Annotated in this window: 49 protein-coding genes and 3 pseudogenes; 42 read left to right on the top strand and 10 right to left on the bottom strand. The window is 68.8% G+C overall.

Translation table 11 applies throughout. The features are described 5' to 3' along the window. Positions 1–107: 107 nt before the first annotated feature. The 5 genes from ABT300_RS09065 to ABT300_RS09045 all read right to left on the bottom strand — a co-directional run bounded on the left by ABT300_RS09065 (position 108) and on the right by ABT300_RS09045 (position 7524). On the bottom strand, positions 108–443 hold the full coding sequence (locus ABT300_RS09065; protein ID WP_351673598.1) for an integrase core domain-containing protein: 336 nt from the start codon (positions 441–443) through the stop codon (positions 108–110). Continuing rightward, a complete protein-coding gene (locus ABT300_RS09060) occupies positions 424–1773 on the bottom strand; it encodes an IS30 family transposase (protein ID WP_502977900.1) in 1350 nt (449 codons plus the stop codon). The genes ABT300_RS09065 and ABT300_RS09060 overlap by 20 nt, the downstream gene beginning before the upstream one ends. A gap of 19 nt (positions 1774–1792) precedes the next feature. Further along, entirely contained in the window at positions 1793–2536 is a 744-nt protein-coding gene (locus ABT300_RS09055) for an IS3 family transposase (protein WP_351673596.1), read from the bottom strand. Further along, entirely contained in the window at positions 2533–2877 is a 345-nt protein-coding gene (locus ABT300_RS09050; RefSeq protein WP_351673594.1) for a transposase, read from the bottom strand. Before ABT300_RS09050 ends, ABT300_RS09055 begins: the two co-directional genes overlap by 4 nt. 153 nt (positions 2878–3030) lie before the next feature. After that, positions 3031–7524, bottom strand: a complete 4494-nt coding sequence (locus ABT300_RS09045) for an FG-GAP-like repeat-containing protein (protein ID WP_351673592.1) — start codon at positions 7522–7524, stop codon at positions 3031–3033. 175 nt (positions 7525–7699) lie between these two features. Here ABT300_RS09045 and ABT300_RS09040 point away from each other — a divergent pair, with 175 nt between their 5' ends. From ABT300_RS09040 to ABT300_RS08960, 17 genes and pseudogenes are all read left to right on the top strand, one after another. Then, positions 7700–14374, top strand: a complete 6675-nt coding sequence (locus tag ABT300_RS09040; RefSeq protein ID WP_351673590.1) for an RHS repeat-associated core domain-containing protein — start codon at positions 7700–7702, stop codon at positions 14372–14374. An 11-nt stretch (positions 14375–14385) separates the two neighbouring features. Then, a complete protein-coding gene (locus ABT300_RS09035; RefSeq protein ID WP_351673588.1) occupies positions 14386–14805 on the top strand; it encodes an Imm1 family immunity protein in 420 nt (139 codons plus the stop codon). A gap of 213 nt (positions 14806–15018) precedes the next feature. Beyond that, a pseudogene (locus ABT300_RS09030) lies at positions 15019–15170 on the top strand (transposase); the annotation flags it as partial. A gap of 267 nt (positions 15171–15437) precedes the next feature. Next, positions 15438–17075, top strand: coding sequence for a major capsid protein (locus ABT300_RS09025; protein WP_351673586.1), 1638 nt, complete (start codon positions 15438–15440; stop codon positions 17073–17075). Positions 17076–17198: 123 nt separating this feature from the next. Next, positions 17199–17975 (top strand): cupin, encoded by a 777-nt coding sequence (locus ABT300_RS09020; RefSeq protein WP_351673584.1) that lies wholly within the window; start codon positions 17199–17201, stop codon positions 17973–17975. A 2-nt stretch (positions 17976–17977) separates the two neighbouring features. After that, positions 17978–18499: a hypothetical protein gene (locus ABT300_RS09015; protein ID WP_351673616.1), complete on the top strand. Its 522-nt coding sequence runs from the start codon at positions 17978–17980 to the stop codon at positions 18497–18499. Between the two features lie 2 nt (positions 18500–18501). Beyond that, on the top strand, positions 18502–19035 hold the full coding sequence (locus ABT300_RS09010) for a hypothetical protein (protein ID WP_351673582.1): 534 nt from the start codon (positions 18502–18504) through the stop codon (positions 19033–19035). Positions 19036–19064: 29 nt separating this feature from the next. Next, on the top strand, positions 19065–21428 hold the full coding sequence (locus ABT300_RS09005; RefSeq protein WP_351673580.1) for a hypothetical protein: 2364 nt from the start codon (positions 19065–19067) through the stop codon (positions 21426–21428). 56 nt (positions 21429–21484) lie between these two features. Next, entirely contained in the window at positions 21485–24466 is a 2982-nt protein-coding gene (locus ABT300_RS09000; protein ID WP_351673578.1) for a hypothetical protein, read from the top strand. A gap of 8 nt (positions 24467–24474) precedes the next feature. Beyond that, the gene (locus ABT300_RS08995; RefSeq protein WP_351673576.1) at positions 24475–24684 is read left to right on the top strand and encodes a hypothetical protein; all 210 of its coding nucleotides are present in this window, start codon (positions 24475–24477) and stop codon (positions 24682–24684) included. A 284-nt stretch (positions 24685–24968) separates the two neighbouring features. Continuing rightward, complete coding sequence (locus ABT300_RS08990; RefSeq protein ID WP_351673574.1) at positions 24969–25328, top strand: hypothetical protein; 360 nt, start codon at positions 24969–24971, stop codon at positions 25326–25328. A 399-nt stretch (positions 25329–25727) separates the two neighbouring features. Next, positions 25728–26513, top strand: a complete 786-nt coding sequence (locus ABT300_RS08985; protein ID WP_351673572.1) for a hypothetical protein — start codon at positions 25728–25730, stop codon at positions 26511–26513. Further along, positions 26510–26980: a hypothetical protein gene (locus ABT300_RS08980; RefSeq protein WP_351673571.1), complete on the top strand. Its 471-nt coding sequence runs from the start codon at positions 26510–26512 to the stop codon at positions 26978–26980. Before ABT300_RS08985 ends, ABT300_RS08980 begins: the two co-directional genes overlap by 4 nt. A 91-nt stretch (positions 26981–27071) precedes the next feature. Continuing rightward, positions 27072–27536 carry a hypothetical protein gene (locus ABT300_RS08975; protein WP_351673569.1) on the top strand — a complete coding sequence of 155 codons (465 nt, stop codon included), beginning with the start codon at positions 27072–27074 and terminating at the stop codon, positions 27534–27536. Next, a complete protein-coding gene (locus ABT300_RS08970) occupies positions 27536–27841 on the top strand; it encodes a hypothetical protein (RefSeq protein WP_351673567.1) in 306 nt (101 codons plus the stop codon). The genes ABT300_RS08975 and ABT300_RS08970 overlap by 1 nt, the downstream gene beginning before the upstream one ends. 86 nt (positions 27842–27927) lie before the next feature. Next, positions 27928–29244: a glycosyltransferase family 4 protein gene (locus tag ABT300_RS08965; protein WP_351673614.1), complete on the top strand. Its 1317-nt coding sequence runs from the start codon at positions 27928–27930 to the stop codon at positions 29242–29244. Between the two features lie 554 nt (positions 29245–29798). Further along, on the top strand, positions 29799–30158 hold the full coding sequence (locus tag ABT300_RS08960; protein WP_351673565.1) for a hypothetical protein: 360 nt from the start codon (positions 29799–29801) through the stop codon (positions 30156–30158). A 344-nt stretch (positions 30159–30502) separates the two neighbouring features. Here the strand turns inward: ABT300_RS08960 and ABT300_RS08955 are convergent, their stop codons facing one another. Then, a complete protein-coding gene (locus ABT300_RS08955; protein WP_351673563.1) occupies positions 30503–33208 on the bottom strand; it encodes a tyrosinase family protein in 2706 nt (901 codons plus the stop codon). Positions 33209–33498: 290 nt separating this feature from the next. On the opposite strand from ABT300_RS08955, the pseudogene ABT300_RS08950 reads away from it, so the two are divergent. From ABT300_RS08950 to ABT300_RS08930, 5 genes and pseudogenes are all read left to right on the top strand, one after another. Further along, a pseudogene (locus ABT300_RS08950) lies at positions 33499–33972 on the top strand (transposase); the annotation flags it as partial. A gap of 153 nt (positions 33973–34125) precedes the next feature. Further along, the gene (locus tag ABT300_RS08945) at positions 34126–35307 is read left to right on the top strand and encodes an ISAs1 family transposase (RefSeq protein WP_502977899.1); all 1182 of its coding nucleotides are present in this window, start codon (positions 34126–34128) and stop codon (positions 35305–35307) included. A gap of 37 nt (positions 35308–35344) precedes the next feature. Further along, a pseudogene (locus ABT300_RS08940) lies at positions 35345–36259 on the top strand (IS1380 family transposase); the annotation flags it as partial. Positions 36260–36696: 437 nt separating this feature from the next. After that, a complete protein-coding gene (locus ABT300_RS08935; RefSeq protein ID WP_351673559.1) occupies positions 36697–37179 on the top strand; it encodes a hypothetical protein in 483 nt (160 codons plus the stop codon). 26 nt (positions 37180–37205) lie between these two features. Then, positions 37206–37886 (top strand): hypothetical protein, encoded by a 681-nt coding sequence (locus ABT300_RS08930; RefSeq protein ID WP_351673557.1) that lies wholly within the window; start codon positions 37206–37208, stop codon positions 37884–37886. A gap of 2 nt (positions 37887–37888) precedes the next feature. Here the strand turns inward: ABT300_RS08930 and ABT300_RS08925 are convergent, their stop codons facing one another. Beyond that, positions 37889–38290, bottom strand: a complete 402-nt coding sequence (locus ABT300_RS08925; RefSeq protein ID WP_351673555.1) for a hypothetical protein — start codon at positions 38288–38290, stop codon at positions 37889–37891. 18 nt (positions 38291–38308) lie between these two features. Continuing rightward, positions 38309–38590, bottom strand: a complete 282-nt coding sequence (locus ABT300_RS08920; protein WP_351673553.1) for a hypothetical protein — start codon at positions 38588–38590, stop codon at positions 38309–38311. 35 nt (positions 38591–38625) lie between these two features. On the opposite strand from ABT300_RS08920, the gene ABT300_RS08915 reads away from it, so the two are divergent. The 18 genes from ABT300_RS08915 (at position 38626) to ABT300_RS08830 (ending at position 54368) form a co-directional block, all read left to right on the top strand. Further along, positions 38626–39420 carry a hypothetical protein gene (locus ABT300_RS08915; RefSeq protein WP_351673551.1) on the top strand — a complete coding sequence of 265 codons (795 nt, stop codon included), beginning with the start codon at positions 38626–38628 and terminating at the stop codon, positions 39418–39420. An 11-nt stretch (positions 39421–39431) separates the two neighbouring features. After that, positions 39432–40022 carry a hypothetical protein gene (locus ABT300_RS08910; protein ID WP_351673549.1) on the top strand — a complete coding sequence of 197 codons (591 nt, stop codon included), beginning with the start codon at positions 39432–39434 and terminating at the stop codon, positions 40020–40022. Beyond that, entirely contained in the window at positions 40012–40392 is a 381-nt protein-coding gene (locus tag ABT300_RS08905) for a hypothetical protein (protein ID WP_351673547.1), read from the top strand. Before ABT300_RS08910 ends, ABT300_RS08905 begins: the two co-directional genes overlap by 11 nt. A 97-nt stretch (positions 40393–40489) precedes the next feature. Further along, the gene (locus ABT300_RS08900; protein ID WP_351673545.1) at positions 40490–41239 is read left to right on the top strand and encodes a hypothetical protein; all 750 of its coding nucleotides are present in this window, start codon (positions 40490–40492) and stop codon (positions 41237–41239) included. Positions 41240–41335: 96 nt separating this feature from the next. Further along, positions 41336–41875, top strand: coding sequence for a hypothetical protein (locus tag ABT300_RS08895; RefSeq protein WP_351673543.1), 540 nt, complete (start codon positions 41336–41338; stop codon positions 41873–41875). Between the two features lie 316 nt (positions 41876–42191). Beyond that, entirely contained in the window at positions 42192–45431 is a 3240-nt protein-coding gene (locus ABT300_RS08890; protein ID WP_351673542.1) for a phage tail protein, read from the top strand. A 72-nt stretch (positions 45432–45503) separates the two neighbouring features. After that, entirely contained in the window at positions 45504–46838 is a 1335-nt protein-coding gene (locus ABT300_RS08885; RefSeq protein ID WP_351673540.1) for a hypothetical protein, read from the top strand. Positions 46839–46912: 74 nt separating this feature from the next. Continuing rightward, positions 46913–47938 carry a hypothetical protein gene (locus ABT300_RS08880; protein ID WP_351673539.1) on the top strand — a complete coding sequence of 342 codons (1026 nt, stop codon included), beginning with the start codon at positions 46913–46915 and terminating at the stop codon, positions 47936–47938. 49 nt (positions 47939–47987) lie between these two features. After that, positions 47988–48524: a hypothetical protein gene (locus ABT300_RS08875; protein WP_351673537.1), complete on the top strand. Its 537-nt coding sequence runs from the start codon at positions 47988–47990 to the stop codon at positions 48522–48524. A 67-nt stretch (positions 48525–48591) separates the two neighbouring features. Then, positions 48592–49308 (top strand): glycine-rich domain-containing protein, encoded by a 717-nt coding sequence (locus tag ABT300_RS08870; RefSeq protein WP_351673535.1) that lies wholly within the window; start codon positions 48592–48594, stop codon positions 49306–49308. A gap of 70 nt (positions 49309–49378) precedes the next feature. Beyond that, entirely contained in the window at positions 49379–50215 is an 837-nt protein-coding gene (locus tag ABT300_RS08865) for a hypothetical protein (RefSeq protein ID WP_351673533.1), read from the top strand. Between the two features lie 14 nt (positions 50216–50229). After that, a complete protein-coding gene (locus ABT300_RS08860; RefSeq protein ID WP_351673531.1) occupies positions 50230–50517 on the top strand; it encodes a hypothetical protein in 288 nt (95 codons plus the stop codon). Between the two features lie 153 nt (positions 50518–50670). Next, positions 50671–51372: a hypothetical protein gene (locus ABT300_RS08855; RefSeq protein ID WP_351673529.1), complete on the top strand. Its 702-nt coding sequence runs from the start codon at positions 50671–50673 to the stop codon at positions 51370–51372. Then, positions 51369–51806, top strand: coding sequence for a hypothetical protein (locus ABT300_RS08850; RefSeq protein WP_351673527.1), 438 nt, complete (start codon positions 51369–51371; stop codon positions 51804–51806). Before ABT300_RS08855 ends, ABT300_RS08850 begins: the two co-directional genes overlap by 4 nt. Continuing rightward, positions 51799–52662: a peptidoglycan-binding protein gene (locus ABT300_RS08845; protein WP_351673525.1), complete on the top strand. Its 864-nt coding sequence runs from the start codon at positions 51799–51801 to the stop codon at positions 52660–52662. Before ABT300_RS08850 ends, ABT300_RS08845 begins: the two co-directional genes overlap by 8 nt. 12 nt (positions 52663–52674) lie before the next feature. Next, positions 52675–52977 carry a hypothetical protein gene (locus tag ABT300_RS08840; protein WP_351673523.1) on the top strand — a complete coding sequence of 101 codons (303 nt, stop codon included), beginning with the start codon at positions 52675–52677 and terminating at the stop codon, positions 52975–52977. After that, the gene (locus ABT300_RS08835; protein WP_351673521.1) at positions 52974–53291 is read left to right on the top strand and encodes a hypothetical protein; all 318 of its coding nucleotides are present in this window, start codon (positions 52974–52976) and stop codon (positions 53289–53291) included. The genes ABT300_RS08840 and ABT300_RS08835 overlap by 4 nt, the downstream gene beginning before the upstream one ends. An 879-nt stretch (positions 53292–54170) precedes the next feature. Then, positions 54171–54368 carry a hypothetical protein gene (locus ABT300_RS08830; protein ID WP_351673519.1) on the top strand — a complete coding sequence of 66 codons (198 nt, stop codon included), beginning with the start codon at positions 54171–54173 and terminating at the stop codon, positions 54366–54368. A gap of 32 nt (positions 54369–54400) precedes the next feature. Here ABT300_RS08830 and ABT300_RS08825 read toward each other — a convergent pair whose 3' ends face one another. Together ABT300_RS08825 and ABT300_RS08820 are read right to left on the bottom strand one after the other, a co-directional pair. Beyond that, positions 54401–54955: a GNAT family N-acetyltransferase gene (locus tag ABT300_RS08825; protein ID WP_502977898.1), complete on the bottom strand. Its 555-nt coding sequence runs from the start codon at positions 54953–54955 to the stop codon at positions 54401–54403. Next, positions 54952–56247: an NsdA family TPR-like regulatory protein gene (locus tag ABT300_RS08820; RefSeq protein ID WP_502977897.1), complete on the bottom strand. Its 1296-nt coding sequence runs from the start codon at positions 56245–56247 to the stop codon at positions 54952–54954. Before ABT300_RS08820 ends, ABT300_RS08825 begins: the two co-directional genes overlap by 4 nt. A gap of 300 nt (positions 56248–56547) precedes the next feature. On the opposite strand from ABT300_RS08820, the gene ABT300_RS08815 reads away from it, so the two are divergent. Beyond that, entirely contained in the window at positions 56548–56865 is a 318-nt protein-coding gene (locus ABT300_RS08815) for a hypothetical protein (RefSeq protein ID WP_351673513.1), read from the top strand. A gap of 220 nt (positions 56866–57085) precedes the next feature. After that, positions 57086–57628, top strand: a complete 543-nt coding sequence (locus tag ABT300_RS08810; RefSeq protein WP_351673511.1) for a DUF6415 family natural product biosynthesis protein — start codon at positions 57086–57088, stop codon at positions 57626–57628. Positions 57629–57671 lie beyond the last annotated feature (43 nt).

Genomic DNA, 57671 nt, shown 5'->3' with positions numbered 1-57671 from the left:
CCTGAGGTTCCCCCCTTCGCCGAAACCGCCGGCTGCACTGGCTGAGACGCCAGCACGGCGGAGGGGAAGGTGCGTGTGTCAATCCCCTGGTTTCGTAGAGACCTTTCCTATGCGGCCTGGCACCTCTGGTCGCTCTTCTTGCGCGCTTCGATGATGGTCCGTTCGAACTCCTCCGGCGGCAGGCCGCCGGCCGCGCTGTGCCTGCGTCGTGGGTTGTAGAACCCGGTGATCCAGGTGGCGATCTTCAGGCGGGCCTCGGTGCGGGTGGCGAACCGGTGCCGGTGGATGTACTCGACCTTGAGCAGCGAGCTGAACGACTCCGCGGCGGCGTTGTCCAGCGCCGACCCCACCCGCCCCATGGACTGCACCACGCCCAGGCGGCCACACAGGGTGTTGTACGCCTCTGACGTGTACTCGGTGAGTTCAACCGGTCGTTGCAACACCGCGCTGTTGTAGTGAGCGTAGCTGTTCCTCGAAGACTTCGGTCGGTGTCCGCCAACCGAGGACTTTGCGGGGCCGGTTGTTGATCGCCAGCGCGACGGCTTCGAGGTCCGTGGACGACCACCGGGAGAGGTCGGTTCCCTTCGGGAAGTACTGACGCAGCAGCCCGTTGGTGTTCTCGTTCGTCGGTCGTTGCCATGGCGAGTGCGGATCGGCGAAGAACACCTTCGTGCCGGTATCGAGAGCGAGCTGGGCATGGCCGGAGAGTTCCTTCCCGCGGTCCCAGGTGAGGGTCTTGCGTAGCTGCTCGGGCAGCTGCGCCATCGACGTGGCGAGCGCCGCGTTCATCGCGATCGCGCCATAGCCCCCGAGCGAGGCGCCGTTCTTCACCGGCGGGTTCTCGCCCCAGCCTTCGAGCCGAGGCAGGTGCACCAGGAGCGTGGAGCGGCTGCTGCGCTCGACCAGCGTGCCGATCGCGGAGCGGCCCGTCCCGATGATCAAATCGCCTTCCCAGTGTCCGGGGACCGCGCGGTCGGTTGCCTCGGCGGGGCGTTCGCTGAGGACGACGTCCGCGGTGACATGCCCTTGCGGCTTGTTCTGCGACCGCGCACGGGGAGTGCGTAGTGCCCGGCCGGTACGCAGACACGTGACCAGCTCCCGCTTGAGCGCACCACGGCCCTCGATGAACAGCGCCTGGTAGATCGCTTCGTGGCTGATGCGCATGGACTCATCGTCGGGGAAGTCGACGTGAAGCCGGCGCGAGATCTGCTCCGGGCTCCACGCCATCGCCCATCTTCTGTCCTGGCGGTGCGGCTTGTTCAGCCCCTTCCACGCGGGCGTCTTGGGCCCGGTGACGATCGTGCCGTCGGGACGACGGACACTGCCGGCGAGCCGTTCCTGTACGTATTCACGCAACCTGTCGTTTCCTGCGAGCCTAGCTGCCTTCGGGCGCTTCGCGGCCTGCTGTGCCTTCCACTGCGCGACCGTGGCCCGGTACGTCTGCTTCCCGCTGCGGGTGGCGGCGTTGCGGCGCAACTCGCGCGAGATCGTTCCTGGGTCACGTCCGATCGTGCGGGCGATCTCGCGCACGCCCTTGTCCTGGGCGCGCAGAATCGCGATCTCCTCGCGCTCCTCGAAGCTCAGGTAGCGGCCGGTGGGCTCGGCCAGAGAGATCGGCGCCATGCCGCCAGCGTGACGGAACCACCGGGAACCGACCGGCCACGACACTCCGACCGCCAGCGATGCCTCAGCCGTCGTGACGCCCGTGGCGATCAGCCGCCAGAACTGCCGCTGCACCACCCGCGACGGATCAGGCCGGCCAGGCGAGCGCATCGCCGGCCTCAGCGCCCGGTCAGCACGCCACTGCCGCCGAAGTCCCGCGGGCGCATCGCCGGTCTTCCTGCTCCAGTCCCTCGTAACGATCTTGAACACCTCCGAAATCAAGGTGTTGCGACGACCGATTGAATCCGCCCTCACTTCCCCTGTCGCTGTGGAAGATCGTCCCGTCCCTCCGGCCGCCACGTGTCGCGGTGGCCATCTTCAACGACGCTCCGACCAGGGCGGCGTCATGATGCTCGCCCATGGCGTAGCCGAGGCAACGGCGCGAGAACGCATCGATGACCGTGGCCAGATAGATCTTGCCCTCACCGGTCTCGATCTCCGTCATGTCCCCGTACCAGAGCACGTCCGGGGCGACCGCGTCGAAACGGCGATTCACCAGGTCAGGGGCGGCCTTCCGCTTGCCCTGCCGGGTCAGCGACCGCCGCCTGGGCGGCTTGCGGCCCTGCAGACCGAGCTCGGCCATGATCTCCGCGACGGTGTTCACCGACACCTGCCAGCCCTCCGCCCACAGGTCCAGGGTGATCCTCGGCGAGCCGTAGGTGCCGCCGGACTCCGTGAAGAAGTGGACGATCCGCTCCTCCAGCCTCGCCCTCCTGACCTCGCGTTTCGTCGGCTCGTCGGGACGCCGACGCCATTTGTAGAACCACGCCTCGCTCACCCCGACCACCCGGCAGGACACCCGGTGCGGGACGCCATGCCCGGCCCTCTGGTTACCGATGAAGGCGACCACCGCCTCCGGAGCGTTCTCGGTCACTTCACCCAGAGGGCCATGCATCGCTTGAAGACATCACGCTCCATCTCCAGCTCACGGATCCGCTTGTTCTTCTCCCCGATCTCCCTGCGCAGCCGCTCCAGCTCGGCCCGCTCGGCCTCCCGCACCCGACCGCCACCGCCACTGGCGGCTGTCGGTTGTACGGGCCGGTCCGAGGACGTCGTCCCGTTGCGCCGCCACCGCGACACCCAGCTGTGCAGCGTGCCCGGGTTGATGCCGAGCTCCTCGGCGACCTCCCCGGCCGGCCTCCCGGTCTCGACCACGATGCGCACCGCACCCCCACGGAACTCATCGTCGTACGGCGGCTTCTTCTTGGACCCCATGAATCCCAACTTCCCCTGCAATCACGGGCTCCACGCTACGAGGGGATGGTCGCGGCTCACATCCCCGGGCCGGGTGTCGATTGGATCGCCATGTCCGGGGCCACCCGATCCTGTTGCGCAGGATCGGGTGGCCCCGGTGAGGCTGCAGGGGCGCTACCAGCCGCTGCCGATCTGTTGGCGGGTGCCGAAGGCGGTGGCGGAGCGGGGGTAGAGCCACAGGATGCCGGTGGCGTCGTCGCGGGCGATGACGTCGGGGGTGCCGTCGCTGTTGAAGTCGCCGATGCCGGCGAAGGTGTAGCCGTTCCAGCCGGCTCCGATCTGGCTGCGGGCGCCGAAGCCGTTGCTGCCGTTGCCGGGGTATAGCCACAGGGCGCCGGTGGTGTCGCGGACGATGACGTCGGGTTTGGCGTCGCCGTTGAGGTCGGCGACGCCGGCGAAGGCGAAGCTGCTCCAGCCGGTGCCGATCTGCACGGTGGTCCCCAGGCTGGCGCCGGTGCCGGTGCCGGGGAACAGGTTCAGGGTGCCGTCGGGGTGGCGGCCGATCAGGTCGGTTTTGCCGTCGCGGTTGAAGTCGGCTACGCCGGCGAAGGCGTAGCCGCTCCAGCCGCTGGGGAAGTTGCTGACCGGTGTGAGCAGGTCGTGCCCGACATCGCCGGGGAACAGGCGCAGGGCGCCTGCGGGGGTCATGGCGACGGTGTCGGCGTAGCCGTCGCTGTTGAAGTCGCCGATGCCGGCGAAGGTGTGGGTGGACAGGCCGGAGCCGATGTAGGTGGCGGCGCTGGACCAGCCGCCGTTGCCGTTGCCGGGGTAGAGCCACAGGCTGCCGGTGGCGTCCGCGGCGACCAGGTCGGCCTTGCCGTCGCCGTCGGCGTCGGCGACGTCGGCGAAGGTGTACGGAGCCTTGGGAAGGGTGATGTTGGCCATCGTGGCGACCTGGACGGCGGTGAGTGCGGCGCCGTTCCACACCTTGACGTCGGCGAGGTTGCCCTTGAAGTACGTGGCACGCGCGTCGTTGGCGAGGGCGTTGCCCAGGGTGAATTTTCCGGTGAAGCCGGAGACGGCGGTGTGGGAGCCGCGGGCCACCGCCCGGTCGTCCATGTACAGCGTCGTGGCTTTGGTCGTCGGGTCGTAGGTGGCGGTCAGGTGGGTCCACTGGCCGATGATGGCGCTGCCGCCGGAGATGCAGTCGTAGCTGCGGGTGGCATCGGAGGTGGCCAGGCAGAACGCCCATTCCCGGTTGGCTTGGGGGTAGAGCAGGAACCCGGAGTTGTGCGCGCCGTCCTGGGAGGCGATGACGCCGCCCAAGGCTGTGGGGTTGACCCAGACCGACAGGGTGAAGGCGCTCGACGTCGACAGTGCCGCGTTCGAGGTCATGGCGCCGGCGGTGGTCCCGTTGAGGGCCAGGTTGGGGGAGAAGACGTCGTCGGTGTCCCAGGTGGCGCCGGCTCCGCCGCCGGTGAGGGTCAGCCCGGACGCGGTGTCGGCGGCGCTTGCCGCCGTGCCGTCGGGGAGGTCGGCGAGCGGCCAGGCGTGGCTGGGGGCGATCAGGGTCTGTGCCGTCTGCGCGGTCAGGGTCCCTGCCGCCGCGTTGAAGATGCGTGCGGTGCTGGCGCCGGTGGCGGAGACGGTGCGCAGGTCCGGGGTGCCGTCGTCGTTCAGGTCAGCGGCCTGCAGAACCGGCAGTGCTGCCGCGCTGTAGCCGCTGCCGGCGATCTGCTGCGGTGTCACCGAGTCACCTGCGGCAAGGGCTTGCAACTGTTGCGGTGTGTAGTAGTACAGCGCGCCGGTGGTGTTGTTGCGGGCGAACAGTGCGGGCAATGCGTCGATGAGGCTGCTGGCGATGCTCCAGCCGGTCCAGTCACCGGAGCCGGCGGGGTTGGTGGCGCTCAGCGGCACCCCGTTGTCGACGCCGAGGAAAGTGCCTGCAGTGGTGAGGCCGGGCTCGTCCACAAGCTGCCCGCCTACGATCACGAGCAGGTCGGGGTAGTAGACGGTGGAGGGTTCGTCGTAGACAGTGCGGTAGAGGTTTCCGCCGCTTGCGATATTGGTGGCCTTGGCTCCACCGCTGCTGGTGAAGGCTGTGGAGTTGACGATGGCATGGGTGCCGCTGTCGGCCAGGAGGGCCGAGCCGTCGCCGCTGCCGTAAAGCACCGTTCCGCTGCCGGTGACGGGGTCATAGTCCAGGACATCGTTGAAGCCAGCGCCGGTGTTGAAGTGGCCACTGATGGCCTGGGTGCCGTTCCAGTCCGCAGGCGAGCCGATCGAGTTGACCCCAGTGCCCTGGGCGCCTACGTTGCTGGCGCTGGTCGTGAGCTGTCCGTCGGTAGTGCCGTGCGCCAGCCACAGTCCGCTGGACAGACCTGCCTGGGCGCCCACGGCGGTCAGATCGGGGATGCCGTCGCCGGTCACGTCGCCGTCATCGGCAGTGGCCGCGGGGGCGGCGGTCAGGATGCAGTTCGCGGTGTCGCCGATGTTGCCGCCGGCCGAGACCGCAGTGACGGTAAGCACGTTGGTGCCCCGAGTGGGGGTGACGCTGATGGTCGTGCTGGATCCGGTGCTGGCCAGGGAGACAGGGGTGGCACCGTTGACCTGATAGAGATAGCTGGCCGGGCTCGAGCCCAGGGCGTTGGGCACCAGGGTGAAGCTGGCCGGGCTACCGACCTGGTACGTGACCGGGCTGTCGTCGCCGCAGCCGTCCCTGGTGTCGTGGATGGTCGGGGCACCGGGCCGGTTGGGATCGAACTGGAATTTGCAGGTAGTCGAGGCCGAAGAATACGTGCCGTCGGAGGTGGTCACGTTCCACGACACACCAAGGACTGAGCCGCCGGCAGCTGCCTCGAGCACCTCCTTCTTCAAGATGGAGGTTGCGCTCTTCCCGGACGCAGCGACGACGGCCGGCGGCTTGGCGATCTGTGCGCCGCCGGACGTCTTGGTGACGTTGAAGGTGGTCGACAGAGTGCCGCCGTCGGGGTCGGAGACCTTCGCGTACAGGGTCACGTCGCCGTCACCGACGGTCTTGATGGTGCTGGTGCAGGTGGTGGCCGGCGAAGTGACCAGCGATGTCGGCTTGTTGGGCTGGTGATTATAGGTCGTGGACATCAACAGGGTGGCGTGGTCGAACTTCTTCCAGCCGTACTTGTCCAGCTCGTCACCGGCCCGCAGACCCAGTGTCAGGCTGCTCAGCTTGGCCTCGTCGGCCACGCCCTGCATGCGCGAGGAGATGTCGAAGCCGAGCGACTTCGCCGGGCACGAGGACGAGTAGCCGTACGCCACGCTCTCCGTGCCCCACTTGGCCTGCCAGTCGGGCTGGTCGTTCCAGGTGGTGCCGGAGTCGATCGGGTCCGTCTGCCACAACTCCAGCGGAGTCGCGGTGCACGAGGGGGCGTACGTCTCGGTGGCGTAGAACTTCGCATTGACGACATGGGCCTTGAAGAGCCTGCTGTCCACAGGGAACTTTGCGTACGCCCGCGACTTGTGATAAGGCGTCTCCCAGCCCTCGTAGCCCACATGCAGCCCAGTGGGACTGGTGTCCTTCCAGAAGCTGGTATTGGGGTATGCGGAGTTGACCCACGTCCAGCCGCTCGCGCTGCCCCCAGCGCTGTAGGTCGGGTCGATGTAGACCGGATACACCGTGGAAGGCGACGAGAGCAGACCCGCATCCGGGGTCAGGCGGATGCCGCCGGAGGCGTAGGCGGCGGCGACCGGCGCGATGTGCGCGCCCGCGCCCGGCTCGTCGGTATCCGAGGCTGCGGCCTTTGCCGCGGACAATGCGGTCGGGCCCGTTGCCGCTTTGGCGATGGCGGAGTCCCACATCAGCGGGGCAGGCGCGGAGAACACGGTGCGGTGCCCGGCGTCCTTGACAGAGATGTTGCCGACGTTGTCGACGGCGAGCGTCGCGTTCTTCGTGTCGGCGGGGAAGACCAGCGTCGAGAGTGCGGGGTTGGCGGCCGCTGTGGCATTTTTGACGACGAAGACCTCGGAGAAGCCGCCCTGGGCGTCCGCCGTGACCTTCAGGTCCACCCCGTCCAGTACGTCAGGGTAGGTGGCGCTCGAGCCGTCCAGGGTCGGGCTGGGGAGCTTGCCGATCGAGGCCGGCGCCGCCAGAGACAGGGACCGGCCATGATCCTTCATGACGGCCAAGGGTCCCTCCCCACCCCCTGACAGAGTCAGATCCGCGGTGGCGAGTACCGGGGCGACCGTGTTGTCGGAGCGCCGGACCAAAGTGGAGTCCAGCGGCTTCCAGGTGCCGGAGGCGTACTTGCGCACCGGCGCGACCGCCTGGGTCAGGGTGAACGTGCCGTCCGGATTGGCCACCTCCGATACGGTCGGCGTGGTCGCCGCCGCTACGGCCACGGTCTTTCCGGACGCCTGCGCCTGCGCTGAGGCCCGCGCCTCGTCCAGCGGCAGCTGCGGTGTCGAAGCCTGAGGTGTGTCATCGGCGCGGGCGGCCGCCGCGCCGCCGGCGATCGACAGCGTGCTGAGCGCGGCAGCCAGCACCGCGCTCAGCAACCTGCTGCGCAGGGTGGATCTCACCGTCAGGTACCCCCATGTCTGCTCGGACCGGATCGGCCATGCCGATCGGCGCCTAAGTGCACAGGCTTTTCGGCCTGGTTGGCAGAGCTGATTGATGGCGAGATGGATCACCATGTCCGAAACGAGAGTGAGATTTTGTGAATTCTTGGCATCTGATTGTGGAGAGTTGTCGGAATTGATCACTGTCCCGTCGCTCGCTGCTTCTGCGATAGTCGCCCGCGCAACCGCGGTTTGATCAAACCGCGGTGCGCCGTCGCGCCTGCATACGGGGCAAGTGGGGGGATCGATCATGGCCAGGACAGCTTGGCTTGCACACAACGCACGCCATCTCGGCGCCCGGAGACGCATCGTCGGCGTCCTGGTGGCACTGGCGTTGGCCTCGCCGACCGCGGTCCCCGCAGCCGCGCAGACCGCGGACCGCGCCGGAGCCCCGGCGGTCCAGCAGACCCCGTCGGTGAAGGGGGTGAAGACGCTCGCCCCGCGCAAGCTGACGGTCAAGGACCAGACCAAGACGCCGTTCCACCCCGCGAAAGCCCACTGGCCGACCGCCAGCTCCGGCACGGCCACACTGGGGGCCCCGCACGCCGGTGCGAAACGAGGAGCGAAGGCGCCGGTTGCCGGCACACCGGTGTGGGCCCGAGCCATAGCACCCGCCAAGGGCCCCTACCAGGGACCGAACCAAATGTCGGTGCGCGTCCTGCCCCGCCAGGACGCCGCCAAGCTCGGCGTGGCCGGCGTCGTCCTCACCGCCCAACCAGCAGCCGGCGGCCGCGGCAACGTCCAACTGGGCTTGGACTACAGTGCGTTCGCGCAAGCCTATGGCGCCAACTACGCCGACCGCCTGCACCTGGTCAAGCTCCCCGCCTGCGCACTGACCACCCCGCAACGGGCTGCCTGCCGTACCCAAACCCCCCTCGCCACCGAGCAGGACCCCGCGGCCCACGAGCTGGCAACCACGCTGACCCTGCAGGGCTCCCGCCCGCAGCCCTCTCCCTCAAAGACGTCAGCCTCCGGCCACGCGCCCATCCTGCCTGCCTCCTACTCTGCCTCGGCGATAGCGGATGCTGCGGGCGGCGCCGAACCGATGGTGCTGGCGGCGACCGCGACCGCAGCCTCGGACAGCGGATCGGCCGGCAGCTACGCCGCGACCGCGCTGACCCCGTCCGGCTCATGGACGGGCGGCGGCTCGTCCGGCTCCTTCACCTACAGCTACCCCATCGCGCTGGCCCCCTCGTCAGGACTGCTGAAGCCGGCGGTGGGCCTGAACTACGACTCCGGCTCGGTGGACGGACAGACCTCCTCCACCCAGGCACAGGCTTCCTGGGCGGGTGACGGCTGGATGACACCGGATTCCTATATCGAGCAGAGCTTCACCTCATGCTCTGACAATCCCGAAGGTAGTGCCTCGCCGGTTTCCACTGGTGACAGGTGTTATGACGGGCCGATCCTGACCTTGTCGTTGAACGGTTCGTCCACTTCCGTCATCAAGAACGACGCCGACGGCGCATGGAAGCTCGCCGACGGCAGCGGCGCCATCGTCACCCACACGGCGAACACCAACAACGGCTCGGGCACCTACAACACCGACTACTGGATCGTCACCGAACGAGACGGCACCCAGTACTACTTCGGCAAGAACCAACTGCCCGGTTGGACCTCCGGCAAGGCCACGACCAAGTCGGTGGACAGCGTCCCCGTCTACTCCGCCCACTCCGGCGACCCCTGCTACCACTCGACCGGGTTCACCGACTCGGTATGCACCATGGCCTACAAGTGGCACCTGGACTACGTCGTGGACGCCCACGCCAACGCCATGGCCTACTACTACGCCCAGGACATCAACTACTACGGTCAGCAGAACGGCGCCCGCAACGTCGCCTACGTCCGTGACTCCTCCCTGACGCGGATCGACTACGGCTTCCGTGACGGCGGCGCCTACGGCACCGTCCCCAACCAGGTCGCCTTCACCACCGCCGGACGCTGCACCCTGACCACGTGTGCCCCACTGTCGGCCAGCACGGCCGCCACCCAGTACCCGGATGTGCCCTTCGACCTGGTCTGCGCCTCGGGTGCTACCTGTACCGCGCAGTCACCGTCGTTCTTCTCCACCGTCCGCCTTGCCTCGATCAAGGTGCAGCAGTACAGCGTGGCGGCCGCCAAATACCAGGCGATCGACACCTACACCCTGCACCAGAGCGAGCCGGCCACCGGGGACGGAACCTCGCCCACCCTGTGGCTCTCATCGATCACCCGCGAAGGCGACGACACCACCGCAGGCGGCTCCGCCTCCCCGATCAGCATGCCGGACGTGACCTTCGCGGGAGTCGACCTGAAAAACCGGGTCGACACCGCCAACTTCCCCGGCCTGTACCGCTACCGCATCTCCGGCATCACCAACGAGCTCGGCGGCCTGACCACGGTCAGCTACGACCTGCCGGATGCCTGCACCGCCAGCTACGTGGCAACCGCGGACCCCAAAACCAACACCAAGTCCTGCTACCCGGTGTCCTGGACGCCCAAGGACTACCTCAACCCGATCACCGACTGGTTCGCGAAGTACGCCGTCACCCAGGTCCTGGAGACCGACAGCACCGGCGGCGCGCTGGCCGTGCGTACCGACTACACCTACAACGGCGGCGCTGCCTGGCACCACGACGACAACGAAGTCGTCAAAGCCAAGTACCGCACCTGGGGCCAATTCCGCGGCTACGCCAGCGTGGAAACCCGCACCGGCGACGGCTCCAACGATCCCCAGACCAAGACGGTCACCTCCTACTACCGCGGCATGGACGACGACTGGCTGTCCTCCTCGAGCCGCCGCTCGGTGAACGTCACCGACTCCCAAGGCGGCGTACACCCCGACAGCGACCAGGTCGCGGGCAACGTACTTGAGACCACCGCCTACACGGGCGTCGGTGGCGGCGTAGACAACTCCACGGTGACTTCGTACTGGATCTCCGCCGCCACTGCCACCCGCGCACGCACCGGCCTGCCGGCCCTGACCGCCAACGCCACCGACGTCGCCGAGACATGGTCCCGCCAGGCTGTCACCAGCACCGGCAACACCACCTGGCGTGTCACGCAGACCGACAACACCTACGACGCCACCCCCACAGACGACAACTTCGGCCTGCCAACCTACAGATACACCCACACCGTGCCGGCCGATCCCCAATACGACCGGTGCACCGCGATCACCTATGCCAAGGCGAACACGAGCGTCAACCTGACTGGCCTGCAAGCCTCGCAGGAGATCGACTCGGTCGCCTGCGCCGGCTTCAGCCCGAACACCCCGGCCACCGTGCCGAAAACCCTCAACACCCTTACCGCGCCGAGCAGCGTCTCCCGCCCGGACCAAGTGGTCTCCGCGACCAGGACGTACTACGACGACACCAGCTTCGCCACCGCCTTCCCGCAGACCGCCGCCCCCACCAAGGGTGACATCACAATGACCCGGCAGGCTTCGGCGTACAGCGGCGGTGCCTTCACTTGGCAGATGCAGGCCCGTGCCACCTATGACATCTACGGCCGTCCCGCCGACAGCTACGACGCAGGCGGCAACAAGACCATTTCGGGCTACACCGTGGACAGCGTCGGGCTGACCACCGGCATGACGATCACCAACGCCAAGAACCAGAGCGCCAGGACCACCTCGGATCCCACCCGAGGGCTCATCCTCACCACCACCGACACCAACGGCATCGCCGACACCGTCCGCTATGACGCGCTTGGGCGCACCACCGCCGTGTGGCAGCACAACCGACCCACAACTGCCCCCGCTGACGCCAAGTACACCTACACGGTCACCCCGACCGGACAGTCCGGCACCACCACTCAGACGCTGAACGACTCCCTGGGCTATGTCACCTCGCACGCGCTCGTCGACTCACTCGGCCGGCCGCGGCAGACTCAGGCACCGACCCCGCAGGGCGGCCGACTGATCACCGAATCCTTCTACGACTCCCACGGCTGGGTGTGGAAGAAGAACAACCCCTACTGGGACCCCAACGCCCTACCCGCCTTCGCAACGGCTTCGGTGCAGGACTCCGTAATCCCAAGCCAGGACCGCTACACCTTTGACGGACTGGGCCGTGTCGTCGTGGACGACTCCCAGCAGTACTCGGTGCTGAAACAGAAGACCACCACCGTCTACAGCGGAGACGCCACCACCGTCATCCCGCCGACCGGAGCCACGGTCAAAACGACCCGCACCGACCCCCTGGGCCGCACAAGCGAGATCGACTCCTATAGCACCCGCCCCACACTGACCGTTCCGCTCAACACGTTCACCGGCGCCTTCTCCGTCACCGGCGGCACCTCCAACGCCATCGCCTACGGCTACGACGGGCACGGCAAGCAGAACACCGTCACCTCCAAGGGCAGCACCTGGACCACCGTCTACGACCTGCTCGGCCGCGTCACATCCAAGACCGACCCGGACGCCGGCACCACCAGCATGGGCTACGACGCGGCCGGCAACCTCACCCAGACCACCGACGCCCGCAACAAGAGCGTCTCCTACACCTACGACGTCCTGAACCGGAAAACCGGCCAGTACGCCTCCACCGTCGCAGCCCAGGCTCCGGGCGCGAGCGGCAACCAGACCGCCGCCTGGACCTACGACAACGACAACACCGTCTCGGGCGTGACCAACCCGATCGGCCGGACCACCACCGCCACCTCCTACAACGCCGGCAACACGTACACCACCCAGCAACTCGCCTTCAACGCCTTCGGCGAATCGCTCGGCCAGTCCTTCGCCATCCCGGCCGTGCACGGCGCACTGGGCGGCAAGACCTACACCTTCCGCCACACCTACAGCGCGGACACCGGCCTGCTCTACACCGACAACTACCCCCTCGGTGGCGGCCTGCCCAACGAAATCGCCGCCCACGGCTACTCCACCGCCCTGGACCTGCCCAACGGACTGGGCACTCTCTCCTACGGCTACGCCCAGAACACCACCTACAGCGCCTACGGCCAGGTGCTGCAGCAGACCCTCGGTATGAGCACCAACCTGGCCTACCTCACCAACACCTACGACCCCCACACCGGCGCCCTGACCGACCAGTTGGTGACCCGCTCCACCACCACTCCCACCTCCAAGGTCGACGAGCAGAACTACACCCTCGACCCCGCAGGCAACACCACCAAACAGGTCGCGACCCGCATGGGTGCCACCACGGCCCCCGAAACCCAGTGCTATCAATACGACGAACTCAACCGGCTCAACCAGGCCTGGACCGCCAGCGACGACTGCACCACCACTCCCACCACCAGCTCCCACGCCCAGGTCGGCGACCTGCTCGCCGGAGGAACCGCCTACTGGACCAGCTGGGACGTCGACGCCCTCGGCCAGCGCCAGCACCAAGTCGAGCACTCCACCACCGGCGGGAGCGACACCACCACCAGCTACACCTACGACTACAACGGCAACGGCACCCTCCAGCCCCACGCTTTGGCCTCCACCCAGGCCAGCGGAGGAAGCACCGCGGCCAGCAGCTACACCTACGACAAGGCCGGCAACACCACCACCCGCAACACCATCGCGTCCGGCAATCAGACCCTGACCTGGAACGACGCCGGACAACTCACCCAGGTCAGCGGTGCCAAGAGCGGCACCACCAGTTACATCTACGACGCCGACGGCAACGTCCTGCTCCAGAGCGACCCCAACAGCACCACCCTGTACCTGCCCGGTGAACAGCTCACCCTCACCGGGACCACCACCACCGGCGTGCGCTACCTGCCGCTGCCCGGCGGCGGCACCGTGGTTCGCACCGGAACCGGCACCAACTACAAGTTCCAGATCAGCGACCCCCACGGCACGAGCGGCCTGTACCTGGACTCCACCGCACAGACCCCCACCTGGCGCCAGTTCACCCCCTACGGCGGCACCCGCGGCACCACCGTCAGCTGGCCCGACAACCGTGGCTTCCTCAACGCCCCCGACAACACCAACACCGGCCTCACCCAACTCGGCGCCCGCCATTACGACCCAACCCTCGGGCGCTTCACCAGCCTCGACCCCCTTTTTGAAGCCACCGACGACCAACAACTCGCGGGCTACGCCTATGCTGGCAATAACCCCATCACCCACAGCGACCCCTCCGGCTTGTGCCCGGCAGATATCTGCGGAGTTGGCACGCCCAAGGGAAACGTTGTAGGCGGCTCAAGTGGCGTCATCACCACGGGGCCGATCGATCCAAGTAACCCGAGCATGGGCAGCTGCCATAACGGCTCCTGCAGTCACAGGAGCAGTGGCAGCAAGGTCGGAACCCGCCAAGGCGGAGGGAGCGATGGCACGTCGGCCTCCGGCCCTCTGCCGAGTCCGGGGGCAGCGCCCTCGCCCGGCCCGTACCCGGGCGAGGGCCATGATCCCGTCCTGAAGATGCTTGCTCTTATTTTCAACAAGGTTTTTGCTGGGACGCCCCCGCAATTGATCTGCGACGTTGACGGAAACTGCGAGTATCAGGAAGTCCAGGAGAATATTGTCCCGTGGGTTCCGGGTCCGAGTTGGGCTCGTGCCCTAGGTATCGGAAAGGGTGCTGCTGGATTCAAGGAACTCGCGTCCAAAACCCTTCCCAAATTCGTCGACGGAGGCTCAACTTCGGGAGTTGGGGCCTCTACGTCTGGTCGAGTTTACAGCCTCATTAGCGGAAACAAAAAAGCTGATGCCGAATTGATCGACATAGTCAATGACACTCTTCGGCGGGAGGGGTTCCTGAAGGGTGCTGCGAGATCAGCTCGTGCCAGTGACGTTGAACAGAAGATGGCTGCCGTTATGGTGCGGGATAAAATTGACGAAGCAGAGGTCGTCATCAATAACCCTGCAGGGCCATGCGCGCAGCCGTTGGGGTGTGATCGAGTACTGGATTACATTCTCGGGAAAAAGCGGCTCACTGTACACTGGCCGAACGGAAAAGGTGGTTGGGAGCAAAAGGTCTATGGAGGTACTAAGTGACACGCGGTCGGGTGCAGGCGTTCTATCGGCGCGAGCATGGAGATAATCCCGTTCTGCTGCAAAGCGCAACTGATGTCGACGCCTTGATCGATGCACTTATTGCAAGCCGTGCGTCGGAGAACTTGGCTGCATTGCACAGCATGGAACGTCCGCTCATGCCGGCGGGGGTTCCCGATCACGAGCTGCTGGTTGGGGCGGACGGGGACCTGCAGGTCGGAGTTCTCGGCTTCATGGACGACGGAAATTTTGTCTCGCTCGCTCCCTCGAAGGGGCGAGGGGAGGTCTCATACTCCATCATGGGAAACGCGACGGAATTTCCGGACGGTTCCGAGATTCCCATTGCTCTTGTGCGGCAGGCCGTTAAGGAGTTCTTGTTCTCCGGAGGGCAACGGCCGGCGTGTGTTCAATGGCAGGAACCTGAGTTCTGGTGATTCACTCTGATCTAATACTTCAGTAGCGACTTGTATTCTGAGCTGCATTTCCGGTAGCGGCGATGGTCGACTACGGTCTGTCGGCTTATTCTCCAGGCCGACCAGTTCAGAGCACGGACGGCGTCGGCTCTTGGGTGGTCAGGGTGCCCAGGAGCCGCCGGCTTTGTGCCCCGGTGAGCGGGACGAGGGCTGATCCGTGCCTGCAACCCCCTATACCTGCCGCCCTACGCACCTGCCTCAACCCCGTTGAGGGGATCTGGTCGCTCATGCGACGCGGCTGGCTGTCGAACGTCGCCTTCAGTACTCCCGAACACCTCGTCCAGACCGTCCGGCGTGGGCTGCGGCATGTCCGGTACCGCAGCTAGCTCGTCGACGGCTGCCTCGCCGGGACCAGCCTGACGATCAGACCCACCTGACACGGCGCGACATCACGAGTTCAACCTCAGTAACCGGCAGAAAGCGCCAGCCAGCTGGTCAGAGGGGGCGTTTACCGGCGAGAGAGATCGAGCCCTGGGTGCATGCCAGGACATATGGGTGGGCATTGACAATCGTCCGGCCGCCCGTGCAGCTAATATGCCTGAAGGACAGCTGGTTCAGGGCCGTGTCAGGTGCTCACACAGGAGACATCTGGCATGACCGAGCCGTTCGCGCTCCCCGAAGACCTCACGACCCTGGACGACGAGCAGCTTGTCGCGGCTCTTGACGGTGCAGTCAAGGCGTTCGACACCAAGGCCACGTCCAGCCTCGTCACGAGCACTGATATCGCTGACCTGCGCGCTCTCGCCGCCGGAGTGGAAGCCATGCGGACGGAGCAGCAGGAACGCCTGTCTGCCGCCAAGGAAGCCGCAGCGGAGATCGAGCAGCTCGCCGCGCAGGTTCGCGGAGACGACCCGCAGGCCACCGCCACTGCGGCGATCGAGCTGGCCGCCCCGGAAGTGCCGGAGCCCGTTGCCGAGCCGGGGCCGTCCGTCGCCGCCGCCGCTGCGGCCGTGGTGAAGCGGCCCGTCCTGAACCTTGCGTCGGTGCGTGCGGTGCAGCCGCGCGTGCTGCCCGAGCCGCCTGCCCCGGGCACCCACATCACCGCAGCGGTCGACGTCCCTGGCTACACCCCGGGTGCCCCCCTCGACTTCGGGCAGGTCGTGAGCGGCATCATCAGCCGTGCCAACGCGCTCAAGACGGCTGGTGGCGGCATGGGACAGGTGATCTCCTACCGGCACCCTTACCCGCAGGAGCTCATTGTCACCGACTCCAGCTCCGCGCCCGAGGGCACGACCGTAGCGATCGCCGCGCAGAACCAGGCGCGGCTCCCGCAGGGCGAGCTCGTCGCTTCCGGCGGCTGGTGCGCCCCGTCGGAGACGCTGTACGACATCACCGGCGTGGCCTGCCCGGACATGCTGTGGGACGCCCCCGAAATCCAGCTCTCCCGTGGCGGCCTGCGCTACTACAAGCCGCTGTCCCTGGACGTCGGCGCGATGACGTGGGTTCACACGGAGGCCGACGACATCTCCGGTGCGACGAAGCCGTGCTACCGGGTGCCGTGCCCGGACCCGGTCGAGGTTCGCTGCGACGCCGTCGGCGTGTGTCTCGAAGCCGGCATCCTGACCCAGCGCCATTTCCCGGAGCTGGTGGCCTGGTACCTGCGGAACGCGATGGTCGCGCACGAGATCCGCGTGAAGCAGGTCCTGTTCCAGCAGGCCCTGAACACGGCGACGCCGATCACTCTCGCGCCGTCGTTCGGCGCCCTGTCCGCGATCTACAACGCTGTCGCACTTCAGGCCGCCGACGTCATCGAGCGGCACAGCCTCTGCGAGACCACGGCCCTCGAGGTGGTGTTCCCGTGGTGGTCGCGGAACCTGTTCCTCGGCGACCTGGCCAGGCAGAACGGCGTCAACATCTGTGACCTGTCGCCGACCTGCGTCCAGGACGTGTTCAGCACGCTCGGTGTGCGCGTCCAGTTCGCCCGCGGTCTGTCCCCGGCTGTCCCGGACGAGATCGGCGGCGCCACCGCGGCCGTCGACTGGCCGGCCGCCGTCCGGTTCCTGATGTACCCGTCGGGCAGCATCCAGATCGGCCGCGGCGAGGAAGTCAACTTGGGCGTCGTCCACGACTCGACGAAATTCCAGGTTAACGACTACACGGCCCTGTTCGCTGAGGAGTGCTCGGCGCTCGTCGATCGCTCGGTGGACACCCGCCTCGTCACTGTCCCGGTCTGCCCGGACGGTGCGACCGGCGCGCAGCTGGAGCTCGTCTGCGCCGCCGGCAGCAGCTGACCCCCTTCCCCTTTGCAGCAGCCCCGGCCTACTGCCCGGCCGGGGCTGCACGGGTGAGAGGAGGTGAGGCAGATGCCAGCAGCCGGACTGCGTAGGCGCGTTGAGGCCATTCCGGGTACGCCGTTGCCCCACGGCATCCTCGGCAGATGCGTCGACATCATCGACGTGGAGGACGTACACGAACTCCTCGGCACCGAGTGGATGCCGCTCTCGTGCGCCGCCGCCCACGACTGGGAGTGGTGCCCCGACGACACCAGCACGCCGGGGCCTGCGGCGAAGACGTTCGAACGGCCCGGCACGTGCTCCGCCTCGCCCATCACGATCTACGCCGGCGCGACCTGCGGCACGATCGGATGGCCGTACAACGAGGCGGTGCAGCACGCCCGCGAGACGCTCCGCATGGGCGAACAGCGCGCCCTGGAGGAGTGGTTCGTGCGGGACGTGCTGTGCCCCATGGGCGCCGACCTCACCCCTACCGCGGGTGCCGTGTCCATCGCCCAGGGGGTGGCCGCGCTCGAAGGATGGCTCGCCGAGAACTACGGCGGGCAGGGCATCCTCCACGTCCCCGCCGGTGCTGCCGCTCTCCTCGGCTGCTGCAACGTCGTCCACCTGGAAGACGGCGTGCCGCGCACCCTCATGGGCAACTGCGCGATCATGGGCAGCGGGTATGCCGTGAACGTCGGCCCCCCGGACTGCACGCAGGCCCCGGCCGGTGAGGCGTGGCTGTACATCACGGGCCCGATCCGGGTCCGGCGCGAAGCCCCAGTCATCGTCCCGGACTCCGACGCCGCATCATTCCGTATCCAGACCAACGACCGGTTCGTGCTAGCCGAGCGGACGTTCGTCGTCGAGGTCGCCTGCTGCGAGGCTGCGGCAATCCGGGTGGTGCTGTGCCCGTGAACATGATCAGGGTCCAGCCGGCGCCCGAGGTGCGCGTCGCGTTCGCCCGGTGGGCTGTCGCGCAGAGGCCGAAGGTCCGCACCTACTCGACGAACGAGTTCGCGGTACCCCCGGCCCTGTTCACGTGGGCGCCGGAAGAACTCCTCATCGGGTCGGTCGTCGACGGGCACCGCTACCGGTCCCCGCTCGAAGACGAACGCCTCGCCGCCGCATCAGAGGTCCATACCGGCATCCCGGGTGAGGCGCTGCCGCTGCTGCCTGACTCCGCGTACGGCCCGGACGCTGTCCCGCTGCCCGAGCCGGAACGCCAGCTCGCCGCGACCAGCCCGGCGGCCGTTGAGGCGGCGACGACGGCTGATGTGGTCGCTGTGGAGGTCGCGTCCGCCGACCAGCAGGCGGCCTCCACGGCGGCCGCGCCCTCGGAGGGGGAGGGCGCGGGCCTCACCTGCGACGTCTGCACCCGGCCCTTCACCACGCGGCGCGGCCGGGACATGCACCGCCGCCAGGCACACCCGGAGGCATAGCGATGGCTGTCGAGCCGATCCCCTGCGCCCCCGGCGGCAGCAATCCGGGGGACGTCACCACGTGCTGCTCCCCGGCACTGGCGTCACAACCCCTCTGCCTGGCCGACGGGACACCGATCGCGGTCCTGATCGAGGGCGCGTGCGTGGAGTGCGGTACCGCCGCGGTGGAGCCTGCCGTCACAGGCTGGGTGGACCTGGCGACCGGACTGTTCACGCCAGGCCCACCGCCGGCCGGGGCCGGACCGTGCGATGCGTGCGATCCGACCCCGATGTGCCCGCAGCTCCTTGGCCTGTCGGGGCCCGACCTGTGGACGATGCCGGAAGGCACCGAGTCGGTGTCCGTGCAGGTCGCTTGCGGGCCCGTGATCATCACGGACTGTGCCGGGAACCCGACGCAGATCAACGAGTGCGGGACGGGCCTGAGCTGGTCCGCGCCTCCCGGCGGATGCTCCCCGGGCACTCTCTGTACGCCGTTCACGGTGCAGGTCCTCGACGGCGCGGCGGCATACATCAACTTCCTCGGCCCCTGCGAGTAGGGCGGCGTGACGATGAGCGGAGAGAACTAGTGGCCGTCGGCGGAAACTTCACGAACTGCAACTGCGGGCCTGACGCCCAGACCTGCGAGTCGCCGACTCAGCCGGTCGCCACGGTCGGTCTGTGCCTCGCCGACGGGACCCCGATCGCGGTCACCATCGTCCGGGACTGCGCCGGAACCATCACGTCCGAGGGCTGGATCAACCTCGTCACGGGCCAGCTCACGGCCGGCCCGCCACCGGCTGACGCGGGCGCATGCGACGCGGGCTGTGTCGACACCCTGTGCCGCCAGCTCTGCGACGACACGGACGGCGACGGCCAGCCGGACGCCACCTACTCGCAGCTGTGGTGCATCAAGGCCGACGGCACGGCGGAACTCGTCCTCACCTACCAGGACGACCCGTCGACGCCGTACACGCCCGTTGCGCCCGTCGACTGCACGTACGGCTGCGCCGAGACGGAGACGCTGACCCTGTGCGACGCCTCCGGGCCGTTCCTGCGCCGGTACACGTGGCTTCAGGACGTCGCCACGTTCCAGGACTTCGCCCTCGACGGCAGCACGCTCCACGTCGTCACCGGCACCGTCGGGGCGTGCGCCGGGGGAGGAGGCAGCGGCGCCGCACCGTGCGCCGAGCAGACCACGCCTGCGGCGACGCTCGGCCTGTGCCTCGCCGACGGAACACCGATCGCCGTCGTCATCACCCGCGACTGCGCCACCGACACCGTCACCCAGGACGGATGGATCAACCTCCTCACCGGCATGTTTTCCATGGGCGCGCCGCCGGCGGGTGCGGCAGCGTGCGGCGACTCCCGCGCCTTCGAGCTCGCCGGGCTGCTGTGCGACGTCCTCCCGGACGGCACGGTCGCCGGGCTCGTCCTCGTCGAGTACGAGTACAACGCGGACGGCTCCCTCGCCTCGGTGCGCCTGGTCGACCCCGCAACCGGCAGCACCTACACCCTGCAAGGAGAGCTGGGCGTCTGCCCGGGCGGCACCATCACGGCCGGCGCCGACCTCGACCTGATCGTCCTGTGCGACGTCCAGGCGGACGGCACGAGCACCCCGTTCCTGCGGGACTACCGGCGCGACCCGGATACGGGGCTGATCAACGGGCACACGGACTACGGCCTCGACGGCACCCTGTACACGGTGACCGGCACCGTCGGCCAGTGCACGCCCGACGCGGAGCCGTGCCGCAACACGAACGCGTTCCTGCTGTGCGACGCGCCGACCGACGGGACGCCGACGCCGACCGTCACCGACACCAACCCGACGCCGTACTACCCGTACGCGACGGGCGCCCCGGTCGCCGGCGCGCAAACCCTGTGGGACAGCGGCGCGCTGAACCTGCCGGCGGGGACGGCTCCGCAGCCCGGCACCCCCGGCAAGGTCAACATCCTCGCCGCGACGATCCAGGCGGCGCGCCCGGTCTGCGACACCGGCACCGCGCACGTCGCCGTGTCCCTCAACGTCCTCCAGCAGGGCCCGGACGACGGCTGCGCCGGGACCGGACACCTGCGGCTGTTCAACGGGACGACACAGACCTCCCTGGTCCTTCTCCCGGCCAACACCCCGGCCGGGTATTTTGGCACGGTCACCGTAGAGGCCGACGTCCCGGCCGCTGACCTCGCCGCCGGGAACATCGCCTTCGCGCTCGCCCTGGACGCCTACGACGACACCCCCGGCACCTGCTCGCCGAGCCCGCGCCGTACCGGCTGGCAGCTCTCCGCGTTCACGGCGACGGCGACGTACGACCAGGCCGGATGCGACACGCAGTTCCTCCGCACCGTCACCACCGACTGTGAGACCGGCGCTGTCGTGTCCGTCGCGGACAGCACCCTGGATGGCGCGCCGTACACGGTCAGCGGCGAGGCGGGACAGTGCTCGGCGGCCGGCGGCGGCTCCTGCTGCCCGGACACCCCATGCCCGGCGCAGAACATCATCGAGGCGTGCCGCTGCGACGACACCGACGCCGACGGCGTGAGCGACGTCGACTATGTGGAGCTCCTGGCGGTCGACTGCGCGGGCGCAATCACCAGCCTCGGCACGTACACCGCGGACCTGTCCGCCCCGTACACGCCGGTCGCCCCCGTCGACTGCGATGGGGGAGCGGCAGGCGCGGATCCGGCGTTCGGCGTCCAGGCCCGCCGTGTCGAACTCGCTGTCGGCGCCGCATGGGACGCCGCGGCGTGGCCCACGCTCCAGTCGGTCACGGCTGTCGCCTACGACGGCACCGGCACCGTCACCACCGTTGACGGCCCGTCCACCCTGCGCGGGGGAGAGACGGTCACCTGGAGCGTCGAGCGGGACGACGACGCCCGCCTTACCGGACCGCTGACCATCGCTGCGGCCACCGGCACCGTCACCGTCACCTTCACGATCGGAGTCATGCTGTGAGCGGATGCGGCTGTGGGCAGCCCGTCATCGTCAACGGGGCCCAGACACAGGCCCGAGTGGACGTCGAGACCGTCCTGCTGTGCGACGTCCTCGTGGACGGCACCGTGGCCGGCGTCGCCCTCGTCGAGCCGGTCTACGACACGGCCACCGGTCAGCGCGTGGCGACGCGCACCGTCGACCCGGCCACCGGCGCCACGTACACGCCGACCGGCACGCTCGGCCCGTGCGCCGCTGACGGCTGCGCCCGCCAGGTCGTGCAGACGACCAGGTGCGACGACGCCGACGGCGACGGAACCGGAGAGATCACCTACGTCGAGCTGTGGGCCGTCGACCCCTGCAACGGCGGCGACCCGGAGCTGATCGGCGCCTACCGCGACGGCGACCTCTCCCAGCCCTACACGCCGGTCACGCCCGTCGACTGCCCGCCGGCGACGGATTGCGCGTCGCCCACCACCCCGGTCGCGACGGTCGGCCTGTGCCTCGCGGACGGCACCCCGATTGCGGTGACCGTGCAGCGGGACTGCGACGGCGTGATCGTGTCCGAGGGGTGGATCAACCTCACGACGGGCGCGTACAGCGCGGGCGCCCCGCCGACCGGGACCGGCGCGTGCGGCGACTCCCAGAGCGTCCAGGTGTCCGGCACGTTCTGCGACGTCGACGCGGCGGGCGACGTCGTCGGCCTGGTCCTCGTCGAGTACTCGTACGCGGCGGACGGCACGATCGACAGCGTCCGCCTGGTCGACGCGACGACCGGCGCGACCTACACCCCGACCGGCACCGTCACCGTCTGTCCGGCAGGGACCGAGCAGCCCGAACAGGATGCCGTCCAGCTGTGCGACACGGCCGCCGACGGCACCGTGACGCCGTTCCTGAGGGACTACCGGCGCGACGAGACGGGCGCCATCGTCGGGCACAGCGACTACACCCTCGACGGGGCCGCCTACACCGTCCAGGGCACCGTGGCCATGTGCGAGCCGCAGGCGTGCACCGACTGCGAAACGCTGGTGCTGTGCGACGTGCCCACCGCCGCGCCGCTCAGGATCACCGGAAGCGCCGCCTCCGGAACCCTGGCCAACGGCGTCGGGTGGACGTCGGTGGACGGCGGGAACGCCTCGCCGATGGTCCCGAACCTGAGCAACGCTGACGGCTCGTGGTGGGGGCTGCACTCGTTCCCCCACGCCGTCACCGCGGCGACCCGGTGGACGTTCAACCGGCCGTCGATCGTCGAGTTCTCCGTGTACGTCCGCTACTACCCGACGTCTCCGGGCATCAGTTGGGCGCAGCTCCCCGCCGGGCTGGAAGTCGTCGACCTGCCGGACGGATACGCCTACAACGCGGCAACCGGTGTGCTGACCCGCACTGCGGACGGCGTGCCGGCCGACCCGTGCTCGTACGTGACCGACCCGCAGGTAGCGGGCAGCGCCCGGTTCCGCACCACCAGCGCGGTCACCTCCGTCACCACGGCACCGGCACCGAACAGCCGCGTCGCGGCGTGCGGCACGTTCTTCACCTACTGGGCCGGCGCCGTATCCGCGGTTCCCGCCGGCCCGTTCCTGCGGCACATCTGCCGCTCCTGCGACGGCACCGCCACCATCACGGACACCCTCCTCGACGGCACCACCGCCTACACGGTGGCCGGTACGCCTGGGGTGTGCCAGCCGTCGGAGGAGTCCGCCCAGAGCGACGTCGAACCTCTGCTGCTGTGCGACACCGCCGCCGACGGCACCGTGACCGAGTTCCTGCGGCACTACGTCTACGACGCCGCGACCGGTGCCCTGACCGAGCACCGAGACACCGCGCTGGATGGGCAGACCGACTACACGCCGACGGGCACGGTCGGCCAGTGCCAGCCCTCCGCGTGCGAGCTGACCCCGATCTGCGTCCGCCCCTCCGGGCGGGTGGAATTCCTGAGCAACCCGGGCGGGGCCACCAGCGGAGTCGATGCCGACTGGACATGGGGGCAGAGCCTCGCCGGCCCCTGGTTCCCGACCTACCGAGTCGGCGTCTTCCCCGGCTGGACCACCGTCGACCCGGGCACCGCGGAGGGCACGGCGCACTGGATCGCGCCGCACCCGGACAGCCAGCTCGCGAACACCGGCCAGCCGGGCGAGGGCCCGGCCATCACCGCAGGCACGCCCAACTGGTACGGGCGGGCATCGTTCCAACTGCCGTCGTTCGCCGCCCCGGCCACCATCCGGATCTCAGCGACCGCGCTCAACGCGGACCAGCTCGCCGTCGAGTGGCGGCTGAACGGCGGGGCCTGGCAGCCCGTCAACCGCAACCACACCCAGCCGCCCTACACCCTCGCCCCGACCGCCGTACCCGGCGCGCAGGCAGGCGTCAACGAGATCATCGTTCACGTCCAGGAGACCGTTTTCCCGACGGGCGCGGCCGGGATCCTCCTGCACGTCATCGCCGAGTACGACGTCGACGCGTCCGCCTACCTCCAGTGGACGCAGGTCGTCTGCACCGACGGCTCGCTGTACTACCTCGACGAGGCGGGCGTCCGGCAAGACGCCCTGCCGGACGGCTCGACGCTCGTCCCCTGCCCGGGGAGCACGGAGACGTGCGCGAAGACGGTCATCGAGCGGTGCGGCTGCGACGACACCGACGGCGACGGCATCGGTGACGTCACGTACACGGAGCTGTGGGCCGTCGACCCGTGCGGCGGCGCCGCGCCCGAGCTGCTCGGCGCGTTCCTCGACGGCGACCTGACACAGCCGTACACCCCGGTCGCGCCCGTCGAGTGCACCGCCGCTGACGTCCTGCCGGGGCCGCTGAGCACGGGCGTCCGCAACGTCACCGGCACCGCGGCGCAGGACATCGCCGCAGCGTTCCCCGGCCTCCAGAGCGTCACCCTGACCGTCCTGAGCGGCAGCATCCTCGCCACGATGAGCGACGGCACGAACGTGACGATCCCGGCCGGGATGACCATGACGTGGTCCGTCGCGCAGGACAGCGACACGGCGCTGGTGGCCGCCGCCTTCGCCGGGGCCACCGCCACCACCACCTATCTCCTCAACTGGACCTGGAAGTGAGGCGCTCCGTGACCACGCCCACCGGCACCGACAAGGCTCCGGCCCCGAACCCGCGCTACTTCACGAAGGAGGGCGAAGGCGTTCAGGTCGTCTACAACCTGCGAGACGCCTCTCCGTACGCCGAGCTGGGCTATGAGGAGGTCGACGAGGCCGCCTACCTGGCGAGCCTGCCCGATCCCACCGCAGCCCCGCTCCCGGCTCCCACAGGCGGTGAGTGATGGCGGGTAACTGCTGCGGCAGCGTCCGCGTCCAGCCGCGCCTCGACCCGGCCGCCTGCAACGCCCTCGAGCAGGGGGCGGCCGGAATGCTGGTGCCTCGCACCGAACTGTCCGGCGTCGCTCCCGGAACCGCAGTCGGCACCGCGCGGTCCGTCGACGTGGACGTAGCAGCCCCCGCGGTGGGAGCCTGCCCGGAGACGTGGACGGTCGGCGCTCGGCTGACGCCCGTCTCCGGGCAGACATCCGGGGCCGTGGCCCTTGACGCCGCTCCCGCCAGTACGTGGGTGCCCGTCACCGGGGCGCAGCTCGTCCTTCCGGAGGCCGGTGTCTATGAGGTGATCGCGGACGTTCAGGGGTCTATCGGATGGGCGGCCGGCGTCGGCAACGCGATCATTGACGCCCAGGTCTTCGACGTCACCGCCGGGGCCGCGATCCCGCTGAGTGCGCGGCGCATCATCCTGTTCACCGACCAGGGCGCCACGGCCACAACCGGAATCCAGGCCAACGCGTCGGCGGCTGCGCTGTACCAGGTGGCTGGTCCGACCACGATTCGGGTTGAGGGTTCCTGGCGTACGGACGTCGGAACCACCTTTCAGAAGGTCGTCTGGGCCACGAACTTCCGCTTCAAGAAGGTGGCCGACTGATGGCGGGGGCCTGCGGTCGTACGTACCGCATCGACCCGAAATTGGATCCGGCGGCGTGCAACGCCCTGACGGAATCCGCAGGCGGCCTGCTCGTGCCGCGTACAGAGGTCACGGGCATCGCTCCCGGAACCGCGGTCGGCACTGCGCGGTCCGTCGACGTGGACGTGACGCCACCGGCCGCCGAGGCGTGCCCGGAGAACTGGACGGTCGGAGCGCGGCTCACGCCCCTGTTCGGGTTGCGTAACGGTGGTATGGCGGACCTACGGACGTCGGCTCAGGGTCAGCAAGTGGTCTTGCCGAACAGGTCAGGTCTTGCTTCCCGAGCCGGGCGTCTACCGGCTTACCGCCCACGTCTTCGGCCTGGCGACCTGGAACTTCAACGGCCGGCACATCGCGTCCATGTCAGCCCTGTGGTTCAACACCACGACGAACGCGTTCGTGCCCGGCAGCCCGCGGTGGGTGCTCCTCCACGACGAGCCCGGCACGGTGAACCCGGAAACCGGCCTCAAGAGCATCGGCGGAAACGCGGTGTGCGAAGGGTTCGTCACCATCACGGCACCGACGACGTACGAGATCCGAGGACTGCGGGGCACCGGCGACGGGTCGGGCGCTGGCCAATGCCAACCTCCAGCACTACCTGACCGGCGGCATCCCCCAGCAGGCGATCATGTGGCAGAAGGTGGCCGACTGATGACGGGAACCGCCGCAAGCCTCAACCGGGTCGACGGGGCCTGGGTGCAGTCCGGCACCCTCGACTTCCTCCGATCGCTCACCGGGGCGAACCGGGCGTGGGAGGTCGTCACCGAAGTACCCGCGCTGACCATCCCGCGCGCTGGTGTGTGGGAGGTCGCCTACCAGGTGCGCGGCGTTTCCCTCCTCCCGGCGCCAGGCGCGGCGAACACCGACACGGGCGTCACCGCCGGCATGTACAAGAACGGTGCTCTCGTTCCAGGAACGGAAGCCATCGTGATCTACCACAACGAAGCCGCAGGGGATCAGGGCAAACAGATTCAGGCGACGGGCTCGCGGCAGTTTATCCACACGTTCGCGGCCGGAGACGCGGTGCAGCTCGGCGCGTACCGCCTCGGAACGAGTGGAACCGCCGCGGTGGTCAGCAACGGTGACGGCCGTACGTCCATCACGGCCCACTGGGTCGCCCCGGAAGAAGGAGACACCCCGGCATGACCGGAACAGCAGCCAGTCTCGACACCCGCGGCAACGGTTTCGCCGCGATGCCGGCGGGCGTCAACCTTGCGGCGGCCGCCTCCGGCGCGTTCGTCGACCTCGGTCTGTCGCTCGCACTCTCCACGCCCGGCACGTACCACCTGGACGCGATCGTCCGGGGCAACATCGGCAACATGTCCACGGGGGAGAACGCGGTCATCGTCGCCCGACTGTGGGACGTCACCGCAGGTGCCAGCGTGCCCAACAGTGAGGCGATCGTCGTGCAGATCGCCGAGTACGCCCAGGGCGCCGCTACGGCTTTGCAGTGGAACGGCTCCGCTGCCATCAGCGTCGAGTACAAGGCCACGAAGCCGGTTACGGTCCGGGTGGAAGCCGCGCGGATCGATATTGCCGGCACGACCGAGGTGGCCGGGATCGGTTCCGACACGCTCCAGCGCACCACCCTTCGCTACCAGCGGGTTGCCTGACCTCCCACGGAACCTTGCCCGTCGCCCACCATCCGCACGACGCTGCGCCACGAGCGTGGCCCAGCCCCTCACCCCTCCTGGAGGTCCGATCATGGCCGGTACGAGCGGATCCGTCGCGGGCACCCGCCCCGATGCCGAGTACGAGATCCTCTGCGACGACAACGGCAGCTTCCTGCGTCGGTACACCACCGACAACGGCGCGCCCGTCCTCGTCGACACCACCCTCGACGGCACGACCGCCTACGTTTCGACGGGCACCGTCCGGCGCTGCGACGTCGCCACGGCCAACCCGGTCATCGACTCCACGATCCAGCGGCAGGCCGGCGCCGGGAACGTGACGATCCCGGTCGGCGCCCGGTCGGTCACCGTCGTCGTCTACGCCGGTAACCCGACGCTCGCCATCGGCGGCGGCACGGCCGCAACGCTGGACCCGGGCACCTCGCTCACGTGGGGTGTGGACCGGGGCGGCAAGGTCGGCGAGAGCCTCCAGGACGCGTTCGTGTTCACGGGCGTGGCCGGCTCCAATTTCCTCGTGACGAGCACCCGCGAGATCTGATGAGCACAGACGGCGACTACGACCCGCCAGGGCGGCAGGTGGAGCGCGCGAAGGCGGTGACGGACGGCAACGGCATAGCCACCTTCAACTGGCCCGCAGGTGCCTTCGCAGGGCCGCCCGTCGTCGCCCTGGCGGTCGAAACCGGGGCCGGGTTCCGCTCGGCCCGCATCGCGTCCAACACGGCCGCGCAGACCACCGTGCACGTCCTCGCTGCCACCGGCGTGACGCTCCTCGGCATCGGTGTTCTGGCGGCTGGCGCGAACGCCCCTGGGGTCACCGTTCACGCGACGGCGACGGCCCCGTGAACACTCCTGCCGGTGCCAGAAACGAGGTCTCCTGAATGCGGCTCCTTGTCCTCCTACCGGAGCACGAACCCCCCGCGTGCTTGCGCATGATGGCGGCGGCCGGGCATGAGGTGCATCTCGTCGCCACCGTCCGTCGGCGGGACAACCCGCGCGAGGTGGACGGAGTGCGGGTGTGGCCGCTCGGCTACTGGTGGCGGGCCAAGCAGGCAGCCCGCCCCGATGTGGTTGTGACGGTGGCCGGCGACCGGCAGGCCGAGCGGCTCATGCCGAATCTGCGGCGCGTGCCGCTGCTCGTGCTGCCGCACACCGATGCGGACTTCGGTGAGCTCGAGGAGGCGTGTATCCGGCCGCTGCCTGCACACCAGCAGGCGCAGGCCCGCGTCACGGTGCCGGACGACCCGCTTGCGGGGGAGCCGATCAAGGTGGTGGCGTGGATCCACTACGGGGTCCCCTACCGGCGGGCGGGCTCGGAGACGATGCTTCAGACGATGATGTGCGGCCTGCGCGATGCGGGTATGGGCGTGCTCGTCGTGTGCTCGTCGATGCCGGAAGCGCCGCCGTCGTGGGAGGTGGACGGCGTCCCTTACCTGCACCTCGGGCCGCGCGCGGCCGAGCTGCTGTTCCGGTCGGTGCGACCGCAGGTGATGGTGACCCACCACAACTATGCGGCGCGCGCGACCGGCCTGGCGCGGGAGATCGGGGCGCGGTCGGTGCTGCTGATGCACTCGGACCACGACTACTCGGCCCGCTCGATGCAGGCCGGCCCGCACATGATCGTCTACAACACGGAGTGGGTGAGGGCATCGCTGGCCCTCCGCTATCTCGAAGTCGACCGGACTCCGTCCCTGATCGTGCACCCGCCTGTCGTCCCCGACGAGCACCGGTCGGATGGGGGAGGGGATCAGGTGACGCTCGTCAACCTCTCGTCCGACAAGGGCGTCTACACGTGGCGGGCGGCTGCCCGCACGTTGCCCGGGCTGCCGTTCCTCGGTGTGACCGGAGCGCACGGCATCCAGGTCACAGCACCGCTCGCGCCGAACATGCGCGTGATCCGGCAGACCTCGGACATGCGCGCCGACGTGTGGACGCGGACACGGGTGTTGCTGGTGCCCAGCGTGTACGAGTCGTACGGCATGGCCGCGGTGGAGGCCCTCGCGTCAGGTATCCCCGTCATCGCGCACCCCACCCCGGGCCTGCGCGAGGCCCTTGGGGACGGTGCCACGTTCATCGACCGGGCAGACGTCCGCTCGTGGGTGGCGGCGATCAGAGAGCTGTACGCGGAAGGCGATCGGCGCGCCGAGGCCACCAGGGCGGCGCTGGCGCGCAGCGCGTTCCTTGCCGACCAGATGGATGTCGAGTTGAAGCAGTGGGCGCAAGCTGTGCAAGAAGTGGCGGGTGTCTGATGGGAGTGACCGGAAGCTACACGTCCCCGCCCACCGCTCACACCGCCTCTGACCTGCGACGACGCATGCGTCCGAAGGGCAACTATGGGATAATGAATGAAAGTTGACCCCCGCGACCGCGCCAACAGTCCGGGGGTCGTGGACGATCCTGTGTGAGAGGAATCGACGTGCCTCATGGTAGGTGCGCCGTTCTCGACTGCCCCAACGAGGGCCGTTTGATCAACGGCATATGCGAAGCCTGCTACGGCTGGATGCGCAACAACCCTGGCAGGGACCCCGTCGGCCGTAGGCGCCGGAACGCCGCACCAGCAGACGGGCAGTGCACCATTGTTGAGCGCGACGGCAAGAAGTGCACAGCCTCCTACTTCGGCAAGGGGAAGTGTCAACGGCACTATGAGCGGGTCCGCGACCACGGCAGCCCGCACGTGGTGTTGTTCCGGTCTCCTGAGGAGATAAGGGCGGAGCTGCTCGCTGCCGCATCCTCGACCACAGATGAATGCATCATTGCCACGGGCGCGGACGCGCGCCGACAGGTACGCGTAGACGGCAGTGACATGGCTGTGGCCCGAGCGGTCTGGTCCCTGGCGAACGGCGACCCAGGTGAGTCGCACGTGCTGCACAGCTGCAACGGAGGATCCGGCGAGCACGGCTGCATCAACATCCGCCACCTGCGCCTTGGGACGCACGCCGAGAACATGCGGGACAAGCTGGAGGCGGAGAGGCAGGCGCGCGGAGAGACGCATGGGTTGCACAAGCTCACGGAGCAGGACGTGCGCGAGATCCGTCGCCGCTACCTCCCCGGGCGCGGGCGCCGCGGCGGCAATGGCAGGCAGCTCGCCGAGGAGTTCGGGGTGTCGCCGGTCACCATCAGTCAGGTGGCGAATCACAAGAGCTGGGGATGGCTCGCCGACTGACGCCCTTTGCCGCGCCCGGTACCGGCCGGGCGCGGCTCGCCTCCGCGTGGTGGCCTCTGGCTAGCCTCGCGCTTTCACGAGGGCTGCCGTCCGGCAGCTGAGCAAGCAAGCAGAAAAGTGCCTCTGACCAGCTCTGACCAGCAAGAATGAGGATTGTCGAGGTCCCTGTTCGTGCTCCAGCCGGAGGCACTTTCCAGGTGAAGAAGCGCATCGGGTCCTACCCGCGCGTCCGCGTCGAGGGCGGCGGCCACGGGGTGGTTTCCCAGGCCGGGGCGTACTGCTGGTCGAGACCATTCGGTCTAGGCAGCGCGACCGTGCTGCCTATGGACCCAGCACACACGGCGTCAGTCGGCGCGGCGTCCGCAGTATTCCCGCAGGCAGCGGTGTACGGCTTCGGGGTCGATACCGTTGCTCTCGAGGAATCCGGCGCTGGCCTCGGCCAGGCACTCGAGCAGACCGCAGAGGCGGTGGTCGCCGCCTCCCGGACCGGCGGGCGGCCGGTCTCCGCCGGGCAGTGCAATGGCGGTCAGTGACTGCTCGCGGGTGAACGGCGTGCCGCGGATGGTCAGTCCATCGGCGACGACGCGCACGTGATAGGTGCCGGGGAGAGGGGTGGGAACGTCGGCCTCGAACAGGCCCGGACCGGTCTCGGCCAGGACGGTGGTGGTCGTCCCTGCCGGTCCGGTGACCTCGGCCTGTACAGCTGCCCTGTGGTCAACGGGAAGCCCGTATTCAGTCAGGACCGCACTCACCTGCGCCGAGCTACCTGGTTCGATGCTGGACTGGTTAAGGGTCGCTTGCATGCGCAGGTTCGACCAGGCATAGGCGCTCAAGGAGTACCGCGCGCCGAGCGCGCTGGCCCGGGCGCGGGCCTCTCTGTCTTCGAGGCTGCCGAGCGCGTCCTCCCATTGGCCTTCGTTGATCGTGAGTACGGCGTTCCAGGTGCCGGCGTGGGCACCGTCACCGATAGCCACCGGCAGTGTGTACCGGTAGTAGCGCATCTGCATTCCCTCGCCAGCCTGCACTCCGAACGAAGTAGCGGAATTGACGTCGATGGTGGCGCCGTCCGGGGTTTCCAGCGCGAAGTCGACGACGGGCAAGTCGTCGAGCATGACGACGGTGGCGTCGATATCGGACTCGGTCAGGGTGAACGGGATGCGGAGCTCAACGCCCGGCGCGAGGTATCCACTGGGGTCGGTGACGATGGCGGTGTTGGTGACCTTGGCGAGGATTTGCAGGAAGAATTTACTGAGGCGGAAGTAGTCGTCGGTACCAGGCGTGAGTTGGCCGGTGAGCAGCATGTAGCCGCCGGTATTGTGGGCGAGCATTCGCAGGGCTGCGGTGCTGACCTGGGTTTCGCTGCCCAGTCCGATCGCGAAGGTGCGCTGGTCGATGGAACCCGCAACGCTGTCGATGGACGCTGGCTGGTTCTCCAGTCCGTCGGTAAAGACGATGAGTGCTTTGTCCTGGTAGTCGGCCGCCGGTACGGCGTTGAGGACGTTGCGGGCCATCATGACCCCGTCGCCAATGGAGGTCTCGCCATTGATGTTGGTGGCGTGACCGCCGATCGAGGCCAGCGCCTGGACCCGCGCCGGGTCGAAGTCACCGCCGGGGCCGATCCGGGTAATCGGCAGGCCGGGGAATGCAGGATCGTTGACGGGGTAGGCGTCGGTGTCGAACCGGATCAGGCCGATGCCGTTGTCCTCCTGGATGAGCTGGGCGAAGCGCCCGGCGGCCTCGCGTAGTACCTGCACCCGGGTGGCGCTGCCGGTACCGGCTGGTTGGTCCATGCTGCCCGACTGGTCCAGCGCCAGCATCACCCCGACGGTGGGACGGGCGATCGAGTTGCCCTTCAAGGTGAACGTGAAATCCTGGCCGTTCTCATCGCAGTGGATAGTGACGCTGTCGTTCGGCGCGACCGTGTTTGCGGACTGGCCTTGCATGCCGAACCACAACCGGACCTCGGTGTAGGGCACCAGCGAGTGCGGCACGGTACGTGTCGGTGTGAGCACTGTGTACGGGTTGCCGGGCGAAGATGTAACGCGCAGAGTCGCCGGACCACAGGCGAACAGCCGAAAGACCGCGGCTCGCGCGGTGGTCTCACCGGTGGGTACGTCGTTGAATACGATCTCGTTCCCCGCGTTCATGAGCTGCAGGAACCTCATCTGGGGCACGGTGTCGTAGCACGGTGGGGCGACGATCGATGGATCCTTGTAGGTCTTGACCACCTGCTGGTTCTCCGGCGGTGCCCACGGCCTCAGTTGAAGGCTCGGGTTTGCCGCGTTGCCGGCCCACGGCTCGACCGGGCCGTTGAGGCCGGGGTCGCCGGTGTCGTCCTGGTAGACAGCCGCCGGATTGAGCCGGTCCGGATGCCCTGTCTGCGTCTGCCACATCGCGAAGAGCCGGTCCACGTTGGAGTGCAGCAGGAACACGAACGGGTCGTGGAAGGAGAAATGCTTCTGAGGAAGTGTGCCGCCGATGTATCCGTGCGCGTCGGAATGAGCCTGCTGGATACGATCGTTGAAGATTCTCCAAGTGGGGGCGGTGGCGATGTCGTTGTCACTGACAGTTGTCGGTGTACCAAGTGACGAGCTGCCGCCGTTCACTTGCCGCCAGATATGGGTGTGGCCGCCTCCCTCGGTGGATTCGAAGTTGGCCAGGGGTGGTCCGGCGTCGCCCTGATCTGAACCCATGAATGAACTGGTGAACAGATTCGCCCGGCCGCCAGCGGTGCTGCGCGGGTCGACGGACCAGTCCCAATAGTGCAGCGAAAGATCCGGATCCACCTCGCGGATCAGTGCCTCAAACCGGTTGACCAACTCCCGGTGCCATGGCACGAAACCCGGCCCCACATGCACATCCACTCCAGCAAGATGCGCGTTTTTATGGATATCCTCCTGCTTATCCCAGTACGAAACACCGTCACCGTAGAACTTCGCCGTATTCAATTGCAAGATCGCCACGATCAGTCGGTCTCGTTCCGCCTGACTCACCTTCGCGACGTCGCGGCGAATACCATCCCCAAGTGCCATGAGAAGCAGCTCCTTCACGCGGACTGAGGAATTGGATCACCCGAGTCCGATCTAAAGAGGCACACATCCCTACCGCGGAGGCGCACCGCAAGCGGGCCAGCTACTCACCAGGTATACGTCCCCTCCATGAGCGTCGCCATTCGAGACTGCTGTGGCTGAGGCTTCCACGGCCGGGTGAGCAGAGAACGCTCGTATGGCGTCACCCAAGCAGTGAGCGGTGCACCGTTGCAGATCGTTCAAGCGAGCTGAGCCCAAGAATGAGGATTGTCGAGGTCCCTGTTCCTGCTCCAGCCGGAGGCACTTTCCAGGTGAAGAAGCGCATCGGGTCCTACCCGCGTGTCCGCGTCGAAGGCGGCGGCCACGGGGTGGTCTCCCAGGCCGGGGGCATACTGCTGGTCGAGACCATTCGCAAGACTGGTCTGGACACCGCGATATCGAAGGCGCTCGCTCCGTGGCGGCGCACTCGGGCGGTGCACGATCCGGGCAAGATCCTGCTGGATGTGGCGCTCGCGGTCGCGTTCGGCGGGGACTGCCTGGCCGATGCCGGGATACTGCGGGCCGAGCCGGCGGTGTTCGGGCCGGTGGCCTCTGACCCGACCGTCTCCCGGCTCATCGACACCCTTGCCACAGCCGGTCCGAAAGCTCTGACTGCGATCCGGTCCGCTCGGGCCGAAGTACGCGAGCAGGTCTGGCAATTGGCCGGGACCTCGTCGCCGGACGCAGCAGGTCAGGTGATCGTGGACTTGGACGGGGTGCTGGTACTGGCCCACTCCTATAAGCAGGGCCCTTGAGAAGTCTTGAGGTGGGCGGTTCGCCTGCTGAGCACCGGATGTGACGTCTTGTCAGCTTCTGTCGGCAGCGACCCTGGACGCAGAACAGGCATGGATGCTGGTGATCATGTGGGTGTCGAGTCCGTATGACCACCGAGCGAGTCCATGCCTGCGCACCCATCCTCCCGCATGCCGTCATGTCTCCAGCAACTGGGGGACGCCTCCGGGCCTGCCCCGCTGAGAACGGTCGCTGACCTGCGGAATTATCTAGCCACGGTGCCTGACCCACGGGCCCGTCGAGGTATCCGTCACCCATGGACGGCCCTGCTCACCGCTGCGGCCGCCGCCGTTCTGGCCGGCGCTGCCTCGATCACAGCGATCGGCGAGTGGGTCGCCGACGCCCCGCAGCGCGTCCTGGCCCTGCTCGGGTTCCGGCCCGATCCGCTGACCGGCCTGATCCGCCCGCCCCATGCCACGACCATCCGCCTCGTCCTGGCCGCCGCGGACGGTGACGCACTGGACCGCGCCATCGGACACTTCCTCCAGGAACGCAAGGCCCCAGCCTCGGGACGGAAGATCATCGCCGTCGACGGCAAGACTCTCCGCGGTTCCCGCACCGCGAAACAGCCGGCCGTCGCCCTGATCGCAGCGATGACGCACAGCGGCCAGGTCCTCGCCCAACGACAGATCGACGGGAAGAGCAACGAGATCCCGGCCTTCGCTCCACTCCTGGACAGCATCGATCTGACCGGCGCCGTCATCACCGCCGACGCCCTGCACACCCAGCACGACCACGCCACCTACCTGCACAAACGCGGAGCCCACTACCTCGCCGTGGTGAAAAGGAACCACCCCGCTCTCCACGAGAGCGTCCGGCGCCTGCCCTGGCGCGACGTCCGCCTGGACCACTACGAACGCGGACGGGCCCACCACCGCGACGAGATCCGCCGTCTGAAGACCGCCACGTTCGCCCACCTCGACTACCCCCATGCCCGCCAGGCCCTCCAAGTCGTGCGCTGGAGACGCGATCTGAGCACGGCCAAGCTGACGATCGAACGGATCTACCTGGTCACGAGCCTGCCACCCGGCGCGGCCACGGGCAGCGAACTCGCCACCTGGATCCGTGGCCACTGGCGCATCGAGAACCAGCTCCACCACGTCCGCGACCGCACCTTCCACGAGGACGCCTCGAAGACCCGCACCCGCCGCCTGCCCCGCGTCATGGCCGGCCTGCGCAACCTCGCCATCGGTATCCACCGCCAGGACGGACACACCAACATCGCAGCCGCCCTCCGCCGCACCGCCCGTGACCACCTACGGCCCCTCACTGCCCTCGGGCTGGCATGACGAACCCGGACACAAGATCACTTCTCAAAGACCCTGCTCCTATAAGCAGGATGCCGCCGCGACCTGGAAGAAAACCTACGGACACCACCCGCTGATGGGCTTCGTCGACCACGGCCGCGGCGGCACTGGAGAGCCGGTGGCCGCGCTGCTGCGGCCCGGGAACGCAGGCAGCAACACCGCCGCCGACCACGTCACCGCCGCCCAACTCGCCTTGGCCCAGCTCCCCAAGCGTCACCGGCGCGGTCGGTCCACACTGATCCGCACCGACTCCGGCGGCGGCACGCAGGAGTTTGTCGCCTGGCTCGCCAAGCGCGGCCGGTGGCTGTCGTGCTCGGTCGGGATGACCATCACCGACGCCATTCACCAGGCTGTGCTGAAGGCCCCGGCCTCCGCCTGGACGCCCGCCATCGAACCGGGCGGCGAGATTCGCGACGGCGCCTGGGTCGCCGAGCTCGACGGTGACGTACTGGAGGGCTGGCCCAAGGGGATGCGCCTGATCGTACGCAAAGAACGGCCCCACCCTGGCGCCCAGTTGCGCTTCACCGACGCCGACGGCCTACGGCTCACCTGCTTCGCCACCAACACCACCGGCGTCCCGATCGCCTCACTCGAACTGCGGCACCGCCAGCGAGCACGGGCCGAGGACCGTATTCGGGCCGCCCGTGCCACCGGCCTGCGCAACCTGCCCTTGCATGACGCCGCGCAGAACCAGATCTGGCTGGAGATCGTCCAGATCGCCCTGGACCTGCTCGCCTGGCTACCGATGCTCGCCCTCGTCGGCCAGGCCAGGCGGTGGGAGCCGAAGAAGCTCCGCCTGCGGCTGTTCTCCGCCGCCGCCCAGCTCGTCACCACCGCCCGTCGCCGGCACCTGAGGTTCACCTGCCACTGGCCCTGGACCGACGTGATCACCAGCGCGATCCAACAGCTCGCAGCCCTTCCGAACCCCGGCTGACCAGCAGCGTCCACCGTCCCGACGAGCCTGATCAATCACCGGAACCGTGGAACCCGGCGCCTACCTGGTGCGACAGCCGGGCCATCAGCACACCCACACTCGGCCCGAACAACCGAAACGGCCCGCCCAGCACACCGAGGGACCGTCACGAAATTTCGAGGCTAGACTTGCCGTAGCCGCTGGTTTTGGGCCGGGCTCCTGTAGTTCAGGAGGTCCCGGCAATGTCATGCCCACTGATTGCAAACGCCGATGTGATCAGATTGACCAGGCTCGACCAGTGCGGTAACCCCGTCTGCGGCGAGGACAACGGCTTCGTCTTCGAATGTTTCAGCTCATTGAGCATGAATGTGAATTCGGATGACGGAGACGACATTCAGTACAAAGCGGCAAATGGGAAAGTCTGTGGCTTCAAGCGGGGCTGCCCGACGTTCAACGGGTTGGACCTGGAGCTCAACGTCTTCAGCGTCTCCCCGGAGATGATCGAGATCCTCACCGGCAACCCTGTATACCTCGGCTACGACGGCACTCCGATCGGCTTCGACACCTGCTCCATCGAGTGCAACACGGGGTTCGCCGTAGAGCTGTGGGCGGAAGTCCTCGGCGAGGAGTGCGCGGACGGCGCCCAGGGCCAGTGGCTGTACTGGTTGATGCCGTGGGTGACCAACGGGATCATCGGCGACCTGGAGATCGGGTCAGAGGCGGTCACGCTCCAGATCACCGGCTCCACCCGCGCCGGCGGCTCGTGGGGTGTCGGCCCGTACGACGTGCAGCCGCTCGACGCGGCCGGCACGCCGGGGCCGATGCTCACGCCGCTCAGCTCGTCGTGCCACCGCCGCACGTTCCTCACGACGATCGCCCCGCCGGAGCCGTCGTGTGACTACACGCCGGTGACGTGCGACTCCATGTCTCTCGCCTCGTAATGGAGTTGCCCGACATCGTCGTTCCGGTGAGGGAAGGGTCCCACAACGAGCAGCTGCGGTATGCGCTGCGCTCGTGGGTGGCGAACCTTCCGCACCGGCGCGTCTGGGTGGTCGGCTTCCGGCCGTGGTGGGCGGTCGGTGTCGGCCACATCCCCACCGACCAGCGGCTCACCCCCGCCTACGTCAACACCACCACGGCGATGCGCGCCGCATGCGAGCACCCAGAGGTGTCCGACCCGTTCCTGTGGGCCAACGACGACTTCTTCGTCATGCGCCCGCAGGAGGCGCCGTTCCCCGTGTTCCACCGCGGGCCGGTCCGCGAGGTGTTCGCCCAGTACGGGACCCGCTCCAGCGCGTACGTGGCGGCGATGCGGGAGACGCACGCCTTTCTCGTCGGCCTCGGGCATGAGGAGCCGACGTCGTTCGAGCTGCACGTGCCGCTGCCCGTCCGTAAGGACGGCATGCTGCACGCCCTGGACGTCGGTGAGGGCCACGACGTCCACAAGCGCACCGTGTACGGGGCCGTCAACGGCGTCACCGGCATCCAGATGCGGGACGTCAAGATCGCCCGACGCGGCCCCCAGTTCGACGCCGCCTCGGCGTTCCTGTCGACCATGCCCGACTCCTTCCACAACGGTGCGGTCGGCCGGCACATCCGCGGCGCGTTCCCAGACCCGTGCCCGTACGAGGGGCGGAGGACACGCTGATGTCAGGAGGCGGATTCCTCATCGGGGGCGTCCAGCCATGCCCACGTCCTGCGGGCGACGATCTTCGTGATCGTCCTACGGCTCACCGGGTATCGCTCGGAGATCGCATGGTGCGGCATGCCCGACGAGGAGAGTGTGCGTATCTCGCGCACCGCTTCGCGATTCAGTTTCGCGTTCCCGTGCGCTTCGCCACGTACGTAAGGGAGGACGGTCCGACCGGCCTCGTTCCGGTCCCGGTTGTTGTCGGCGTCGTTGCCCAGCCGCAGGTGCCTGACGTTGATGCAGCCGAAGTCGCCCGACCCGCCGCTGCACTTGTGGAGGACCAGCCGGTCACCAGGGTCGCCGTAGCGCTCGATCCATGCTTGGCGGGCTGCCGTGTGGCGGACGCCGTCGACCCTCACCACGCAGCGCTCCCCGCTGTATCAGGGCGGAATGACGCACTCGTCGGTGTCCATCCAGGCGGCTCGCCGGACGAAAGCCCTGTGGGCGTCACGCACGTTGGTCAACGGCGATCCATGCTTCCGAAAGCGCTGGTAGTGCTTGCCGCACATGTTGTTGCTCTTATGGGCGCCTGCGCATCGAACACTGTCCTCGATGACCTGACAGGTGCGTTCCTGGCGGCGCTTGTATTCACACGGCATGCAGCGCTCGGACCGCTTATCCGACAGCTCGCCGCAGTCCACGCACGGCGTCTCGCTGGGCACACAACCTCCTTGGGGAACACGTGGCGCTTGGGAACATGATATGTGATCCGTGGCCGTTCGAACCCGGCTGCTGCAAGCTGCCGGACGGTGTCGACCAGGACGTCATCGACCGCAAGCGCGCCGCCGCGACGTTCATCCTGTGGGCGTTGTCCGGCCGCAGGCTGGGGCCGTCGTGCCCGTACACGGTGCGGCCGTGCCGTAAGCGGTGCATGGACGCCTACCCGCTGACCGTGCGCTGGCAGACGGCCGGCCCGTGGATTCCCTACCTGGGCCGGGACGGGGCCTGGCGGAACGCGAGCGTGTGCGGCTGCCAGTCCGACTGCTCGTGCGGTGAGCTGTGCGAGGTCCGCCTCGAGGGCCCGGTGCACGACGTCCTGGCCGTCGAGGTCGACGGCGAGACCCTCCCGGCGGACGCCTACCGTGTCGACGCCTCCGGGCTCCTGGTGCGCACGGACGGCGGGTGCTGGCCCGACTGCCAGGACATGGCCGCCGCGTGCGGCGCCCCAGACACCTTCTGCGTCACGTACCGGATCGGGCTGCCGCTCGACGAGGCCGCGATCGACGCGTTCAGTGCGCTGGTCTGCCACCTCGTGAAGGACTGCGCCGACGGCTGCGGCTGCAAGGTGTCGACGAACCGGAACCTGTCCCGGCTGTCGCGGCAGGGCGTCGAGCTGGAGTTCGCCGACCCGACGCTCATCTACTCGGAGATGCGGACCGGCCTCCCCGCGGTCGACATGTGGCTGAACGCCGTCAACCCCTACCGGCAGACGTCGCCGAGCAGGGTCTACAGCCCGGACCTCAAGCGCCCACGCATCCAGACCTGGCCGTAGAAGGGACCGCTGTGCCGCTCCTGCCCCTCGCCATTCACGAGGCCGCCTCAGACCTCCTCAACTGCGTGTGCGCCACCCTCGACGACATGGCCACACAAGTCGAGGACTACCCTGGCTGCCCGACGTGCCGCCGCTGCCTTGTGCCGGGCCTGCCCGCCTGGGACGAGTGCTCCGACCCGTGCACCGGCGACGTCGGCGGCCAGCTCACCGTGAACCTGAGCCGCATGTACGGGTCGACGAACTTCCCCGCCGAGGACACCAGTCCGCAGAACATACGCGGCTGCATCCCGCCCCTGTCGACGGCTGTCGAGCTGGTGGTGACGGTGCTGCGGTGTGCGCCGGGCCCGACCGAAGAGGGCTGCCCGCCGTCGTGCGATGACCTCGAAGCGGCGGCCCGCATCACCCACATCGACGCGGTCGCCGTGTTCAACGCCATCACGTGCTGTCTGGCCGCGACCGGAGGACGGCGGCGGCGCGGCCGGCCGTACATCCTCGGCCGCCAGCAGACTCTCGGCCCGCAAGGCGGCTGCGTCGGCGTCGAGCAGCGCGTCACGATCTCGCTGCCGGGCTGCAAATGCCCGGAGGTCGACTGTGAGTGTTGAGGTGCGGATCGAGCCCGGCCGGATCGCCCGGCTCCTGCGGGCCCGGGGCGGCATCGCCTACCGGCGGATGAGTGCGCGCACCGAGCGCGTCGCCCGGATCGCGGAGGCGGAAGCGCCCGGGTCCATGGGCCGGTACATCTCGTGGAAGGTGCAGGAGGGGCCCCGCGGCCTGGAGGGCGTCATCGTGTGCGACCACCCGGCCGTCCGCTGCGTCCTCGACGGCACGAGGCCTCACCTGATCCGCCCGAGGAGGCCCAAGGGCGTGCTCCGATTCGAGGTGGATGGGCGCGTCGTCTTCACGAGACTGGTCCGACACCCCGGCAGTAGGCCCAATGACTTCATGGCCCGCGCGTTGCGCCTCGGGCGTTGATCGTACTCGCGGCATATGGAGTAGTCCTCGTCGCCATTTGTGACGGTCCTGCTTAGTGTCGGAATTGGTCTGCCCGGCAAATTGTGAGGAGCGTGTGATGGTTGACGAGGGGACCAACTACGTTTCCGGGGCCGGGCGGCTCTCGACGCGGCCTGATCTGGGTGAATGGGTGCGTGGCGATGCCTTTTTTGGTCTGGGTTTGGCGCCCGGCGCCGCCATCCGGAAACGCGAGCTTCCGACGCCTCCTCCCCCTGAAAAAAGCCCTGGGCTTCTGAGTCGCATTGCCGACGTCCTACTCCCAGCGCGGCGGGAGCAAAGTGGGCACACTCGCCCATCCGGAGAGGGCAAGGAGCCCCCGGCAGCTGATCCGATTCTGACGCTCGCCTATGAAGCTCTGAGCGCCCGACTCAACAGTCAGAGCACCACGCTTGAAAGTTTGCGTACGCGCGCGACGGGGATTCTTAGCGTCGCGGCTCTTGTGACTTCCTTCGCGGCTGGTATTGGCATGATTAATACCGATCCGGAAAAGGGGGATTTGCTGCCAACCTGGGCGCCGTGGGCGCTTCTTGGAATTCTCACGGTTATGGGATACTGCGTCATGCGCGTTCTCTGGCCCTATAAGCGATGGGCATATGGGCCGTCCGGGAAGGTGATCATCGAACTCTGGGAGAAAAATCGGACCGAGAATGAAGTACGGGAAGTGGTGGCGCGTGAGATGGTGAGGGCTCGCGACCGCAATGAGGGTCAGGTGGTGAAGCGGGCTTGGTACTACCGTGGCGCGGTTGTTCTGCTCTTGGCGGAGACCCTGACGCTCGTTGCTGCCATTGCGGAGCAGGCTACGACCTAGCGCATGAGCCATGGGTCCAACGTCACCCCTGGACTACGCTTCCGGATGCGCCGCTGGTTTTGGGCCGGGCGAGGAGCGGGAGACAAGGGCAGGTCCGTGGCCACTCGCAGCTTTGCGCTGAACACTGCACCGCACGTCGCCGAGATCGGCGCGACGAAACTGGAGTTCCAACCCGAGGTGTTCGGGGACGAGTTCATGGATGCCTATGTCGAGCTGCGGGAAGCGCAGAAGGCCAAGGGCGTCGACATGGACAACCTCACCGACGCCGACGCCGAGGACGTACGTCGCACCGTCCGAGCGCTGCGCCTGTTCCTCGCCCGGCAGATGCTGGAGGACTCCGCGGCCCTCTTCCTGCGCCTGAACGTCGTCAAGGACGGCGAGACGCTGAAGACGTTCGCCGACTTCGACCAGGCCGAGAAGTACGCCGGCCAGCACAAGGGCTCCCGCGTCGTCGACGCGCTGCGCCTGCCCACCCGAGTCATCGTGGAGCTCCTGGAATGGGTGGTCGAGCTGTACGGCGGTGGTAACCGCCCTACTACGTCGTCTGCCGCATCCTCGACTCCGTCGCGGCAGGCTGGGAGGCGTGGGACGGGAGTCTCGCCCTCGAAGGCGTCGACCCGCACGTCTGGCCGCTGAGGCGGCTCCTGAACGCGGCCGAGGTCGCCATGGACGCAGCGGCGGAGGACGACACGGCGCGCGCCCGCAACCGGGCTCAGCTGTACGCCCCGCCGAAGGGGACGCGCAGGCAGTCGGCGGGAGGGGCGCGGCCTCCCACTGCGGCACGCATGGATGCGAGCCAGGCACGGGCGTTGATGTCGCAGGCGGCGGCCGACGACGCGCGAGCTCAAGGCCGCAGGTAGACGGATAATCTGGAGATCACGGCAGGCCTTCACGCGCTGCTGTAGCCGCTGGTTCTGGGCCGGGCAACCACACGCGAAAGCGGGGTTGCCCGGTGGCTGGCGAGGACGAGGACTACGGGTCCGCGCGCATCACGATCACGCTGGACGACCGCGGGATCGTCGCGGACGCCCGCGACCTCGGCATACGCATCCAGCGGGCCCTGGACCGTGCGACGCGCAACGCCGGCGACCAGATCCGCCGCAACATCCAGCGCGGCCTGGACGCGGCCGCCGTTACCGTCCGCGTCGACCCGGACCTGCGGCGCTTCGACGCGCAACTCCTGAGCGGGCTCCGCTCCCTCCACTCGATCGACATTCCGGTCGCCCCGGACCTGACGGGGTTCGTCGAGCGTCTGCGAGCCGCGCTCGCCGGCGAAGAGATACAGGTCCGCGTCATCCCAGACCTGTCGGACTTCGACGCGCGGATCCGGGCGCACCGCCCGCCGGACGTCACGGTCAACGCGAACGTGGACGTCGACAACGACCGGTTCACGCGGGCCCTGGGCGGCCTGGGCAGGGTGGCTGGCCGTCTCGGTTCGACGCTCACGTCCGCGCTCCGCTTCGGGGCGCTGGGGATCGCGGCGGCGGGCGCCGCGCAGGGCGTCGTCGCGCTGACGGCGGCGCTCGCCCCGGCCGCCGGGATCGTCGCGGCGTTCCCCGCCGCGATCATCGGCGCGAAGATCGCGCTCGGCACGCTCAAGCTCGCTGTCCTCGGTGTGTCCGACGCGCTGTCGGCGGCCCTGTCGGGGGACGCCGAGGCGTTCCAGAAGGCGCTGGACAAGCTGGCCCCGGCGGCGCAGAAGGCGGTCGCCGCTGTCCGGGATTTGGCGCCGCGGCTGAAGGCCGTCCAGCAGTCCATTCAGCAGGCGTTCTTCGCCCAGTTCGCGGACGACGTCGGCGCGGCGATCAAGAACCTGCTGCCGCTGCGGACGCAGCTCACCGGCCTGGCGGCGGTGTTCGGGAAGGCCGCCGACGAGGGCCTGAAGTTCGCGGCGTCGCAGCAGGCTGTCGGGCCGCTGCGCGCGATCATTCAGGGCACCACGCAGGCCGCGTCGGGGCTCCAGGCGATCGTCGCGCCTCTGGCGAAGGGTTTCCTCGACGTCGGCGCGGCGGTGTCGCAGGCCTTCGGTACGCAGGTCGGCGCCGGCATCGCCCAAGTCGGCGCGCAGATCGGGACGTTCTTGTCCGAGTTCGCCGCGTCGGGCCGGGCGGTCGACTCGGTTCGGAATGCCGTCGGCGTGTTCCAGCAGCTCGGTGCGATCGCGTCGAACGTCGGCGACATCCTGTCGGCTGTCTTCTCCGCCGCGAACGGTGCGGGCGGCGGGCTGCTGAACAACATTCAGACGATCACGGGCGCGTTCCGTGACTTCGTCAACTCGGCCGCCGGTCAGGACGCGATCGGGAACATCTTCCGCACGGTCGCGACGATCGCCGCTCAGCTCGGGCCGATCCTGGCCGCGCTGGTCACACAGATCGGGGCGATAGCGCCCGCGCTCGCCCCCGTCTTCGCGACGCTGGGGCCCGCGCTGACGGGTGTGATCAGTTCGCTCGGGCCCGCCCTGGCGGCCATCGCGCCCAGCCTTCAGACCGTCGCGTCGGCGCTCGCCGGCGCCTTCTCCGCGATCGGCCCGAGCCTGGGGCCGGTCGGCGCGGCGATCGGGTCTGTCCTGTCGGCCCTGGCGCCGCTGCTGCCGCTCGTCGGTCAGCTCGTCGCGGTCCTGGCGCAGGCCCTCGCCCCCGTCCTCCAGAGCCTTGCGACGCTGTTCACGCCGATCATCTCGGCGCTCGTCGGCGCGCTGATGCCCGTCCTGCCGCCGCTGACGCAGGCGTTCGTCACGCTCGTGTCGGCGCTAACGCCCCTCGCGGCAGGTATCGGGCAGGCCATCGCACGCGTGTTCCAGGCGCTCGCGCCTGTCCTGGCGCAGGTCGCCGGCGTCGTCGCGCAGGTCGCGGTCGCCATGGTGCCGCTGGTGTCCGCGTTCACTGACGCGCTGCTGCCCGTCCTGCCGCCGCTCACGGATGCGTTCTCGGCGATCGTGCAGGCGATCCTGCCGATCCTCCCGCCCATCGCGGGCCTCGCCACCGCCCTGGCGTCACTGCTCGTGATGGTGACGAACCTTCAAGCGCCGGTCCTCCAGCTCGAGGCCGGGTTCGCGTCGTGGATGACGGTCAACGTGATCGTCCCGGTGATCGAGGAGGTCGTCAGCGTCCTGGCGGGCCTGATCACCGGGCTCACCGCGGTCGTCACGTTCATCACGAACCTGCCGTCGCTGATCGTGTCCGGGATCAGCGCGCTCGGCTCGATGGTGTCGATGTTCTTCACGACGCTCGTCACCACCGTGGCGACCGGCCTGACGACCGGTTTCCAGGCCGTCGTCGGGTTCTTCACCTCGCTGCCCGGCCTGATCATGTCGGGGCTCGCGGCGCTGCCCGGGCTGCTCCTCACGTTCTTCATCCAGGCCGTCGCTGGCGTCGCTATCGCGCTGCTCACGGCGATCGCGGGGATCGTGTTCCTGTTCACGGAGCTGCCGGGCCGCATCCTGGCCGCGCTGTCGTCGCTCGGCTCGTCAATCCTCTCCGCGTTCGCGTCCGGTTTCGCGTCCGCGCGCGCCGCGATCTCGTCGTTCATCTCCTCGGCGGCGTCGTTCTTCTCGCAGCTGCCGGGCAGGGTTGCGAGCGCCCTCGCAGCGCTGCCCGGGCAGCTGTCGGCGATGTTCCGGTCGGCCGGCACCAGCGCACTCAATACGGCCCGCTCCTTCGGCTCGTCCGTCGTCTCGTTCTTCACCGGTCTGCCCGGCCGGATCGCGTCGGCGCTGTCCGGGCTCGGCTCCCGCATCTCGGGCGCGTTCAGCTCGGCGGCCGGAAGCGCTCGAAGCGCCGTGTCGTCGCTGATCTCCGGGATCGTCAGCCTGTTCACGAGCCTGCCGGGCAGGATCGTCGGCGCGCTCGGCAACATCGGCTCCCGCATCCTGTCCAGCATCAAGTCCGGTCTGCCGAGCGCGGTCCGCAAGTATTTGCCGTTCGCGGACGGCGGCATCGTGCTCGGGCCGACGCACGCCTTGGTGGGTGAGGCCGGCCCGGAGGTGATCATCCCGCTGACGAAGCCGCAGCGGGCGCGCAAGCTCGCCGTCCAGTCGGGCCTGACGGAGATCCTCGGCGGTGACGGGACGACGGCATCCGGCGGCGACGGCACGGTCACCATCGCCCCCGTTTTCAACATCCACGAGGTGGGCGACGGCGAGACCACCGCGGGCCGCGTCATGCACCGCATGGCGCTGACGTACAGCATGTGACTGCACGGGGCGGCCGTAAGCTGAGGGCCGCTGCTGGTTGTGGGCCGGGCGCTTCCTCACCTGGGGGTGCACGTGCTGACCGACTACCTCTCGGTGGGCGGCATCGAGGTCATCAACACGGCCCGCCTGCGCGCCTACCTCGAGACGGTCGGCTCGCCGCTCGACTCGGGCTCGGATATCTGCGCGTGCGACAGCCTCACGAACGAGGTCTTCAGCCACAGCCCCTACACCACGCCGGACGACCCCGACTCGCCCGCGCCCTGGTACGACCCGGACGTTCCCGAGTCGGCTGACTTCGCCGGGTTCCTGCCGCTCTCGTTCGACGGGGTCGACGACTATCCGGTGAAGCGGACCGTGACGAACGCGGTGATCGGCGGCGGCGCACTCGGCCCGGCGCGCGTCCTGCCCCGCACGATCACCGTGACCGGGCTCCTCCTCGGCGCGACGTGCTGCGCGGTGGAGTACGGGCTTCACTGGCTCGCCGAGGCGTTGCAGGGCTGCACGGGTTCGGCGTGCGGCGGCGACTGCGTGTCCATGTTCAACTGCTGCCCCGGCGACCAAGACGACCCGGAGGGCTTCGCAGCGAAGCACCTCCGCACCTACCGCCGTGTCGCCCTCACGTCAGGGCCGACGGTGACGGCCCGCAACGGCGACGGGAGTTGCTCTGCCGGTCAGTGCTCGGGTGGCGCGGACATCCTCACTGTCGAGTTCATCCTGACCGCTGCGACGCCGTGGCCGTGGACCGATGAGCTGCCGCTGCTGTCCGTGGGCGTTCCGGCCGACGACAGCGACGACTGCATTGTGTGGTGCATCCACGACGCGGAGGATGCGCCCGAGGAATGTGCGAGCGGGGACTGTCGGCTCGCCGCGTGCCCGGACCCGGAGGCCGCGTGCGCCGATCCGCTGTGCTCGACGCCGCCTCCTCCGCAGCCCTCGTCGCCGTCCTCGTGCTTCTGTGATGCGCTCGCCGTGACGCGGGAGTGCTACGACCTCGACCTGTCTGGCCGGCCCGCCTGGTCGTCTGACGTTCCCGTGATCACCGTCTTCGCGGGGAGTGAGGATCTGCGTCGGCTCACGATCAGTTTCTACGAGCGGACCGAGGCCGACGAGGGCTTGGGCTGCGACGAGATCGCGCAGAAGAAGCGCTGCGACCCGCTCGCCGTGTTCGAGATCGGGTTCGTTCCTGCGGGCGGCACGCTCGTCCTCGACGGGCAGATCGGCCGGGCGACCGTCGAGTGTGGTGGCGGATGCGAGACGAGCAGGAGCGTGTGGGGGCGCGACGGGGCGCCGCCGACGTGGCCCGAGATCGACTGCGCCTCCATCTGCCTGTGCTTGGAGACGGATGTGATGCTGACGCCGGCCGCTGACGCGACGGTCACGGTCGCGATGACCGGCAAGGGCTACTGACCCGCCGGACAGCGGCCGTAGGCTGCGGGTAGCCGCTGGTTGTGGGCCGGGCCTCCTTCTTCCCGAGGGGCGCCATGTCGTCAGCCGGCTGTGGGGTGCACTCCGCGTACGTCGTGGACCGGAACGGTGCGATCGTCACGCCCGCAGACATCCTGACGTCGGTGGAGTGGACGCGCGTCCTGGACGACGTCTCGACGGCGCACGTCGTGATCAGCCCTGATGGCGACTGCTGCGCGGCGCTCGGCAAGGTGCGCACCTGGCGGCACAAGCTGGTCATCGCGCGCGACGGTGTGACCGTGTGGGAGGGGCCGATCATCCAAGCCGAGTGGTCCTTCGACAAGGTCGAACTGTGGGCCTCGGACGTGCTGGTCTGGCTGGATCGGCGGGTGCCCCATCAGTCGATCGAGTTCGACCGCACGGATCTGACGAGCATCGCCGAGTGGCTGATCGAGGACGGCTTCGCGCCCGACGATCCCGGGCACTCGGTGACCGTGCTCGGCGCTGCGGGTGTTGAGGGCGGCCGCGCGTACACCGTCGACATTGGGCAGACCGGCGACCATCTGCGTGACCTAGCGGACACGGGCCTCGACTACACGGCTGTCGGGTCGAACATCGTGCTCATGCCCGAGGACTGGAGCGCGAGCGTCGGCACGCTGACCGACGCGGACTTCCCCGCGGGCCTGGTCGTCGCTGAGGACGGCTCGCAGCTCGCGACGCGGGTCATCATCCACGGCGACGAGAACAGTGCGGTGAAGGGTGTCTCCGGGGGCGAGGACGCTTATTACGGGCTGCTGGAGCGGAGCATCGAGGAGACGTCGGTGAAGACGAACGACTCGGCTGCGGCGGCGGCCCGTTCGCGGCGTGCGGCGAGCTATCCGGTGCCGGTGTTCCTGTCGTCGGACGAGGTGACCCTGTCTCCGGAAGCGGCCGTCGATGTCGCCAGACTCGTCCCCGGCTGGTGTGTGGACGTGGCCACCGCGGCGACGTGCCGGTCCCTGACGCAGCGCTTGAAGATCGCCGGGCTCAAGGTGAGCGAAGACGGAGATGGGGAGAGCGTTCAGGTCACCCTCGCCCCGGCCAGCAGCGACGTGGAGGACTGACACAGTGGCGGCCAGGGGATCAGCGGCCCGGCGCCTGCCGGGTAACGCCATGGGGGGTGTCCTGCGTGACCTGGGGAGGTCGGCGCGCACCCAGTCGAGGACCCCAGGCCGTAAGGGCGAGCAGGGGCCGCCCGGCACGGCGGGGGAGACCGGGCAGCGCGGCGAGCAGGGCCCGCCGGGAGAGACCGGGCAGCGGGGCGAGCAGGGGCCGCCCGGCCCGCCGGGGGAGGCAGGGCAACCCGGTGTGCAGGGCCCGCCCGGGGAAGCGGGGCAGCGCGGCCCGCAGGGGCCGCCCGGGCCAGCACCGGTCGCCGCAGTCGTGGCGACCGGCGCGGACGGTCGCGCGGCCTGGGTGTTCCCGAAGCCGTTCGCTGCGCCGCCGGTGATCGGTGCGCTCGTCGTCGACTCGAACCCCAACGACGACCGGACCGTGACGGTGACCCTCGAGCAGGTCAGCGCCCAGGGCGCGACGGTCCGCGTGTGGCGGACACAGCCGCTCCTCGGCCTGGGCCTGCTTCCGCTGCTGCCCGCCGGGGCGGGCGTACAGGTCCACGTCACTGCGAGCGGCCAGCCGGCCGGCGTCTGACCGGCGCGTACCCTGTCGGTGCCGCTGGTTTTGGGCCGGGCTACTGAGACTCCCGAAGGGGGCTGACGTGGCCCGCGCCTGTGTCTGCTCGGACTACTTCACCGTCAACGACAGCGGCGAACTCTGCCTCAAGCCGGGCACGATGGGACTGCGGCAGACCCTCTACTACTCGCCGGGCGTGTCCCTGTTCAAGAAGGCTGACTTCCCGTGGCTGGCGAGGGTTGAGGTCGAGGTGCAGGGCGGCGGCGGCGGGTCAGCGGGCGCGGACGCCGACGCCGGCGAATCGATCGCTCGCCCTGGCGGCTCGGGCGGCGGCTACTCGCGGTCGCTGGTCCAGGCATCAGCGCTGCCGGCTTCGGTCACCATCGTGGTGGGTGCGGCCGGGGCCGCGGGTGGCACGACCAGTGACGGCGGTGACGGCGGCCAGTCCTCGTTCGGGTCGTTCGCGGTGGCGCCGGGCGGGTTCGGAGGCTCCTCAGGTATGGCGTCTGCCGCGACGCCTGGCACGGCTCAGGGCGCGTCGGCCCCGTCCGGCCTGACGGGGGATCTGTCGCTGGGCGGCGGTGCGGGCGGGTCAGCAATCCGCATCAACGGCGTCTTCGCGATGGCCGGTCACGGCGGGGAGTCGTTCCTCGGCACGGGCGGCCTGGGGCGTATCGCGCAAGGCGACGGGGTGGTGTCGCGCGGGTACGGGGCGGGCGCCGGTGGCGGCCTGTCCGTCGGGGGTGTCGTGAACGGGGCCGAGGGCGGCGAAGGCCGCGTGATCGTGCACCTGTACGGCTGAAACGCGGGTCATAGACTGGGCGCTGCCGCTGGTTGTGGGCCGGGCCACGAACGCTGAAGAGGTGGGCGTCTTGGCCAGGTGTCAGTGCGGCGGGGACGGCTGCAACTGTGTGGTGCAGGCGGGGGACGGCACGACCGTCACCGGCTCCGGGTCGTCGGTCAATCCGTACGTCGTGAACGCGGTTACCGACTGTGCGGGGGTGCGCGGCTGTCTCTCGGCCGGCCCTGGGATCACCTTCGACCAGGCGGCGGGCGCGTTCAGCGCCGACGTGTCGAGCGCGCCGGGAAACAACCTGGCCCTCAACGGCGACGGCCTGTTCGTGCCGACGGGCGCAGCGACGGTGCAGACGGGCTGCGGGCTGCTCGGCGACGGCTCAGGGAGTGCGCCGGTCGCGGTGAACTCGCAGTCGTGGCCGTTCGCGTGCGACGTCGAGGCCGCGGGCGGTGGCGTGTACTGCGGCACGGACGGAGTCCTCTACAGCGACCCGCCGGTGCGGCAGTCGTTCCAGCAGGCCTCGGTGAACGTCCTGCCCAGCTCGCCGATAGCGGTTCCCGCTGCGTCAACGGTCGTACGGACGCTGGACGTCACCGTGACGAACCCGGACCTGTGCCGGTCGGCGAACGCGATCGTGATGCGGCAGATCGACGTGCAGTTCGATCTCCCCGCGGGCGGCGGTGCCGCCGGGGCAGGCATCAACGGCGACGAGGTCCAGTACATGCGGAACTCGGGGAGCACGGCCATCACGAACTGGCACAACCAGAACCTCGTGCTGCACAACTTCACCGTGCCCGCCGGCGGCAGCATCACGGTCTCGCTGGATCTGACGATGGCGCGGGGCGCGGGCGGCGCCACGTGGAACAACGCCCAGCTCGTCACGCGGGCGTGGCTGTTCTCGAACCCGACGTAGAGCGGAGACCTGCTGTGGAAACGACGACGCACTTCCAGTTCCCGAACGGGGACCTGGTGACGGTGTCCGCGACCGAAGGCGCGGTCGTGGCCCGGCCGGACGGCGCGCTCAGCCTGAGCGGCGCCGAGTTCACGGCGCTTTCGGCCCAGGCGGAGGCCCGGCATGCTGCTCATGTTGCGGAGCTGACTGCGGGCGATACGGCGCGCGGGCTGAAGACGTACGGCGCGCTCGTCTCCAGCGGCCTCCCCGCGGACGTGGCGCGGGCCCTTTCCGGATACACGCCGCCGACGGGGCAGCACTGAGCCGCAGGTCGAGGACGCGGGGGGCGCGCGTCAGCTCTTAGACTGTGTCTGCTGCTGGTTCTGGGCCGGGCTTGCTCTCCGATTGGGAGTGGTCCGATGGCCTGTTGCAGCGGTGCCCGCGGGTGCACATGCAGAGTGGTCGCGGGTTCTGGTGTGACCGTCGGCGGCACCGGCAGCACCTCGAACCCGTACGTCGTCAGCGCTACCGGCGCGGCTCCCGTGACGGGGTGCGGTCTCACGGGCGATGGCTCCCCCGGCTCGCCGCTCGCCGCAGCGGTGGACACATGGCCGTACGCCTGCGATATCGGCACGAGCGGCAGCGGCGTCTACTGCGACCCGGCGACGGGTGAGCTGAAGGGCGAGCCGCCGCAGACCACGGCCAGTGGCGGGGCCCAGAGCGGCGCCACGCAACAGCTCCCCTGGCCCGGTACTGCCTGCGGAAGTTTCACGCAGGTCAGCCAGCGGCTGGCGGCGGCGACCATCGTCAATCCGTCGTCGTGTCGGCCGATGGTGGTGACGATGCAGATGAACGGGCGGCTGCGCGCCGATGTGGACGCGGCCGTGCACGGCGACCCTACGCCGCCTTCTACCGGAGTGAACGTCTTCGGCGAGTACCAGATCAACGGCGGCGGTTTCCAGGTGTACCGCAACGCGACGTGGGTCACCGACGCGACGACGGCCTCGGTGACGGCTGTCGGCGGCGACGACATTCATCCGCCGCAGAATTTCACGATCCCGCCCGGCGGAAGCGCGACCGTCGACACCCGCATCCGGGTCATCTGCACCACCGCCAACTCAACCGTCCGCCTGGTCCTCAACGAGCCGGCGATCTCTCTCTTTGGAGTCACGGCGTGACCGAAATCGTGGTGTACCGAGGGGCGTTGCGTGACAGCGACGGCTTCCCCGTTCTCGAGCAGGTCCAGTGGAGCGAGGTTCCGCAGGATCACCCCGACGCCGTGCAGCTGCCCGCAGAACTGGGCCTGGCTGCGGAGAGCCGGTGGAAGTTCATGTCGGCGTCCGATCTCCTCGTCGATCTGCCGGTGACGCCGCAGACGCGTGACAGGTTCGGCCGCGTCGTCGAGTGGGGCGGCATCCCGGCCGGCCCGATCGATGTGTATGCGCTGCCGGTGCGTGACGGCTTCACTCTCGTCACGGAGGACGCGTGGGCGGCCGGCTACGAGGCGTACCGGCAGGCCGTCGATCCGGTCGGGATGCCTCCGCTGCCCGAGGGCGGTCAGCCGGTGCTGTACCTGCCGACCGAACCGGCCGAGGGGGTGGCCCGTGGCTGAGCTGTATCTGCCGGGTGCGACGAAGCTGCTGATCGGGGACGACGCGCCGACCGACGGGGGCAAGCCGAAAGCCATCGCTCACGTCACGTGGGACCGCAACGCGACCGCGTCCAAGCCGCAGAACCTCGTTCCGTACGAGGACCTGCGGACCTACTTCGGGAAGAACCCGGACGGGCGGCGCTCGGCCCCTCACATCCTGTGGGATCCCTTCGTCGGCCGGTGCACGCAGTTCTATCCAGCGACGTCCCGCTCGAAGTCGGTCGTGGACCTGGCGGGCGGCACGCGCACGAACCGGGCCGGGAAGGTCGTCCTCCAGGTCGAAGCCCTGTTTTTCCCGTACTGCCGCGTCGGCGGGAAGGTGTACGCGAAGCTCACCGACACCCCGTGCAAGGGGTGGGCGGAGCTGAACGCGTGGGTGAGGTCCTGGGGGGTCCCGGACGTCTGGCCGATGGGCCGCCCCAACGGCTTCACGTCGGACCGCAGCGAGTCCGTGTGGGAGTCCAAGGCGGGCTGGTTCGGCCACAACCAGACCCCGGAGAACAAGCACACCGACCCGGGGTCGTGGCCGGCGTTCACGTCCGGGCCGAAGACGTACGAGCCGTATCCGGGGGCGTCGTTCTTCATGAACGGCACCCGGCCGGCGCTCGGAAAGCGCTCGCCGATCTTCACCGCGATGGGTGAGCGGCTCGTCGCCGTCGGGTGCGGCCGCTACAAGGTCGGCCCCGGGCCGGTCCTCGGCCAGGCCGACGTCGACTCCTACGAGGCGTGGCAGCGCAAACAGGGCTTCACCGGGTCGGATGCGAAGTGGCCGCCCGGCCGGACCACGTGGGACGCCCTGAAGGTCCCGAACGTCTAAGGAGAGTCGCCCATGTCTGGAAGCCTGTTCCCGTCCGTGCTGCGGACGGTCGTCCCGCTCGTCGCCGGCTGGATCATCGTCGCTCTGACCGGCCTCGGGTTCTCCGTCGGCTCCGACACGGTGCAGTCCGCGATCACGCTCGCCGTGGCGGGTGCCTACTACCTCGTGTTCCGGCTCGTCGAGCGGCTCGTGGAGAAGGCTGGCGGGCCGCCCTGGTTGAAGGGCGCGGCGGGTGCGCTGCTCGGGTACGCGCAGCCGCCGCGATACCGCTCGTCGGACGACGTCGCCGAGCTGATACGGCAGAGCCGCCCATGAGTACACCGCCCGACTCTGGCGTGGTCATCACGGCGGGGCAGATGTACCAGGAGGTTCAGCACGTGTCGCGCATGGTCTCCCGGATGGACGGCAAGCTCGACGGGATTCTGGCCGACACCCGGGAGATCAAGGGCGATGTCCTCGATCACGAGGCGCGTATCCGCGCGCTGGAGCTGGGCGGGACCGATCTGCAGAAGCGCGAGACGGCACGGATCGACGATCTCGAAACGCGGCGGTGGCCGCTGCCCGCGCTCGGCGCAGTCGCCGCCCTCGTTGGCGCGGCCGGCGGCGTCGCCGGGTTCTTCCTGCGCTGACCGCCCCGAGACTGAGCCCCGGCCCTCAAACCGCACCGAGGGGTGAGGCTCTGTCGTGCTGGCCCGTATGCCCAGCACGACGACCTGACGAGTCATTCGCGTGGCTGCCGAAGCAGAGGCCAACCGAGATGCTCCCGAGTTCGACGCAGTCCGCCGGGCGACCGCTGAAGGGCCGCTGCCCGAGCCTCACCCCGGCCGACTTCCCATACTCGTAGCGCATCCGCTCAGCGGAGGTGACCCCGTTTCGCGGAGACCGGGTCTACGGCCCCGTGGGCGAGTGCGCCGCGCCCCCCGTCCTCGGGCCTTCCCGCTCCGCCTCCAAGCCTCTAGGTCGGGGGTGGCATGACCATGTACGCGGCACACACCCATCCACCGGCCCTCCACACCCACCGGAAGCACCCTTCATCTTCGGGCGGCCCGGAGCCGGGCCCGCCGGCCCGGTCAACGTACTTGGTGACAATCTCACCGTCCCGAACAGTCGACACCCCGACCTGGCGATTAAGGTCAACTCCAATGATGTCAACTACCTCACCGACATACCCAATGGCGTAGTTTTTTGCGACATTCGGGTGCTGTTCGAATACTGCCTGGATATCCCTGAAAAAGGCAGTGTCGTGAGTCGGTCCAATCTTCGGCTTCGCCTTCATCAATGCTCCAGGACGCCGGTGCTTGCCTGACCCTGCACGAGGTGCAGAGCGCCTACTGGGCTATTACTCCACCATGATGCCCATTTGTTGGATACCGCCACCGGAGTGGAGTGGGTAAGGCCGTCGCCTCAATCACATCTACTCGGACACGGGCCCAGATGCGGCCCATGGGATGCACCACGGCGAGAGGGTAGAAGATCGGACTGTCCGGTGATACGGCAGGAGGGGAGAGGTGGATGGCACGCCGATCACTCCGCTGAAGGACTATCCCATGCCGGTGTGGGACTCCTCCGAGGAGGGCCTGTGCTCGAAGTGCTCGGCCAAGTGCAAGCGCTACGGGACCGGTTCGAACCCGCTGTGCCGCTCCTGTTTCGTGAAGGTGGCGGCCGGATGGGGCGGGGCTGCCCGGCAGAAGGGCTACAGCGCCTGAGCGCGGGCCTGCTGGTGTGCCTCATTCCGCGTTCACGCAGTATCCCCGTTCTGGCCGCTCGTAGCCAGGTGCAGTTGTAGCAGCATTACGGAGAAGTTCGGGGAGTCCGGGAATGGCTGCCGATTCCCGACTTTCTCGTAGCCCCACCGCTCATAGAGGGCTTGCACCTTGGGGTGGTCGGGGTCCACGAGGAGCACGGCCAGGGCCTCGGGGCGAGCGCCAATCAGTGCCGCGTGGAGACGTTCGCCGGTGCCGGTCTTGCGCCATTTAGGGCGGATCATCAGCTCAGAGAACGAGAACGTAGAGCTATCCGCCGGCGGTTGGCTCACGTGCTCGCGCCACCACTCGCGGCCGGGGGTGGCCGGGGCGCCGTAGGCGAAGCCGACCGGTTCGTCCTCGTCGTAGCCAATCACGCAGGAGAACCCGGGGTGTCCGCCCCAGTGGTCGACGAACCAGGGGAATCGCTGGTTGAACTCGTCTTCCATCTCGTCCGCGTAGGCGTCGGCGTGAACGTCCAGCAGGGTCTGCCGGATCTGCTGTAGGTCGTCGTGCCCGTAGTGGCGGAGTTCGATGGTCGCCGTGGTCAAGGTGTGCTCCATTCGGTCCGGTAGCGGTCCATCCACTCATGCGCGATGTGCGTAGAGGAAGCCATGGTGATCAGATCTCGCTGGAAGTCGCCGAGGGTTCGCCTGATGCGGCCGGGGATCGGGGCACCGGTCATGATCTGGAATGCGTCGCCGCTGGTGGTGCACGCCTGCTCGACGTCGCCTTGATGGAGTTGGGCGAGGGCGAGTCGTACGGTGGCGTTCGCGCGGTTGCGGCGGTACGCCTCAGGCAGGGCGGCGAGCGCTCGGTAGGAGGCGGCCTCAGCTTCCGCCGGCTGCCCGATGACGTCCCGCACGATAGCGGTGATCGAGTGCAGTTCCGCAGGCCCGTAGAACGCGATCCAGATGGGCAGTGGGGCGGCGGTGTCCGCCTTCGACATGGCTTCCTCGGCGCGGCCGAGGGAGCGCAGGGCCCCGCGCTCGTCCCCGGAGTGGGCAAGACCGATTGAGGTCCGGGCGTGGGCGAGGGAGGCGTGCAGCGGGCTGCGGCGCGCGGCGGTGGTCGTCTGGGCGGCCTGGGCTGCGGCGACGGCTTCGGCGTAGTCTCCGCGCTGCCGGGCGAGCATGGCGCGCAGGTTCCACACCTGCATGATCATTTCGGAGTCCTGGGCCATGCCTGCGAGGGTCAGGGCGCGGTCGAGGTGGCGTCCGGCGTTATCGAGCTGCCCCGCGTCGATCAGGGACCAGGCGGCGGTTGCGGTGAAGTCCGAGGCGACGGCGAAAAGGCGTTGCCTCACGCGTTGTGTGGCGGAGAGCTTCTGTAGGCCGAGGGCTTCGGAGGCTCCCGCGAGGGCTGCGCGCTCGAGGGCGGTGTGTCCGCCGCGTGCCGCGTCCAGCTCGACGAGGTTCGCGATGTGATCTCGGAGTCGGATCACGTCGGAGGTGCCGACGCGGGAGGGGTGGGAAGCTGCGTTGACGAGGGGTACGGCGACGGCGGCGGCGGTGCCGGTGGCCGCCCCGACGAAACGGCGGCGGTGCACTGTGTCCTCCGGTCGTGGTGCTGGGGGTGCTGAGATGGTCTTGCGTGTCCCCCGAGGCACGAACCCTAAGGCTGTGATGGTGCGGCTGGTGACGATCTCCAGCGCGGTGCGCTGCCGTGCCTGCGGCCATTGATTCTCGCCGGACAACCATCGGAACACGGTCCGTTCAGACGTGGCGCCGGGCTTGCCGGTGAGGTTGCCGATTGCTTCGTTCACGGCGTCTGCAAGCTCTGCGGCCGACATGCGGTGAGCCTTGATCCAGGCGGCTAAGGCTTCGTTTCGGGTCTCACCCATGCATTCCACGGTAGGAGGTTCGGCGCGCGACCGACAGTAAAGAGCGCGTCAATTCGTCAGTCTCGGCGCGAGAGGCCCGGCCAACTTCGTCATGCACAACCTGTGATGACGGTGGGTTAGCTGTTGTGTACGGCCCCGCCCCGCTTCCTCTTCGCCTCACGGGGGACGAGCGGGCACCGAGACGACCAGAAGGCTCCACCGATGACCGAATCAGGAACCTCACAGGAAACGCCGGCCACCTCCGCCGGCCCCGCCCCGGCAGTCGCCGCCGTTCTCTACGTGTGCGCCGAGCGAAGCCTCATGACACCCAGCCTGGCGGCGGAACGAGCTGAAGCAGAAGGCAAGTCCCTTGCGGAAGCGCACGGGCTGACGATCACTGAAGTGATCACCGACCCGTACGGCGAACCCGACCCCTGCAAGCGTGAGGGATGGGCGCGGGTACGGGAACTGGTGGAGTCCGGCTCGGCCGACGTGGTGATCGTCCGGTGGCCCTCGTCTGTCGCTCCGGACCACTCGCCCGACCTGCGGCACCGCGAGATCGGCTGGCTTCAGGAGCGGGGCGTACGTCTGCGGTACTCATGGGCGCCGTTGGCTTCGACTGGAGGCGAGGCCAAGTGAGCGCGCTCCTCCATCGCGAGCACCCCTGGATCGGCCGCGAGGTCGAGGACACGGCGACCGGCCGCCGCGGGGTCCTGCGGGCCATCGCTCCGGACTTAAACGGGACACGCGCGCTGGCGTGGCTCCGGCCGGCGACGGGGGGAATGGAATGGACCACGAACCCGAGCGCGCTCGACAACCCGGCACCGGTCACCGCGGACAGCCACCCCAGGGAGGCACGGTGAACGGCGCACGTCGAGTGGAGATTGACGCCGCCACGATCCGGCAGTCGTACGGCGCCGTCCTCGGCACGGCGGGCCTGCCGAAAGGTGAAGTTCTCAACGCGGCTGCCGGTCTCCTCGGGGGGCACGTCCGGCTTCTCGTCTCCGAGTTGACGGGCCTCGCGGCGCGCATGCGCGGCGAGTACCGGCGCACCGCGGTCTACGTCATCGTGCGAGCGCAGCACGTTCTTGCGGAGAGGGCGGGCTCGTCGCTGGCCGAGCAGCAGTGCGACGTCTTCGACCTGGCGCTCCTCGCCCGGAGTCTCCTCGCACTGTGGGAGCGGCCCGGGCCGCTCGGCTCTGCGGTCGACGACGGCGAGATCGAGCGGGCCGTACAGCGCCGGATCTGCGGCGCATGCTCGCAGCCGATCTCCAGGGGCGAAGGCGCCGAGGCGGCGGTGTTCGCCTCCGAGGCGAGCGGCGGCCTACACGGATACCTCCACACAGACAGCTGTGCTGCCGTCGCCGAGGAGCGGCGGGCGCGGCTGCGCGCCGTGCCCTGACCGGCGCCCACAGATCCCCCCGAGGACAGGCACGGGTAGTCCT

This window comes from Streptomyces sp. NPDC001027 (genome assembly GCF_040299045.1).
Lineage (GTDB): Bacteria > Actinomycetota > Actinomycetes > Streptomycetales > Streptomycetaceae > Streptomyces.
The sequence above is the reverse complement of the archived record's forward strand: the minus strand, read 5'-3'. Positions and strand labels throughout refer to the sequence as shown.

Bases quoted from the DNA above. Each gene is read 5' to 3' on its own strand.
- ABT300_RS09060 (WP_502977900.1), bottom strand. From the start codon at position 1,773: ATGCGCTCGCCTGGCCGGCCTGATCCGTCGCGGGTGGTGCAGCGGCAG.
- ABT300_RS09050 (WP_351673594.1), bottom strand. From the start codon at position 2,877: ATGGGGTCCAAGAAGAAGCCGCCGTACGACGATGAGTTCCGTGGGGGT.
- ABT300_RS09045 (WP_351673592.1), bottom strand. From the start codon at position 7,524: ATGGTGATCCATCTCGCCATCAATCAGCTCTGCCAACCAGGCCGAAAA.
- ABT300_RS09040 (WP_351673590.1), top strand. From the start codon at position 7,700: ATGGCCAGGACAGCTTGGCTTGCACACAACGCACGCCATCTCGGCGCC.
- ABT300_RS09025 (WP_351673586.1), top strand. From the start codon at position 15,438: ATGACCGAGCCGTTCGCGCTCCCCGAAGACCTCACGACCCTGGACGAC.
- ABT300_RS09015 (WP_351673616.1), top strand. From the start codon at position 17,978: ATGATCAGGGTCCAGCCGGCGCCCGAGGTGCGCGTCGCGTTCGCCCGG.
- ABT300_RS09010 (WP_351673582.1), top strand. From the start codon at position 18,502: ATGGCTGTCGAGCCGATCCCCTGCGCCCCCGGCGGCAGCAATCCGGGG.
- ABT300_RS08985 (WP_351673572.1), top strand. From the start codon at position 25,728: ATGTCAGCCCTGTGGTTCAACACCACGACGAACGCGTTCGTGCCCGGC.
- ABT300_RS08980 (WP_351673571.1), top strand. From the start codon at position 26,510: ATGACCGGAACAGCAGCCAGTCTCGACACCCGCGGCAACGGTTTCGCC.
- ABT300_RS08975 (WP_351673569.1), top strand. From the start codon at position 27,072: ATGGCCGGTACGAGCGGATCCGTCGCGGGCACCCGCCCCGATGCCGAG.
- ABT300_RS08970 (WP_351673567.1), top strand. From the start codon at position 27,536: ATGAGCACAGACGGCGACTACGACCCGCCAGGGCGGCAGGTGGAGCGC.
- ABT300_RS08965 (WP_351673614.1), top strand. From the start codon at position 27,928: ATGATGGCGGCGGCCGGGCATGAGGTGCATCTCGTCGCCACCGTCCGT.
- ABT300_RS08960 (WP_351673565.1), top strand. From the start codon at position 29,799: ATGGCTGTGGCCCGAGCGGTCTGGTCCCTGGCGAACGGCGACCCAGGT.
- ABT300_RS08945 (WP_502977899.1), top strand. From the start codon at position 34,126: ATGCCTGCGCACCCATCCTCCCGCATGCCGTCATGTCTCCAGCAACTG.
- ABT300_RS08915 (WP_351673551.1), top strand. From the start codon at position 38,626: ATGATATGTGATCCGTGGCCGTTCGAACCCGGCTGCTGCAAGCTGCCG.
- ABT300_RS08900 (WP_351673545.1), top strand. From the start codon at position 40,490: ATGGTTGACGAGGGGACCAACTACGTTTCCGGGGCCGGGCGGCTCTCG.
- ABT300_RS08880 (WP_351673539.1), top strand. From the start codon at position 46,913: ATGTCGTCAGCCGGCTGTGGGGTGCACTCCGCGTACGTCGTGGACCGG.
- ABT300_RS08875 (WP_351673537.1), top strand. From the start codon at position 47,988: ATGGGGGGTGTCCTGCGTGACCTGGGGAGGTCGGCGCGCACCCAGTCG.
- ABT300_RS08840 (WP_351673523.1), top strand. From the start codon at position 52,675: ATGTCTGGAAGCCTGTTCCCGTCCGTGCTGCGGACGGTCGTCCCGCTC.
- ABT300_RS08835 (WP_351673521.1), top strand. From the start codon at position 52,974: ATGAGTACACCGCCCGACTCTGGCGTGGTCATCACGGCGGGGCAGATG.
- ABT300_RS08820 (WP_502977897.1), bottom strand. From the start codon at position 56,247: ATGGGTGAGACCCGAAACGAAGCCTTAGCCGCCTGGATCAAGGCTCAC.
- ABT300_RS08815 (WP_351673513.1), top strand. From the start codon at position 56,548: ATGACACCCAGCCTGGCGGCGGAACGAGCTGAAGCAGAAGGCAAGTCC.